This is a genomic window from Spirosoma agri, assembly GCF_010747415.1.
GTDB lineage: Bacteria > Bacteroidota > Bacteroidia > Cytophagales > Spirosomataceae > Spirosoma > Spirosoma agri.
In genome coordinates, this window is sequence record NZ_JAAGNZ010000001.1 from 3,171,927 (window position 1) to 3,229,597 (window position 57,671).

The following is a 57,671-nucleotide window of genomic DNA, read 5'->3' on the forward strand; positions in this document are numbered from 1 at the left end:
ATGGATGAAACCGATGTACCAACGCTCTACCGCGTCGTGACCCTGCTTAATATCCACAAAGATCAGCACTGGATCGACGTTCATAACCTGCGGGTGCAGAAATACGGGGCCGATCTACACATTGATTGCCACCTGACCCTGCCCTACTACTGGGAATTGACGCAGGTTCACGACGAAGTGCATCATTTTGAGGACACGATCAAAGATGGCTTTCATCAGGGTGAAGTTGAAATTTTCGTCCATACGGACCCCTGCGTGAGCGAGTGCTGCCACTACTGCCGAATTGCGACTTGCCCGGTTCGGGCCTTCGCTTTTGAGCGCGATGTTGACTGGTCGGCCGAAAACCTGCCCCTCAATCAGAAACATTTTGTACCACTGGCCATGTCGAACAGCTGATCGTCCCGCAACCGAACCGGTATCGCTGTTGATCGGCCCTCTTTCGCGCCAGCCGCTCCTTTTAAAATTCCTCTACCTTATCGACTGACTATCAGGCACATTCTTCTGTATGGTCCGGAACATCGTTGGTACTCCGTGTTTATTTATTGCGGATAAAATTAATATTTACCCAAATAGTTGTATTAAATCTTTTTATTTACCAATTTTGATCCACTAGCTGATCGGGACGATTAGCGCAGACATTGTTTTTTTCAATTCAGGTTGTATTCAAATACCAGTAAAAAACGCCTTCTTCTAGCGAATTGAGGGCGTTTTTTCTTTTTAATCCTATCGATGACCCAGGAATGGCGTACTTTCCGCCCGGAAACATTTGTGTTCATTACTTATGCCGGTCATATCGAAGAAAAAACTGGTCTACCCGATCAAAGACCCGCTGCGCTCCTACCTCATCAAGTATGATCGTGAACTGACGCTACCTACCCGATACGAAGACTTGCTTCGCTACAACGGCGCTGTAACGCTGTATGACAAACGGGGCGCGGATACACTCTGGGAAACGGTTTTTTATTCAGCAGCCGAAGCGGAGGAAATGCAGCTTTCCCTGAAGGCCATGTACGCCCATCTGAAAGCCAACGGCGATCTGTCAATTACCAATCACCTGACCATCGACCGCGTAGACATGTGTACCTACGGGAACACAAAACCCTTTCGGGTACGTATTCGGAACCTCGTCAACGATAACTTCGATTATTTCTACATCAAGCGGGGCGATGCATCGCGAATCTATGGGCTGGAACTGGAGCATCTTTTATCGCCAAACCGAATCGGCTACCTGACCTGTCAGCAAACGCTGGTCGAGGAACATATTGCCGGGATTCCGGGTGATATGTTCTTCAACGGTCAGTTGAACGACCCCGCCTTAAACCCCATTCGGCTGTGTAAGGAATTTATCAAATTCAATGAGCGCTGTTTTGTGCGGCTGCTCGGGGACATGCATTCCAGTAATTTTGTGGTCGACGTGACCCCGGACTTCGATGAGACCTACTACCGGATTCGGGCCATCGACTTCGACCAGCAATCGTATGAAGGGCGCAAATCCGTTTACATGCCCCAGTACTACAAACAGAACCAGGCGATCATCCAATTGGGTATCCAGTTTATGACTCCCGAGAGTGTCCGGCAGTACCAGATTGAGGAACGGGCCCTGATTGCCAGCCGAATTCGGGCCGAGACCATTCGCCTTCAGGATCTGATGCAGTTTATGCGGCATGACGAGATTTCGCTGCCGATCCACGTCAAAACGCTGGGTCAGGCCCTCGCCCGCCATTACCACGATTCCAATTTTCTGACCTGCCAGACGATGGGTGATCTGGTCTGGAAAAGTCTGGAGCTGGTTGCCGTTCACCAAGCTGATTGATGAACGGCAACCAGCTCCAGACGTGTTGAGTCAACGTTTTCGTACCAGACTCCTTACCGGGTATACAGATCGCCTTTGGCAATTGTCGATTCGTATTCACCACTGATGGTTTCCAGGAATTTTCCGGTTACCCAGCCAATGCCCGAGTTGCGGATAAACACAAATCGTTTGGGCTGTGAACCTGTATTATACGCCTTCATAATGGCTTCGAGCCACAAAGCACCCGCAATCAGCTGTTTTTCATTCAGTTGGCTTTGCAACGTCCGTATATCGTTTTCGGCCATAGCCCGTACCGACGTATTGGCAACCGACCCTAAGTCAGGCTGGGTCAGGCTTTTGTAATCGGTCAATACTTGCCGCTTAAACTGCTCCACATCCTGCTCCGTGATCGGAACGGCGGTTGTACCAGCTCGCTCGGGGTGCAGGTACGTCACCAGCGCCAGCGCAATTTCGCCCCCAACACCGACCGTCCGACGTTGCTGTAAACCCGAATTGTTCTGTTTGAAACGGGGCGCAAAGGCGGAATCGACAATGGCGTTGACGACTCGCTGCGCTTCCCGTTTATAAGCCTCCATGCCCAGCGAACGTTTGCTGTCGATCTGGCTGACCAGCGTATTGACACCTACCGGCAGGCTAATCGCGTGAAAGTCTTTATCGACCTGGTTAATATCCATCAGGCTGGCATTTTTTTCGAAATAACCACCCATGGTCGTGCTGCTGCCCAGATTCAGCGCAGAAGTCGTCGGCCATACTTTCCGGGGGATGGCACCGATGGTAAACAACTGGGCTTCGCGGGCGGGGGTCAGTGTCGTATCGATCTGCAAGGTGTTGTCAGGCAGCACGCGCGCTAACTGTCTGTAGAGCGAACGCTTACTCTCCGGCGAGCGGGCAAGCCCATCATTTACATCGCTGTTGAGCACAATGAAGATACGTTCATTCGGAATATTATACTTGCGAATTGAATCCAGGCCAATCCGTAGCGCATCCTGACCACCCGCGAACGATTTTGACGCATCGGCAACCAGCACATCGTTCGGTATATCGAAGGTGGATTTAATGTCTTTTTCGTAAAAATCGCTCTCGTACTTCGTTTTAAAGATCGCGACTTTCACGCCCGTAGCACTAAACTGAATACCAGCATAGACGTTTTTGCTCGAAATATCCCGAATTATTTCGTTAACAGCCCAGCCGCTGGCTACATACTTCAGCTTGGCGTACTGGCTCCGCGCCCGCTCCAGGTAGCGTATGGCGGTTGTCGTGTCTTTGATGTCCTTGTACGACAGGCCCAGGAATTCGTTGGCAATCGCTTCCCAATACAGGTTTTTCGACTGAACGGCTGGCATGGCCCGCAGAAGCAGATTGATTGACTCCTGCGATTTATCGACTTCACGAAGCGTGCTGGCCAGTTTGATATAATGAATAGCCTGCGTCAAGTTCCGTGCATTCTGCGCAATAGCCGTTGATGCCACGAAGCCTATGAATACGAATAAAAAGAGTTTGGTTTTCATACGTTGGTCTTGTTTAAATAGGGCGCTAAAAAGGTACACCAACGCGTAACTTTCCCGAATAAATAGCGTTAGAGGGTCATTTTGTATACTTACCCATCTAAGGTCTGTTAATCAGTCAGTTAATACATTGATAACCTGCCAAACATACGCACCAGGCGATGACAATGGATTGCCGCAGGCACAAAAAAATAGCAAAAACCACAGAAGTCCGCTGCGTGGCGTAGCGGCAGTTCTGCTGACCGCCTGCATGCAGCCCCAACCTGATCACTTCGTTATGGGCTGCCTTTATCGACCGCAGATACCTTTAAAATCACAGTACTGACACACGTCAAGCTGGTCTGTTTTGCGGAATGGCTCGTTGGGATCGAGCATTGTCTGCACCATTTGCCGGAGCAAATCTTCGGAATCGGTAATAAACTGCGCCGGGCTGTCGTCCGTTCCGAACGTAACCGGGTTGGATTTGAAGCCTCCGGCCAAATCCCGGAAGGAATAAAAACCCGCTTCGACGGGCAGATTGGCCGCCGGGTAAATATTTCGCTTGGCCCTGTCTCGGGGTAAGCCGCCGTGTTCGCTAATGTTTTTGAGCGCCAGGTATCGATACAGCCACAGCTGCCTCATTTTATCTTCCCGGCCATCGTTCAGGAGCTTTTCGGCCAGATCTTTGGGCGCTTTATCGGGCAGATCGACCTTACCCGTTTTGTAATCGACAATGCGAATCAAATCGCCGTAGCGTTCGATCCGGTCAATTTTACCGGCAATGCGTACCCGAATCGTTTCGCCATCGGCGAGGGGTACGGACAGGTAGGTTTCCAGCGTTTGCTCGGTGCCGATAACGGTCAAGCCCACCTGTTCGCTTTGCTGCCGGTAAAAATCGAGCATAAGTTTTTTCGCCAGATCATAGAGCAGCAGGTTCATTCCCGACTCAATGACGCGGCCTTTCATCGATACGGCAAACTCTTCTTCCAGCAGTTGCCGGACAATGGACTCATCAATGGGCACATCCTTCATCCGGTACTCTACGTCCAGTCGTTCGAGCACTTTATGCAGCCAGCTACCAAATTCAGCGGCTCCCATCTTTTCCTCGATTTCTTCCTCTTCGCTGATATTCACGATGCGACTAAAGTAAAACCGCATCGAACACGTAACGAACTGGTTCAGATAAGACGGATATAAACCTTTCGTTTTCAGCAACTTGATCAGATCAGCGCGCACGCTTTCCGTTTTTGGAACGCTCAAATTGGCGGTATCGGCCAGCTGGTTAAGGCCCGTTCGTCCGAAGCGCACCGTTGGGTGACTGATGCGAATGAGGCCGTTGGAACGGGGTACCAGTTCATGCTCAATCTGCCGGATAAACCGACTGGCTTCGCCCTTGCTGTTGCCATAGGCATCCGTGGAGGTGGTGTGCAGCAGCACAATGTCGCTCGCCCGCTGAAGCAATCGGTAAAAGTGATAGGCCATGACGGCCTCCTGATCGCGGTACGTCGGCAGGCCGAGTTCGCTGGCAATATCGAACGGGATGAGCGAGTTTTGTTTGCGCGACTGGGGTAATATGCCTTCGTTGACAGACAAAACAATAACGCGGTCGAAGTCAAGTGCTCTGGTTTCAAGCATACCCATGATCTGCAACTGGCTCTTGCCTTCGCTCGTGAACGGAATGCTCGTTTGGCGGATCAGTTCATAGAGAAACTGCTTGAAACTGCGCACCGTAACGGCGGTTTCGGCGTTTGCCGATTCAGCTTGCCGTTCCAGCGTCGCTTCCAGTTGCTTGAGCAGCGTAAAGAAGAGGTACAAATATTCGATCTCGATGGCATCCTGACTGGCCCGGTACACATCGCGCAACAGTTCGATCAGGTCGTAGAGACAACGAACGGCTTTCATGGGGTCCTCATTGGGCCAACGCGCAAAAAGAACCTGAATCAGCGGATCGTGCTGCCCCAGTTCGCGCATTTCCGTTTCGGTCAGGTATACGCGCTGTTCCTTGACGATCGTTTTGGCAATCCACTGGAACAACGGTTCCGGCGGCAGTACCTCTCCCGTTTCCAGCACAGCGCCCGGCCATTGAAGCGCCCGAATCCGCTCATATTGCTTCATGAACGGATGATTCAACACTTTTACGACGTGGCGGTGGTGGTATTTGGGGATACGCAGGTTGCGACCATCTTTCGTGCGAAACTCATGGACGGTGCGCTGCATTTCAAACAACGTATCGACCAGCGTGAACAACAGCGAACTGCGCAATGACAAACCCATCGTCACGTTCAGGTCCGTGACGCTCTCATCGAGGGCATAGAGCACGGGCATGAGCAACGTCTCATCGGCTAGTACGATAGCCGTCTTTTTCACGTCACTGGGCCCCTGATTCGAGAAGTGCGCTGTAACTGACGCATTTCGTTCTTCACTGCGCCAGTCACTATACAATTTTCCGGCTACCTTTGCCTGCATACTGGCATTCGGTACGCCCACTACCCGAATATTCTTCTCGGTTCCGAGCATGTTATTGGATAACTGATTCAAGTCTTCGCGATTCTGTTTCGAGAAAAACCAGCCATTGTCGCGGTATCGACGCAGGAATTCGCCGGCTTCCTGCCCCCAGTCGCGGATATAATACTGATCGGCATCCCACATCAGCTCGGCTTTATTTCCCTCGACCAACACCCGAATAATATGCTCTTCGGCGCGGCTCAGGGCATTGAACCCCACAAAATAGACGCGCTCATAAGTCAGGTTGTTTCGGATTAATTCTTCAACATTTTCGGCCAGCAGTCGGTACGCCATGCCCCGGTACGCCAGCCCCTGATCAGTGAGTCGTTTATGCAGCGTGTGATAGGCAACCTGCAGGTTCTCAAAGAGTTTGAAATACCGCGACGTGCCGGGGGTCTCCAGGATTGGCTTCGCCGTCGAGGGCATGGTTACCTGCCAGCGTTCAAGCGTTTTGGCCGCCGTCAGGTAACTGAACAACTCGTGTGGGCTAACCAGGTATTGATCGATCCGGTCGAAATCAGACAGCAGCACCGATGCCCAGCCAATAAACTGTTCAAATTCAACCAGCGGGTCGATTTCCCGAAAAACGTCGTAGAGTTCAAACAGCAAACTAACCGAATCAACCAGCTGGACGCCAGCGGCCTGGGTGATAAAATCATCGACCGCTAACGCATGAGGAGCCAGAAAGGGCCGGTCGGAGAGCGCAGCCAGTTCATCCAGAAAAACGGACACGGCCCGGCGTGTTGGTAAAATCACCCATACATCACTAAGACTAGGACCATGGGTGTCAAAAATTCGTTGAGCAGTTTGCTGAAGAAATGTCAAAAGTTGTTGTTCATTAGTCGCTCGGTAAAGATACGACTTGTCGGGCAGTGCCCGGCTTATAAGATTGCGTCCAGCCAACTATTTTCAATGAATCCGGTCGCCACGCACCGCCAGCTTAGCCACAATATCGGCTTCGACGGCCAGAAACTCTTTCCAGCGTTCCCGTACGCGCGTTGCGGGCAGGTACAGTTCGGCCAGTTCAATGAAACAGCGGTAATGACCGGCTTCGGAGATCATCAGCTCGTGGTAGAATTTCCGTAGACTTTCGTCGGCGATGTGTTCCGACAGAAGTTTGAAGCGTTCACAGCTGCGGGCTTCGATCAGGGCATTCATCAGCAAGCTATCCATCAACTGCTCCTTCTGGTCCCCAATCGAGCGACGCAGGCGGGACCGTAACTGATTGACGTATTCATCCTTACGCTGGCGTCCGAGCGGAATGTTCCGTTTACGCAGTTCTTTCAATACCCGGTGAAAATGCCCCCACTCTTCGGCAACGATGGGGGTCAGCGCATCAACTAACGCTTCTTTATCGGGGTAGATAACGATCAGCGATATGCACGACGACGCGGCTTTCTGCTCACAATAGGCGTGATCGACCAGAATGTCAGCGATGTTCATTTCAGCAATGTTAACCCAGCGCGGATCGGTGGGTAGCTCAAGACCCAAGGTTGTAAGCGACATAGCCAGTGACTCAATAAATCAATACGGGCAAAGATACGCACGTAAGAAATGACTACGGCTCCGCTTCGGAATCCCTGCGCTACTTCCAGTGTTATATAGTTGTTGATCGACGTTCGTATGTACTGGAAAAACACATTGATAATACTGAGTTTGCTGGTAAGCGGCAATCTGCTCTTTGTCGCCTGCAACCAAACTCCAACTACCGCAGCGGCTGAAGCGACCAACCCGGTTGACACGCGGCTAGCAACCCTCCCTGTCCTGCGCCCCGGTGAAGCGGTAGCGACTTTTGGGGGCGGCTGTTTCTGGGCTACCGAAGAAGAGATGAAGTTGTTAAAGGGCGTTCGGCAGGTCGTTTCAGGTTATGCCGGTGGTGATCTTGACTACCCGACCTATGAGCAGGTGGGCACCGACCAGACCGGCCACGCGGAATCGGTGCAGGTTTATTACGACCCAACCGTCATTTCGTACGATGTATTGGTCGATGCTTTTTTTGCGGGCCACGACGCCACCGAGTTAAACAGGCAGGGACCGGATCGGGGAAAGCACTATCGCTCGGTTGCCTTTTACCGAACGCCAACGGAAAAGGCCCGGATCGAGGCCGCCATCCGGCGCGAATCGGTCCATCATAAAGCTCCGATAGTCACGCAGGTAGTGCCGTTCACCGCCTTTTATCCGGCGGAGAGGTATCATCAGGGCTATTATCGCCAGCATCCCTACAGTCTCTACATTCATCTTGTCTCGGAACCAAAGGTTGACAAGTTCCGGGAACGAATGGACGGCCGGCTAAACGAACAGTAACCTGTGGTTTGCAGTTGATGTGTACAGTAAAGGCAAACCACACCCCTGAAACCCGCCAGACTGCCGGCCCGTTACCTATCGACTAACATTCGGCCCGTCTAGGAACATTTTGTCAGGCCCCGCAACCGTTCGGCCAAATCTCATATTGCGCGATTGACCCGAACCTCGTAACATTGCTCAGTAATTCATCGAACGGGTCCTCCCACGGTCGGGCGCTCCCGCAATGACAGACACACTATGCCAGAACCTGATAAATCGATTGGTCAAAAAATTTTGAACTTCTTCGTGAAAGCCGAAGAACCAGGCGTTGCGGCAGGGTCGCCCCCTGTCCAAACAGCCACAACGCCCCGTCCGGCAGCTGCGGCCCAAACTCCGGTATCAACACCCCCTACCCCTGCGGCTTCGTCGGCAGTAACGGGGGCGGTAGACCCGAAGTTTGCCGAACACCTGGCCAACGTGCTGGCACAGAACAATCCGCCGGGCCCCGATTACTTCGAGTTTCGCGAAACACTGCGGAGCCTGGCTAATCTGGGCTTATCCGAAGACAAACAGTTTCAGGCGGCCTGGGCAAGTTTCAAAGCGCTCGGTGGCAGCAACGATGTAGGCACGCTGACGAAAACGGCCAATCAGTACATCGGTGCCCTGAACAACGACCGCGATGCCTTCGGGAAAAGCGTCGATGCGGCCCTGGCCGATCGGGTCGGTGGATTGCAGAATGAGCAGAAACGACTTCAAACGGAAAACGATGCGCTGGCCAAGCAGTTGGTCGAGATTCAGCAGAAGATCGATGCCAACGCGGACCGGCTGACGGCAATTGGTGGCGACATCAATGAGCAAAGCGCGAAAATCACGCAGAATCGCCAGAGTTACGAAACGACGTTCGCTCACTTTATGGAACAGATCAAACGTGATCTTGCCAAAATAACCCAGTATTTGACGTAACAAGTTTGCAGCGTACCCTTCGCCTTGGACAGCAAATGTCTCAAAGACGATCCAAAAACGGTAAATTCAAACCATAAACCAACCAATGGCTACTCCTGATTTTTCTCAACTTGGTGGTTCGACAGACGTGGAAAAGCGTTCGTTCTGGAGCCGACCCGAAGGTATTCTGGGCATGATCGCACTGGCCGGTGTAGCCGGACTGGGCCTTGTTTATTTTAACCGAATCGTTGAATTCCTGATCCGCGCTACTTCCAATATTCTTGAACTGGGCTTGCTGCTCGGTGCACTGGGCGTTCTCATTTTTCTGTTCACCAGTCGCGACGTACGGACGGCGGTATTCTTCCTGTTCAAGTCGCTGATGCGCAGCATTACGGGAACAGTGATTCAGTTGAATCCCATCGCGATCATGAAAATCTACATTCAGGATCTGAAAGAGAAGCGGGAAAAGATGCAGGGGCAAATCAATATCCTGGCCGGCCAGTTGGTTAAACTGAACAAAAAGATCAGCGAAAACAACGAATCGATCAAGCAGAAGTTCGCGGAAGCCAACAAGGCAAACTCCCTGAGCGACAAGCCCGGTATGCGCGAAACGGCTCAGCTGGCAACCATCGAAGGCGCTGGTCTGCAAGAGATGAACGAGAAGTTGCTGCCGCTTCAACGGAATATGAAAAACGTGCTGGCGTTCATGGAAAAAGTGAACCAGAGCGCTGATTACATCATCAAGGAAACGGAGATCAAAGTTCGGCTCAAAGAAACGGAATACCAGATCGTTAAAGATAGCTCCAACGCACTCAAGACCGCCGTTAGTATCTTCAAAGGGGACCCCGACAAGAAGTTTTACTTCGATCAGTCGATGGAATACATTCAGGACGATATGAGCATGAAGCTCGGCGAAATGAAACGGGCCATGGATCTGTCGATGGACTTTATCAATGGCGTAGATATCCAGAACGGTATCCTGTCCGACAAAGGGGAAGCTCTGCTGGACGCTTACAATAAGGGCGAGTTCAAGATGGTTCAGCTTGACGCCCCCGCGCAACCCGTCATCACGGGGCCCAATCCCCAGAAAGACGCTGGTTACAAGAATTTGCTCGATTAATTTCCTTGAGCGACTGAGCGAAATAGTAATGGAGTGAACCTCATTCAACTGCATTTAGGTACTCAGTCGCTCAATCACTCCTTCACTTTTCCCCCTGCTAAACACTATGCAACGTTTAACCGTAGCCGGTCGGCTGCTCATCACGGCCCTGATTCTGGCCGCCATCTTCTTCGGATTCCGCTATTTTGGCGGTGCTGATGCCCTGCGCAAAATTGCGCCGAAACAATCGGAAGAGTCCGCTACCCTACCCAAGTCAGACGATCAGGCCTCATCAGCCTCAACGGAGGAATCAAGCGCATCATCGGATAATTCGTCGTCTGGCGCATCGGATGAAGCAACTAGTTCGGGCACTCGCCGGTCATTCACCTACACACCCCCTGCACCGACGAACGGTAAGCTCAAAGGTGTTGTCGAGCTAGGGGCCAGTGGCTTCAACTCATTCATTATCCGGGTTGATGACCAGAAAAACTGGAAGCTCGAAAAAGCCGAATTTGGCAATAGTCTGGTTATCGAGAATATGGCTTCGGACGATGATATCCGGTCGGGTTTGAAGAGCTACATCGGCAAAATGCTCGATTTCGGTGTCAGTGGCCGCGACATTCATTTCGTTGTCAGTTCGGGCGCGGTGAAGGCCGAAGGCACGCAGAAGATTATCAAAGCGTTGAAATCGCTGAACTACTTTGTCAATACGGTAACGCCGGAGCAGGAAGGGTCGCTGGGTCTGAAATCAGTCCTACCTGCCGATTACGCCAGCAATTCATTCGTGGTCGATATTGGTTCGGGGAACACCAAGATTTCCTGGAAAAATGGCAGTGCCACGAAAGCCATCGAAACCTACGGAGCCAAGTATTTCCAGAACGGAACTAGCGATGAAGTCGTTGCTTCGGAAGTGAGTGCCAAAGCCAAGCAAGTTCCGGAAGATCACCGGAAAACGTGCTTCATCATTGGTGGCGTACCGTTTGAGCTGGCCAAAGCCGTTCGAAACGGGAAAGAGCGGTACACGGTGCTGGACGCGCCGTCGGCTTATAAACTCGACAACGCTAAGTCGAAAGCAGGGCTGAACATCTACAAAGCCGTTGCCGATGCTACTGGCTGTGATCAGTTCGTTTTCGACTGGGATGCTAACTTCACCATCGGTTTCCTGCTGAACCTGTAAACCTAACTTAGTAACGGGTTCTCGGACCTGATATTACAGCAACAAATAGCCCGATCTCAAGCTGAGATCGGGCTATTTTCGTTTCCGGTTCGTCAGCCAACAACGCGGTTGTAACGTCGTAGCGCGGACGGTCGGCCGTTGCCGTGGAAACCTGCGATAGCTGACTAGGACTGGCTAAAATCGCGGGTTTCCACGGCAACGGCCGACCGTCCGCGCTACGACCATAAAATTCCTTACTTTTTGGTTGTGTACGTTGCTTTATGCTCCCAGTTGCCTTTTTCCGGCTGAGGGCGTATTAGGTGTACATCGAGCAGGGCGTATGGGCGGGCGAGGTATTCGCGAATGAGCGTGCGCAGTGAATAACCGTCGGGAACATCCTGGGCGGCAAAAGCGATCGCTTCCATGCCTTCATGGTTCCCGATGTAGAGCGCACGCGCGTTGTGGAAATTTTGCGAAATAATTGTGATCTTCTCCTGATTGAAGACGTCTTTGCAGCGTACTACGGAATCGAACGTCCGATAGCCAGCGTAATCAAGGGTCATCACGGATGCCGGAACGCCCAGCTTGACCAGTGCCCGCTGCATGTCGACCGGCTCGTTGTAGTACTCCGAATCGTTATTGCCGCTCAGGATCAGGTATTTGACTTTTCCTTCTTTCCACAAGCGGGCCGTAGCCTCCATCCGATAGCGAAAGAACAGGTTCTCCTTACCAGACCGCACAAACTTACTCGTGCCCAGTACAAGGCCGATATCATTAGCAGGGAGTTCCCGAACGTCAAAATAGATCTGATTCTGTGTATTATGAACAACCCACCAATTGCTGATCAGCACAACCATGGCACCACTGAAGCTAACCGCAATGGCAAACTTAATGGTCCATTTGACCACGCGAATACCAACCGCTTCGCGGGGCGTATCGTCACTGTAGTCGGTGGCCAACGTCGTATTCATTCTACAGATGAAAATGTGGATTCTCGATCAATCCGACAACATTACCAAATGGATCATTTACCGTTGCGGTTTTGATGCCGTCACCCACATCCTGTATGTCGGTATGCAGTACCGCTCCTAAGTTAATCAGTCGATGCAGCACTTCATGAATCGCAGCGACACCCCAGTACGTGATCGTGCTTCCTTCCGCTACGACCGCGTTCGGATCAAGACCCAATTCGTATCCGCCCACATTGAACCCAACGTAAAACGGCTCATCAAAATAGGGCTCGCTCGCCAGCGCCTTTGTATACCACGCCTTTGTCGCGGCAAGGTCCGGCGCTGCGTAGATGACCGTACGTAATCCTAAAAAGGGCTTTTCTTCCATACTGTTCGCAAACCCTACAGGCTCGATCCAGACCTGTAGGGTTCGGTTAGTCTATGAAAACAATCCTAATTGCATTGACTCTTTTTCGTCCGATTCCGTTGCATCGGCAGCGTCCGGTTCTACGATCGAAGCCGTTAACAGGTTCGGTTGGGCGGGCGCGACAACAACTTTGGGTTCCAGAAGTTTCACCTCTTTAACCTTCGCGAACGGCAGTTTATTCCCCAACGCTTTCCAGCCCCGTACTTCAATGAAACCCTCCGGTTCGAGCACCATTTTCTCGAGCGGGCCCCGCTCCTTCACCTGGTGAATGATTTCAATGCGTGGATAACGGTCGGCGGTTATGGCTAAGTTTTTAGACCCTTTCACTTCACCGATGAAACTAAATTTCTTATCGATCGACGTGGTTTCAACCTTGAACCGTTTCACGTACCATGCTTTCTGATTCGCTTCGTAATAAATGGCCGAAAGCACCAGTTCCGGGTCAAATTTCGTCAGTATGGCTAATTCATTCGGCTCGTACCGATTGGTAAGATCGAAGGTGGTTAACTCATACTGCCCGTCTTTATAAACGACCAGAATACTATCTTTCGCATTAAAATTGCCCAGAGGCCGTCCGCGTTCGTCGCGGTTCAGCCGGCCTAGGTGATCATCGTACCAGATGTCTACGCCACCCAGCGTTGATACGCCACCCGACTTCTGTGTAATTTTTCGCACCGGGTATTTCGTCAGAATGTTACCCTGCGCCCCCCGGTTTTTGATGCCAACCGACGCAAAATCAAAGTCGAACTGCTTGATTTTAGCCGACGACTGCGCCGTCAGGTTGATGGTGATAACCTCCGCTTCCCCATTATCGTTGGCACTGAAATAAGTCAACTTCGATTTTGGATTTCCCATCGTCAGGTCATATTCGCGATCCCGCGTGACGCCCGTAACGGGAAAACGTTTCGCCATCGAAATCCCCGAATTTCCATCCAGATAAACGAGGTTATAAATCTTGCGTTCGTCGTTCTTCTTAAATACCGAAACGTACACAATATCCTTGCCAACGAATATCTTTTCCTGCACTTTAACCACCATGCACTTTGCATCGCGCCGGAAAATGATCACATCGTCGATGTCGGAGCAATCACTGACGTATTCGTCCTTCTTCAACCCATAGCCGACAAAACCACCTTCCCGGTCTACATACAGCTTCTGGTTAGCTGCCGCTACGACGCTGGCTGCAATGGTATTGAACGCCCGTATTTCGGTCTTGCGCTCCCGGCCTTTGCCGTATTTCTTTTGCAGATCCTTGTAATACGCAATCGCATAACGGGTGATATTGGCCAGATGATCGTCGGTTTCAGCCAGTTCCTGCTCCAGTCGGCGCATCAGTTCGTCCGCCTTAAACCCATCATATTTGGAGATGCGTTTAATCTTGATTTCAGTTAGGCGAATCAGATCGTCTTCGTTGATCTCTCGGTAAAACTGCTTTTTAAACGGCTTAAGCGCTTTGTCGATCGTTGCCAGCACGGCCTCGAACGTTTCGCACTCCTCGATCTTCCGATAGATCCGGTTTTCGATGAAAATCTTCTCCAGCGAGCTATACAGCAACCGCTCCATTAACTCACTACGCCGGATTTCCAGTTCGCGTTGCAACAGCTGCACCGTTTGGTGGGTGTTGACGCGCAGAATGTCCGTTACGCTGACGAAATGGGGCTTGTCACCGATGATAACGCAGGCATTGGGCGAGATCGACACCTCACAATCCGTGAAGGCGTAGAGGGCATCAATGGTCACGTCGGGCGATACGCCGGGCTGAAGGTGTACCAGAATTTCGACGTCTTTGGCGGTGTTATCGACCACCGCAGCCACGTTGCGACTGGGGGCTTTGATCCGGATTTTACCTACTTCAGCGGCTTTGACGATCGATTCGATCAGTTGCGGTGTCGTCACGCCAAAGGGAACGTCCCGGATCGCCAGGGTTTTCTTATCGACCTCTTCAATCTTGGCCCGAACCCGAACCTTACCGCCCCGATGCCCGTCGTTGTAGTTGCTGACATCGATATGACCACCCGTCTGAAAATCGGGGAACAGCGAAACGGGTTTATCTTTCAGGATATTGATCGACGCATCGACCAGTTCGTTAAAGTTATGCGGCAGAATTTTGGTCGAGAGTCCAACGGCAATACCTTCAACACCCTGTGCAAGCAGCAACGGAAATTTTACGGGCAAGGTAACCGGCTCCCGCTTGCGACCATCGTACGACAGTTGCCATTCGGTCGTTTTGTCGTTGTAAACGGCATCTTGAGCAAACTTCGAGAGCCGCACTTCAATGTAACGCGGAGCAGCCGCACCATCGCCCGTACGTACGTCGCCCCAGCTGCCCTGTGTGTCGAAGAGCAGTTCTTTCTGACCGATGTTGACGAGTGCTTCACCGATCGAGGCATCACCGTGGGGGTGAAACTGCATCGTCTGGCCGATCACGTTCGCCACTTTATTGAACCGGCCATCGTCCATCTCTTTGAGGGCGTGCAGAATCCGGCGCTGAACGGGTTTCAGCCCATCTTCAACGGCGGGTACGGCCCGTTCGAGAATAACGTAGGATGCGTAATCAAGAAAATAATTTTCATACAGTCCCGACACGACGGTCTGGTCGTGCAGAACTTCACTGATGGTGTCAATCGGTTGTTCATCCGGTCCAATAGCGTCGGTTGGCACTGCGCCTTCAGCAGCCTGTTCTGCGTCGTTCGGTGACTGTTCGTCGTCTATCGGTTCCTGATTTTCTTCGTTCATCATGAATTGGTATAGGTACTATTGCACGGGATAAATAGGCGGGATTTGCCGAACGCCATGACCGCCGTTCGACTCCTTAAATATACTAAAAAAAGTTGAAGAATCGGCTTTTAAATGCTTAAAATCGGCTAAAACGACGAAGTCAACGATTCTTCTTTCCATCAATATCCCCGCTCTAATTCCACTCCGTTTTCCAGCGACTCACCCGCCTGGAACCGCTCGAAATTCCGCAGAAACTGCGTGACCTTTCCAGCTTCCTCGTCGGGTTGCCCGCCCCCCGTATGCTGGGTCAGCAGCACGTTCGGCAGTGTCCAGAGTGGGTTGTCAGCCGGCAGTGGTTCCGTGGCCGTTACGTCGAGAATGGCACCGCCTAACTTCCCGACCGTCAGTGCTTCGACCAGGGCTGGTTCGTCGGTTGTGCTGCCCCGGCCTACATTGGCATAGAGACTGCCGGGCTGCATGGCTGCGATCACATCTGCCGATACAAAACCGGTTGCGGTACCGGGCAGGCAATTAACCACAATGTCGGTTTGCGGCAATACAGCGTTCAGTTCTTCGGCGGAGTGCAGATCGGCCTGGGGATCGGTACGGGCCAGCATGTTGACGTCGCAGTCGAAGCCGGTCAGCATCTGACGTACAGCCTGCCCGATGGTACCGGTTCCCAGAATTACGACGCGTTTGTTCCGCAGTAGTCCCGTTCGGGTACGTATCGGTGCCCCAACCCACTCGGACTGGTTTTGCAGAGTGACCAGTTCCGGAATGCGCCGGTAAAAAGCCAGGATGCCCGCTACCATTGTTTCCGCGCAGGGCCAGGCAAAATAGTCACCCATATTGGCAACCAGCGTCTGTTGCTGCACGTTTTTATACCCGTCAAAGCCAGCCGAATCCAGCTGCCAGAACTTCAGATTCGGTAGTGGTTCGGTAAACCAGGCCGGTGGTGGATTTCCCAGCACAAGATCGGCGGACTGAAAAGCCGCTTGCTGCTGTTCGGACGGAAGGTCATGGCGAAAGACAATGGTAATGTCGGCGGGCAGTTGCTGCCGGAGCCTTGTTTTAAGCGTATCGTTGAGATCGGAGTTAACAAATAGTTGCATACTAAATTTACGAAATTCCGAACGATTTGGTTGCGTTCGATCAAGGAAAGCGACTTTTCGGTCAGCGTTTATCGATTTCTTGTTTTCCCACGGAGGCACAAAGGACATGGAGGTTTTCCACCGACGTTTACAAACTGATAACGCTGTGTTCTCTGTGCCTCTGTGGGAAAATTAAGTAAAACTACATACGGCCATGCCGCTACGCGAAACAGTACCACTCCATTATTTACCCCCCTTCAACTGCGCCAGAAGCCAGTTAGTCATCTTTTCTGTCTGCTCCGGATAGGTCCAGTGGCCTGTGTCCTTGTAGCTTGTATCCAGCTCTTTAGGGCCGGGAATTACGTTATAAGCGGCATACATGGATGTTGGCGGACAGACTTCATCGTTGAAGCCCCACGAATACCGACCGGGCACGTTCACGAGTCTGGCAAAATTGACCACGTCGTAGTAGCCCGTTGTTTTGATGCGATCCGGTTTGTTGTTATACGCCAGATCGTTGCCCGCAAACAGGTGCGGCCATCCGCCCGCACGACCGTTGAGATAACCGGTCACGTCGCTCAGCGCCGGGTAATAAGCCGTCAGCCACTTGATGCGCGGGTCGAGACCAGCCGTGACAATGGAGAGGGCGCCCCCCTGACTACCCCCCGTAACCGCCAGATTCTGGCCATCGTATTGGGGGAAACCAGCCAGAAAATCGACCGCACGCACGCAGCCCAGATAGACCCGTTTGTAATAATAACGGTCGCGGTCGTCGAGGTTTGCCGCCGGGTAGCCGTTAAGTGGGCCACGGGCCAGATTTTCGTATACCACCGGAGCCATCGTGACCGGCACGCCATGAATACCGACTTCGAGCGTGATGAACCCTTTTTCCGCTTCGGCAATCATGCCGTTGTATGGCCGGACACCCGCACCCGGCACGCGTAGAATAGCCGGATATTTACCTTCTTTTTTCGGCACGCATAGGATTCCGTAAAAGCGGGAGTTGTTGATATTCTGCAGATTCAGCTCGTAGACATTCGTTAGCTCCGTACAGCGGTCGGGCAGCAATGTCATGCGGGCATCGATGGGCACAGCCGCCAGATCAGCTTTTGCCTTGTCCCAGAACGCCTGAAAATCGGTGGGATTGGGCACCGTTGGTTTGATGGATTGTGGGTCAAACCCCGCCGTTGTCAGGCCCCGGTACTCCTTGCCATCCAGTTCAACGGTAGCGACACAACGCAGGAAACCCGCCGTTTTCATCGTGCCGGCATCCAGTGCCAGCGTACCGTCGCGCAAGGTTACCGTTTCCTTTTTGGTCGGCTCCATCTTTTCGGGGCCAATTTCATACCGAAGTTTTGCGTCTTTCAGCAGCACGTTGTTCCGGTAAACGGACACATTGACTTTGACCGGCTCACCGATTTTATAGACCCAGTCGGCATGGTTGGGGGTAACGAGCACCTTAACGAGACGCTCGACTGGCTGGGCAGCGAGATCAGTGATGTAGAAAAGCCAGAGAAGACCTAGTAATCGTTTCATGAATGAGGGCTAACCGTTTTCCGATAGAAGCTGATTCGGATTTTGGCCTACTCATCCCTGTTCGATAACATTCATGCTCCTCACTCTGTAGCGCGGACGGTCGGCCCATAACTACTTCTCAGGCGACCCGCGCAGGGGTCTGATAGCCACGCCGGACCATCTGGATATTGACGATGCAGCGGATAAGCAGTGTCAGCGGGAATACGACGTCGACGCCACCCGGCACGTTCGAGAGAACCATGCCGACGACGATCAACACCGCTACGATGCTAAAATAGGTTGTCCGGCGTCGGGCCGTAGCGTGGGCACTGGTAGCCCAGTAGATCAGGGGAAGATGGAGCGGCATCAGGTAAAACAGCGTCGGATTCCAGGCCGTAACACCATGATCGGTGCCCACCCACAACAGAAACAGGAACCAGCCAAAAAAACCAACGATACCAAATAGCCAGCGATCCACCCAGCGGTCTACCCGACCACTTTGGTAGCGACGTAGGGTAAATAAGGCAACCAGAATACCGAATAGCGTAAAGATGACATTCGGATCCAGAATGAAGGGTAGTTCGTGGGGGAACGTCTTTGCCGCCTTGAACAGCGTCTGATCGCGGGCCACCAGTGGAACAACCTGACCATTAGCCAGTTTCAGGGTAGCATCTCCCAGCTGGTCATGCACGTTTTCGGGCAGGTACATAGCGTGCCAGCCGTCGGTTTGTACATCGGAGGGATTACCGATCGCGAGGTTCATACCCACTTTGGCCCACGGTTTCTCGCCCAGATAATCGTTCATCCAGTCCCGGTACGACTTCCCGGTCATGCGCGACCGCGACGGAATCATCAGGCTGTCGCCACAGGCTTTGGCGATCACATCGCGGGGGCGGGTGGCGCAGTTGTCGTAGAAAAACTTGTACTGATAGGTTGCATTTTGCGGCAGCATGTTCGTTGTCAGCACGTCGAACAGGCGTTGCTTTTGACTCGGCGACAGGTTCAGTATCTGCTCCTGGATGGTGCGATTTTCAGCCTGATAGGCGTAGACCATCAGGTACATTTCATACGCGTCGATGTAATACGGGAGCGTTCCCCGCAGAAACTTCACGTAGAAGTTATTCTCCGAGAAACGAAATCCCCCCCACCCATAGGTTCGGTCGATATTGTGCATCGGGTCGTAGATCCGAATGGCGGTATGTCCGAACACCGAATACAATTCCTCACCCGGCCCGAAGGTCAGCAGACTCACCTGCGACGAGGGCGAAAACGGCTGGGCAACGGACGATTGAGGACTTATGAAGGCGACGTAAAAAAACAGCAGAAAACTGCCGATTACTCGTTTGGCGATCCGGTTACTCGTCATCATCTTCGTTCGCTTCGTTGTCATCCGCGTCATGGTCATACACTCGTTTGGCTTTCCCTTTGGCCGGTTCTTTTCCCTGAACGCAGACCACCAGTTCCCCTTTTATCGTTTTTTGGGCAAAATACGCAATTAGTTCGGACAACGACCCGCGCGGATTTTCTTCAAACAGCTTGGTCAACTCCCGCGACACGCTGGCCGGGCGGTCCGGGCCGAACACATCCGCGAACTGTTGCAGCGTTTTCAGCAACCGGTGGGGCGACTCGTAAAATACCATTGTCCGCTCTTCCCCGGCCAGTTCGGAAAGGCGCGTCTGCCGTCCTTTTTTATGCGGTAAGAATCCTTCGAACGTAAAGCGGTCGTTAGGCAACCCCGAGTTCACCAGCGCCGGAACGAAAGCAGTGGGACCGGGCAGACACTCGACCGGAATGTCGTGCTTAATGCATTCGCGGACCAGCAGAAACCCAGGATCGGAAATACCGGGTGTTCCCGCATCCGACACCAGCGCCAGTGTTTTCCCTTCTTTCAGTTGACTCACCAGCCGCTGCACGGTCTGGTGTTCGTTGAAAATATGGTAGCTGTGGAGCGGCTTACTGATATTTAGGTGACGGAGCAACACGCCCGATGTGCGCGTATCTTCGGCCAGAATAGCATCGACGCTTTGCAAAACCTTGATGGCCCGCAGCGTAATGTCGTCGAGGTTGCCGATTGGCGTCGGCACGAGGTACAATTTCATGCCGCAAGTTAGCGCCCGTCACCTATTCCATCACAAAAACTTCGGGAAGCCGGATAGATTACGGCCAAATTAGCCTTATAAACGACACCGGGTCACCCGAATTCGCGAACTGATCTTTTCCCCAGACCTATCCATGAAGTATCTTCTTCTTTCCTTACTGACCGCAACGACCGTCTTTGCGCAAACGCCACGAAAACCTTTGTACAGCAATAGCCGGGCTCCGCTGGCTCTTCAGAAATACGTAGAACTGCCGCTTGGTGCCATAAAACCCGATGGCTGGATTCGTCACCAACTGGAGGTAATGCGCGATGGCGCGACGGGGCATCTGGACGAATACTATCCGAAGATCAGGGACGATAACGGCTGGCTGGGTGGTAAAGGCGATGGCTGGGAGGAAACACCCTATTGGCTCGATGGAGCGGTTCCGCTGGCGTACCTGCTAGACGATAAGACGCTGAAAGACAAGGTTCAGAAATACATAAACTGGAGTCTTGACCATCAACGACCGAATGGTTTTTTTGGCGCGTACACAAAAGCCGAACTGGCAAACGGCGGCAAGATGAAAGACTGCGCCGATGGTGAAGACTGGTGGCCCCGCATGGTAATGCTGAAGGTATTGCAGCAGTATTATTCGGCGACCCGTGATGCCCGCGTCATTCCGTTTATGACCCGCTACTTTACGTATCAGCACGAAAGTCTCAAGACCTGTCCGCTCAACAAGTGGTCGGAGTGGGCCGAATCGCGCGGGGGCGATAACATCATGGCGGTGTACTGGCTTTACAACCAGACGGGCGACAAATTCCTGCTCGATCTGGCCGACACCCTGTACAAACAGACGACCAACTGGACCGATCTGCTCGGTGGCCGCAACTGGGCAATCGGCGCAGCTGTGAACCAGACCAACCAGCGCTGGATGGACCGCCACGCGGTTAACGTGGGCATGGGCCTGAAACTCCCCGCCGAATATTACCGGGGCAAAAAAGAGGCAACGTACCTCACCGCCGTAAAAACCGGCTTCAACGATCTGATGACGCTCCACGGTTTACCGCACGGCATGTTTTCGGGCGATGAGGACCTGCACGGCAACGAACCCACGCAGGGCGTCGAACTGTGCGCCATCGTTGAAACCATGTTCTCGCTGGAAGAAATCATCGGCGTCACGGGCGACCCGTGGTACATGGACGTCCTCGAACGCATGACATTCAACGCATTACCGACCCAAACCACCGACGATTACCATTCCCGGCAGTATTTTCAGATTGCCAATCAGGTACAGATTTCACGGGGTGTGTATGATTTTTCGCTGCCGTTCGACCGGGGGATGACCAATGTGTTTGGGCCGTATGCGGGGTACACCTGCTGCACCGCCAACATGCACCAGGGCTGGACGAAGTACGTATCGCATCTTTGGTACGCATCCGGTAACGGGCTGGCTGCACTGGAATACGCGCCGAACACAGTAACGGCCAACGTCGCCGATGGCACGACCGTAACCATTCAGGAATCGACCAGCTACCCGTTTGACGATCAGATCAATTTTACAATCAGCCTTCCCAAACCCACCACATTCCCGCTTGCGTTACGGATACCGGGCTGGTGTACCGAAGCAACCATCCTCCTAAACGGTGCCAAACTTCGTTCGGACAAAGGCGGGCAGGTGGTTAGCCTGAACCGGGCCTGGAAAGACGGTGATAAAGTAACGCTTCAACTACCGATGCAGGTCAGGACCTCCAACTGGGCCAAGAACTCACGCACCATCGAGCGGGGGCCCTTGGTGTATGCCCTGAAAGTGGAGTCCGACATCACTGAAAAGTCGATCAAAGAAGAGGGTAATTACTACGAGTATCAGCCAAAATCATCGGGGCAAGGCGGGCAATGGAATTACGGGCTACCCAAGGCTCTGGTCACCGATCCGGTGAAGAACACAACCGTAAGCCTGAAACCCATCTCCGCTAATTTTGTCTGGAACGAAGCCAATGCGCCCATTGAAATCAAAACCACCGGGCGGCAGATTCCGAGCTGGAAAATCGTGGAGGGAGTAGCCCGGCAACCCGTTACGCCACGCGATGGTGTTTATAAGGGCGAAGTCAGTGACAAGCCCGAAACAATCACGCTCATTCCCTACGGCTGTACCAAGCTGCGCATTGTCGCGTTTCCGGTGGTCCCTTAGCGCGGTTGTACTATTGTGGTGCGTCCCTCCCATTTGTACAACCAGCCAGACAGCCAATGCATCAACGTGGTTGTGCCGAGGTAAGCATACATCAGAAAAAGTAATTTGAAAAAGCCCCGCCGAAAGGTGAACGCAATGTTGGCCCCATCGACGTGCAGAATCATGAAGCCGAACAGAACATAAATACCGACAAGCCAGCCCAGGAACATCAACCCGCGTTTATCCCGGAAAACAAGGAGATTCAGACTGGTCACAACCAGAAAGACCGGAACGGCATAATGCCAGTAGTCAGCGTTGAAAACGACCTGCTTATTCATACCGGCAAAGACAGCCATGAGTGTAGTCCAGTAGCCGTCTGACAGCCCATGAAATACGCCGAGCCTGGCATGAGGTGGCAAGGGGACGTACCCACGTAGGAAACCGTAATTCCAGAACAGGACCGGTATCAGGCAAACTAATGAATAACCAGATGCCAGCATAAATCCCTTCACTAGCGTTCTGCCGGTTTTTCTGGCTCGTATGTCGTATCTTGGAAATCGGTCATCAGGGTCAACGTGTTTAGAGTTACCGGTTCGATTTATCCGTATGCCGTATCTCCAAGATACGGCATACGGATAAATCGAACCGGCAGAACAGGCCAGTACAACCAGCGATCCAATGGGCACAAAAAAGATCGTTTCGGTACGGGTCCAGCAGGCGATGGCCAGTAATAACGCGCTCCCAACCAACGCCCCCGGTCGATCCGATTCGACGTAGCGATACAGCAACAGTACGCCCGCTACAAAAAATGCCGCATTGGCCCAATCCGTCTGCACCAGAAACGTGTAGGCGAACAGTTCGGGCGTACAAGCCAATAGCGTCATCAGCGTACCGGCTACCATCGGGTGTATTCGCTCGCGAAGCTCGGCGTACAGGAACAGGCCGAAGCTGATGACCAGCCCGGTAAGCCAGATCTTTCCGAACATAAATGGACCAGCATCCTGAGCCGCCAACAGGTAGATAAGTTGCTGCATAGCGGTGAACGGCGCGTAGAACGGCTGATTGCTAAACACCGACACCGATGGCAAATGCTCCGTAAACACCGATGAGGCCAGCGTGTGCTCGCTGACGGCAAACGTAGCGACGAGATCGGGGCCCACAATCATGTCGAAGGGTGTATTCGGAAACCACGCGCATTTCCAGGCACTGATGACCAACAAATAGCTCCAGAAGCCCAGAAAGGGTAGTTCATAGAGTCGCAACGACAGGTGTTGCCAGCTAAATACTCGGCGTAGATAGCCGCCCTGCCCACGCAATAACACCAGCGATACGACCGCCATCAATCCCAGGCCAGTAAACACAGGGGTTCGGGCAATGGGGAGATGCGCAAACTCGATCACGAACGGCAATACCGAACTAACTCCCTGACCGACCAACGTGGATAGACCGATCAGACTCAACCCGTTCGTAACGCATCGTAGTCGGGTACAAATTCCAAACCCGATCAGGAACTGAGCACTGATCACGAAAGCCAGCGATAAACTCATTTTTGGGAATAATAATATCGTCGGGCCTGTTCGGGAGTATAGGCAAAAAATTGGGGGTCGTATTTCCGGAATTCAGTGAACACGGCCTGCCGGTTTTCAGCGGTAAGTCTGAGCAAAACCAGTTGCTTATTTTGAACCCAAAACGTATGAGTCGCCCAATGCCAGGTTGTGTCAGGGCCGGTCATGTCGAGCAGGTGAACCGCCTTTCCCAGATGATAATACAAAACGCTGGGGTATAGCCAGACGTACCCATCCGCAGCGCCCAGCTTATAGGCATTTCGGATAAGGTAGCGCTGTGGCGGAATCAGAAAGTAATCGGTGGGCTTGACGTGCTGTTTGATGAGCGTCGTATAGGTGTAAGCGGTTTTATAGCCTTCCCGCTCCCGGCTTTGCCGGTCGGTCGTTCCACCCAGGCGCTGGCGCTGCCCATAAAAGCGGGCAACTGTTCCGGTTAGCCAGTCGTTGTTTTCAGGTAGTTCAACGATCAGCCACACCAGCAGACAGCTCACCGCCAGATAAACGAACTGCATGACCCAAACCCGACGACCCAACGGAGCCGAGACGCCTACTTTCTCCATAGCCTTGCGCGCAGAAGGGCATGTCGATATGATGGTATTGGCCGTGAAAACCCACGATCATCACCTCGCTTCTGTGCACGAATCGGTAAAAGTAAGCGCAGAAAGCGTTACCCGGCTTCGCCCACGCTCAATTTATCGATTGCCGCAGCCAGTTTCCGGTCTTTTTCGGTCACGGTATTGCCCGCATCGTGCGTAGCCAATTTGATGGTCACCTTGTTATAAACGTTCGACCACCACGGATGATGGTCCATCTTCTCGGCGATGAGCGCCACACGGGTCATAAACGCAAAGGCCTCCGAAAAGTCGGTAAAGGTAAAATCGCGCGTGAGTTGGTTGTCCTGTTCGGTCCACATAGCGTTCGGGTTTATCGATAAGTCTCCTGATTCGGGCTTCCATTGATTTCACAGGAACTTCCCACCGTATAAACGCTAAACTACGAGCCAAGTTTAGGCTCGACCCACAGGCTGGTCAGGCAGGCAACGAAAAGCAGTAACCACGCCCAGTTCGGAAGGCGGTTTTCCGTCTGCCAGGCTGCGATGATCCGCCCGGTTTGGTCCGTAGCGTGGGCTTCGGTATAGGCACGAACCAACTGGCTTTTGGCAATAGTCGGGAAGCTGTTTCCGTCAACGTAGGTCGCCAGTGAGTCCAGAATCGGAAACCAACCGGTTCGACTTTCCACAAACCGCCCTTCCGCCGATAACGCATTGATGGGCGAGTACGTCAACGCCACGGTGTCGTTACTCAAGCGAGCCGTTGGGGGTCGTTTCGGTAGATTATTGACCCGAATTTCCGCACGAACGCCCGCAAAGACCGGTGCGTCGATTTCGGCACTGTTTATGGACGAAGGCTGAAGGCGGGCCAGAATAGCACTCCACACCCGGTTATAGGCCAGGCTGTCGCCACTGAGTTTCAGGGGAAACGTTTCATTCAACAGGCTCACGCCAATTTTACCCGTAGTCTGCTGTATGGCAACCGGATAGCCCGGAATATCGGTCTGAATCGGCACGGGCGACAACGCGTACGGCAGCGCATTCAACCCATCGACAACCGGCAGCAGAGGCTCGTTCGACACCTTACGAACCTGCAATCGACTACCGAGCGCCTGGTTGATCAGTCGACAGTCGGCTTCAGGATTAGTCAGGTTGATGAATAGAACGGCCTTTCCGTCGGCAACCGCCCGCTTGACTACTGCATTGGCCGCATTGCTCGGATCGGTGATGATCACATCGGGTTTCGCCGAAGCCCGGTTGATCGTTAGTCGATTGCTCACATCCTTGGAAAGGGTGGCCGTAATCTGAACCGAGTTTCCGTTTTTACCCAACCAGTCCGCCAGCGTTTTACTTTCAAAATCAGGCGTCCCCAGGATGAATTGATACGCCAGTGGTTTCATGGGCCGGACAAAAAACCGAATGGTGTCCAGTGTCGTCTGGTTCAAAACCAGCTCAGTTTCGGTACGGCCCAGTGTGAACGCCGGAAACTGGAGCGTAAACGGCGATAGTCCTTCCGGCACGTCGACACTATCGAGCGTCTGCCGGGCGTACATCAGCTTGATGCGCTGCTTCTTGGCCGACTGGATGGTGCCACTCACCTGCTGCATCTCTCCTTTCTGGACAATACCCTTCCAATGGATCGCCTGCACCTGGTCGGGGGTATGATAAGGCACCCAGCGCACCGCCTGCCGACTCAGCCGACTCAGCAGTTCAGGCGAAAAATCCTGTCCAACGAGCGTCACCGAATCGAACCGGTCGCCATTGAATGTCCGGGGGGTAATGACTTCGCGCAGGTTCAGGCTATCGCTGATCTTCTGCCGAAACGTATCCGGAACCTCATTACCTGCCAGCAACGCATGGGTCGAGTTGGTCGATCGGGTCCAGGTCGGTTGCAGCACGTAGCCCAGCAGTATCAAACTCAGCAGCACGTTCAGGACCAGCCGAACTGTTTTGCGTTGTGCCGTCAGCGATTCGTTACGCACGGTGAGCCACACCTGTACAATAACAAGGATGGCTACGAGTGCCAGAATGAGCCAGTTAAGTGGGTCTGATCGGTCGAAATGGAATGAAATCATTGCAAATGGTGCCAGAATGACCGTTCAAGTTTTCGTTCACTGGTGTAGGACCGGCTGGTTTGCCGTGTCGTTCCGGCCAGCGCGTACAGTTTGGTCTTCAGTTGTTTTTTATCTGCGTCGGTAAGCGGTTTACCCCCCGCCAGTTTCTGCAAGCCCGTCAACACGGACCAGTTTGTCAGACCGCTGTTTACGACACCGTCGGCCAGCGCATTTCCCAGTTGCTGCACCGTCTGCCGCTGCGCCGGACTAAGTTTTTCCAGCGACAAAAAGCCCAGTACTTCGCCCACCAGCAGGTCAAGCCGGGTTTGATCATACGTTCGGTGCTGCGTAGCACTGGCGTTCACGTTTTTCAGTTCACCCGTCAGGCGGGTTTCCAGCTCTTTGATCGGGGGTGGGTCGAAGCCGGTTTTCTTGACGAACGAACGCGCTTTTTGCTGCGATAACTTCAGGTATTCCAGTGCTTTTTTCTCGAACGGCAACGCTTTTTCGGGTTCGTAGAGTCGCAGGTGTAGCTCCGACTGCCACATCTGCTCCAGTGCCATTTTCAACAGGCTGCGGGTCGATTGCTCGTGGAACGTGTTCGTTTCGGCATCGTCGTGGTTGTGAACGTACTGCTCCATCAGCGCGGCCAGCGGATCTTTCCCATCGTCGGCATGACCGCCCCCGCCGTGGTTGTGTCCGTCATCGGCACTGTGCGCTTCCGGCTGGGGCGCTGCGGTGTGTTCACCCTCACCCTCATCGTGTTTGTGCATATACGCCTGGATGGCGGCCATACCAGACACCACCGCGCCGTCGCTGTTGGTCGGTAAGGGCGGAGGGCCACCGCCACCGATGGATTTCTCAAACTCCTCACCCAAAAACTGGCCGTAACGCAGTCGCAGGGCTTTCTGGTCGAACCCGATTTCGTTGGAGGTGCTCTTGAACGTATGGCTATTGCCCTGCGTTTTGCGTTTGGCAATCAGCCGTTCCGTGTCGATGATGATCTGCCGCTGGCTCCGGAAGTACTCGGGCATAATGTTCACGGCCATTGTTGCCAGTTGCCCTTCTTCTACGTTCGTCGTGTCTTTGTAAACCAGGAAATAGGTATCCGATTTGGTGTAATTAGGCTCCGGCTGCCGATTGTCGAAAGCGGCCCAGTAGTAGTACAGTTCATCGCCGGGCGTGAAATTCAGGGCTTTCAGATCGATCTGCTTAGTCAGCCTAGCTTCCTTGAAATTAGTCCTTTCCAGCGGCATCTTCACCTCCCGGAACTTGACATTCTCACCCGATCCACGCGCCAAAGTGGCCACGATGAACGCCTGCGACACGGTAAAATCATCGGAGATCGTCGCCGACAGACCAATCGTTTTCGGGTCTTTCAGGTAATGGTATCGGTAGAGTTCCTTTGACTCGGGAACGATTTTCGGGGCCAGATCGGGTTGGGCTTCAAGCCGGTAAAAATCGGATTGATAGACCAGCGAATCGTTCCCCTTCAGGCCCGACCAGTAGGCTTTAATGGCGTACAAGCCCGAACTGATCAGGCGATCCTCGTACGTAAATCCGTTGCCCGACGGTTTGAACCGAACCTCAACACCCCGATTACTCACCAGCCGAACCGACAGATTCCGCGTATCGCTGAAGACTAGCTGCCACGTCAGCCTAGAGCCATTGACGGCCGACGCGTTCAAATCGGAGGACGACCGGACTGGCAGTCGGGTGTAGGCAGGTGGCTGAATGCGCAACTGAGCCGACCGAAACGAGGGCGCAACTGGCTTTTCTACCGATGCCACCGCAGCCGTTTCCCTACGCTGTTCGGGGGGCACTGCTGCCGGACGTTGTAGCAGTGGATAGCCGACATGAATACCCACCGCCACCAACAGCACGAAGCCGTATAGACCCAGCTGCGAAAAAATAACCGTGGGTATCCGGGCTTCCCGAATGCGGTCGTAGAGCCGCTCCAACTGGAGTTGTTCGGCCACGTTAAGCGGCTCTTTATCCAGCAACGGCAGACTATATTCGGCATCGCCAACCGTCTGGTGAATCAGTCTAATAGCCTGCGGTTTCTTGTTCTGGTAGAGCTTCGCCAGATAGATGCCTACGCCCAATCCCACCAAACCAGCCAGTGAAGCCAGCGGGATCGACCGGGTAAACGTAATGGTGATAATATAGGCCGAAGCAGCCAGCACCAGACTGCGCAACAGGCCATTGGCGTACAGCTGGGTGCTGACCGATGCGAGGACTTTTTTGGGATCTGTCATGCGTTCTTGGTTAATGCGATCCAGCGTTCGGCGATGAGCAGGACGACAAATAGCAATAGAATTGCGTTATGGACCACGGTTTGCGGTTTGTGGTCGGACCGGCTCGACACGACGAACAATGCGTTTAGCTCCTGCTGACTAAGCGGTAATGAACTGGCCTGCAAGCCATAATGCTGAATCAACTGCTCCCCCAGCCATTCGGGCAATTGTCCGTTTGCCACCCGCTCATCCGTTTGTGGCGTAAACGAGTAGGGATAATACAGCACGTTAGGCACTACCGGATAACCCGATTTACCCGAAACGATGTATAGCGTTTGACCAGCGGGCTTAGCCGGTTCCTGATCGGTCAGCACCCAGTCATAGGTAGTCGATGCGATCTTGTTATGGTCGATCACCAGATCCAGATCATACACGTCGGACAGGGCTTTCAGCGCGGCTTCGACCGTCTGCTGTTCGCGTTTAGTTCGGTAATCGAGCAGTACGGTCAATCGCCCGCTATGCGCGGCTGCCGACTGAAAAACAATGGCCGGATCGGGGCCTTCCCCGCTCGTCAGTCGCCCCGCCTGATTGATGAACAACCGTTTGTTGCCTTTCGTCGCCAGGTAGGCACGCGGTTTCCGGGTTGAATCAGCGAGGGCATGTACATGATACTGAGATGGCACGTAAATCGACGGCACCGTAGCCAGTGCTTCGTTATTCAGCACGTACAGGTGTAGCTCAGTATTTTCCTGACGCAGCTTGTCGATGGCCGATTGAAGCAGCAAGGGGGTGAACGTCTGTTTGTCGGGCAGTTCACCGGGCTTCTCGACGGATGCGGCCATTTCGTTGATCCAGTACAGCTTCTCCCCTCGTTTGGCGGCCTCTTCCAGTTCAAACCGAAAATTGGTAGTCACCAGTGCGCTGGGCTGAATGAGATGAATAGCCTGATGATCGGCTTTGGTTTTCAGCGTCAGCACGGGCTGGCTCAACAAAAACGCCAGTACAACCAACAACAGACACCGCAGAACCAACAGAAGCAGGTTGTCGAGTTTGAGACCGCGCTGCTGTTGCTGGTCCTTCTCCACCAGCCATTGCGTAGCAGCCCACGCCAATGGTTTCCCTTTTTTCTGATGCCAGAAATGGATGATAATCGGAATCATTACCGCCAGCGCACCCCACAGTAAATACGGTTCTACGAAAGTCATTTATCAGTTCGATGATGAGTATAGGACGTTGGATCTGCATTCGGGAGGTTAGCCATAAAGGCCAACGCTCCCTATTCAGCATCCATTATCATAATCGTTTGCCGGTTAGAAATCCAGTCAACACCTGGCCGATCGGGTCGCTTAACCGAACACGAATGAGCCGAACGTGCGGAATCCGCAGGGCGTCATCGAGTTTCGCCAGGTAATCGACAGCCGCCTGCCGAACGGTGTCCCGAACCGCATCCGCCTGAAGCTCGATCTCGCGGCCTGTTTCCAAATCCTGAAATCGGTAGAAGCCACTCAGGTTAAAGTCAAGTTCCTGATCACCCAGGATCTGAAAAATCACAATCTCCCGACGCGGTCCGGCCACGCTCCGGATCAGGTGGAGCCACTCATCGCCCACCTGCAAAAAGTCCGATACTATAATCAGCAGCTCGGCCTGTTTACGGCTAAACTCCGGAAACGAGGGTTGGTTGATTGTCCACGCGCCCGACGCTTCAGCGGCTTCCATCGTTCCTACGATTTTCAGAAAGGCCTGCTTGCCCGCCGGGACCAGGGGTTGCACGACGCCGTTTTGCAGGCCGTATAAACTCAACTGGTCATTTTGCCGGTAGCCCAGATACGCCAGCGACGCCAGCAGAATTTTAGCGTAATTCAACCGGCTGACACCCGCTTCGGCGTAGTTCATCGACCCCGACAGATCCAGCAGTAGCCGGACTTGTTGGTTACTCTCCGTGGCCGATTCTCGAACCAGGTACTGCGCACTCCGGGCAAACAGTTTCCAGTCGATGCGCTTGGGATCGTCGCCGGGTTCGTAATGCCGATACTGTTCGAATTCCGTTCCGACACCCGACCGTCGACTCGTCTGAATACCCAGCATCAGCTCATCACTGACAAGTTTGCTGGCCAGTTGGAGGTTATTTAATCGGATTAGATCAGCGGTTAATGTAGCCATTGGTCATGAACAGAGAGGAACCGCACTTGCGGCTCGTTGAGCGTACAGCACGGGGAAGAAACCAGCCGTGCCCCTCTCGATGGTTGTCGGATTATGCCCATACAGGTCGTACGAAGAACACGCAAACGGATCTGCGGTACTCTCGACGAGGCTGTAGTCTATTTTACGCTTTTGAGAAGTTCGGTAATCACCTTATCCGTCGTAATTCCTTCCGAGTCGGCACGAAAATTCAGCGCAATTCGATGGCGAAACACGGGATAGGCCAAGGTCTGAATATCGTCAGGGATGACCGAGAACCGCTCATTCAGCACCGCGCGGGCTTTGGCACACAACACCAGCGCCTGACCGGCACGTGGCCCGGCACCCCATTCGCACCACTGCTTCACGAAAGCCGATGGCGTATCCTGGGGGCGCGTGGCCCGAACAAGCCGGTTGATGTATTCGATCAGTTCGTCGCTGATGTGGACTTGCCGGGTCAGGCTTTGCAGATTCAGGATGTCTTCGTCGGAGAGTACCGTTTTCAGCACGGGGCGGTTTGTTCCCGTCGTACTTTTCAGGACGATAAGCTCTTCCTGTTCCGTTGGGTAACTTAGCTTGATGTAGAGCAGAAACCGGTCGAGCTGGGCTTCGGGCAACGGATACGTACCCGCCTGTTCGATGGGGTTCTGGGTAGCGATGATCAGGAATGGGCGCGGCAGCGGGTAGTCATTACCGCCGTAGGTCACCTTGTATTCCTGCATCGCTTCGAGCATAGCCGCCTGCGTTTTGGGCGGAGTCCGGTTGATCTCATCGGCCAGTACGACGTTGGCAAACAGGGGTCCTTTGTTGAACTGGAAGAATTTCTTACCCGTTTCGTGGTCTTCTTCCAGAATCTCCGTACCGACAATATCGCCGGGCATCAGATCGGGCGTGAACTGAATCCGCTTGAAGCGCATAGCCAAGGCATCCGACATCGTCTTGACCATCAATGTTTTGGCAAGACCCGGCACGCCTTCCAACAAGCAGTGACCACCCGCCAGAAGCGCAATCAGCACTTCATTGATAACGTCCTGTTGTCCGATGATCACTTTGCCAATCTCGTTTCGTAGCTGGGGCAGTTGCGCTACCAGCGTTTTGTATTTGGTTAGGTCTGTTGATTCCAAAATTGTATGGTTCAGGTTGTAGAGCGGGGTGTATTATGTACGATACGGGTTGTATTACGTACGGATTACGGGGTTGGGCTGTACATCATATACTATAGGCCCATATCACTCATGCTGTCAGCGCGTAGGTTATGATGTTTATGCCAAACTTCGTATTATCTTCGGCCAGAAAACGCTTGTTTCGAAAGTCGTAATCCCACTCGCAGCCGTAATCCTTGTTACTGTATAACACGGCGATTCGACCGTTGATGGTGATGGCTTTGAGGTAATCATGCACGAGGTCATCGCCCCAGCCGTTCAGCTCGAATGAGGTGGTCGGCGGCCCTTCTTCAAATTTGAAAAAGCAGGTGTAGAGCGGATGATTGTTCGGGATCTTCTGGAGTGCTTTCGGTCCAAACGTACGAGCCATTTCCTGCTCGAAGGATCGGGCAAAGAGCGCATCAATGTCGTGGTTGCAATCATCGACGAACACAAAGCCCCCGTTCTGAACGTACCGCTTGAAATGTTCCCGCTCCTGCGCCGAAAACTCGACCAGCTTATGCCCACTCAGGTAACAGAATGGACTTTTGAACAGATCAGGTGTGCTCAGTTGCACCACTTTTTCCTTCTGATCAACCGGAATAGTCGTGTACTCTACCAATGAATGCAGTAGGTTGGACGGCATTCGCTGGTCAGTATCCCAGTCGCCGGAGGTATATTGAAGTCGGGTGAAAATAAACGGTTTCAAACGTGGTTTGTTGAGAGAAGTCTTTGAGTTGGGTCCTGCCGTCAAACGTGGGCAAGGAACACTACCGTATTTTTACGCTGTCGATTCGCATCAGCCTGCTAATTAATTTGGCCTTGGTAGACTCTGACAAGGCGACAAGGCCGCTTTCGAGTCTATTCAGCAACGTTTATCGACTGATGAAGTTACGAAAATTTCGTTGGAGTCGGGTTTGCCACCTCAACTCCAACGAAAAAGCAAACTATTTCCGGTTCACGTCCAACAAAGTTGCGAACCTAGCGGCATGAACACCGGTCAGGCACTTGAACATCCTTATTTTTACCCGAAAACTTTCCAGAAAGTCGGTACGGGAAGCGGACGATAAGCATCCGGAAGAATCAAAACTCTATACCGCGTCCGACAAACTCGTGAACGTAAATTCGCGAATTTTCATGGGAGGCACTAAGTAATTCTGATCGGTTTCCGTACTTACGACGCGCTCGGGTTTACCCAGCGATTCCAGGTTGTTAAGCATGATGATCGGGCTTTCATTGAACCGAAAATTCTTGACCGGGTGCTTGATTTTACCGTTTTCGATGTAGAACGTGCCGTCGCGGGTGAGGCCCGTCAGGAGGATGGTTTGCGGGTCTACTTCGCGGATGTACCAGAGTTTCGTAACCAGAATCCCGCGCTGGGTTGACTTGATCATTTCCTCCAGCGACGCGTTGCCACCCAGCATGATTACGTTGTTAGGCCCTGGAATGGCTTTTTTGCCGGTCTTCTGCGCCCAGTAGCGGGAATACGACAGATTTTTGACCACGCCTTTTTCGATCCACATCGTTTTCTCCTGCGGACGGCCGTCCCCCGACCAGGGCGATGCGGGCAATTCAGCGTTCGTCGGATCGGAATAGATCGTTACGCGTTCGTCGACAATTTTATCGCCTAATCGCGATTTGCCCCCCACTTTGCTGAAGTACGACCGGCCTTCATCGGCACTGCGGGCGTCCAAATTGAAATAGATATTCTCCAGCAGGACGGCCGCGGCTGTGGGTTCCAGAATAACGGTGTATTTACCCGGCTCAATCGCCCGCGCTTCGGCCGAGCCCTGTGCTTTCTGGATGGCAATGCGCGTAGCCGCAGCGGTGTCTAATTTCGTAAAGTCCGTGTAACCACGAGCGACATAGCCGGACCCTTTCCCATCGTCGGTGCGGACGGTAAGTGAGAAGTTGACATTCGTGCTGGGGTAATACGCGAACAACCCTTTGGAGTTCATCATCGCGGTATAGCCATGAGAATCCTGCAAAAAGCCAGCCGCTGTCAGTTTCTGATCACGCGACAGTTGCAGACTTTTGGCAACGGCATCGGCCCGCGTATCGGGGGTGATGTTGGCCGTTGCGTCCGTAAATCCAGTCGCTTTCAGGTATTGCTGAGGACCCAGCACACCCACGTGTTCCGGATTTTCGGGGGCAAGCCGAGCCAGCTCCTCGGCCCGACGAACCACTTTTTCGAGCGACGCATCGTCGAATTCGTCGATGGTAGCCGTACCTACTTTTTTACCAAACGCAGACTGAACCTGTAAATTCTGGTTTGTCGTGGAGCCGCTGGTTGATACCTCATTACGAGCGTACCGTAAATTGCCGCGTTCTTCGCCGAGAATATTGACTTCGCATTCGTCCGCCTTTGAGTAGCTCAGAACTTTGGTAAGCAGTGCCTTGGCTTCTGCTTCGGTGAGTATGATTGCCATAGCTGGGATTAGATTTTACGGGCGGTATTGATCACGTTGACGCCATTGAACCGGGTAGTTGAGCTCCCGTGCGATACGGCGCTCGATTGGGGCGGCTGCCCTTTCCCGTCGAAAAACGATCCGCCCAGCCGGTAATCGCTCTCGTCGCAAACGGCTACGCACGAATTCCAGAACTCCTGCGTGTTCGACTGGTACGCCACATCTTTCAACATACCCGCAATCTGCCCATCTTTGATTTCGTAGAAGAGCTGGCCACCAAACTGAAAATTGTACCGCTGCTGATCGATCGAGAACGAGCCATCGCCAATGATGTAGATACCTTTTTTCACGTCCTTGATCATGTTCGCGACCGACAAGGGCGTTTTACCAGCCGCCAGTGAGACGTTGGCCATCCGCTGAAACTGTACTGAACCCCAGCTATCGGCGTAGCAGCAACCCTGCGATTCGTTCTCGCCGATGATGTGTACCTGATCCCGAATGGCCTGATAGTTCACCAGCGTTCCGTCTTTCACCAGATCCCACTGCTTGGTTTTCACCCCTTCGTCGTCCCAGCCAACCGCGCCCAGTGAACCCACCTGCGTTTTATCGGCAAAGAGGTTGACCTGTTTGCTGCCGTAGTTGAAATTTTTGCTCTGCCATTTATCCAGCGTGGCAAAGCTCGTGCCGGCAAAGTTAGCTTCGTAGCCCAGCACGCGGTCGAGTTCGAGGGGGTGGCCCACCGATTCGTGAATCGTCAGCCACAGGTGCGACGGATCGAGAACCAGGTCATACTTGCCCGCTTCAACCGACTTGGCGGTATGCTTCGCCCGTGCCTGTTTGGCGGCTGCCGTTGCGTCTTCGAGCATGTCGTATCCTTTGTTGTAGCGGGTTGTCACGCCCGTTACCTTGTCGGCAGGATTGGCCTGTAGATATTCGTAACCCATACCGACCGGTGCACTCAGGGCGTTCCGCGTTTCGAATTTTCCGGTTTTAGGATCAATCGCCGTGACGTTGAAAATCGGCCATATCCGGTGAATATCCTGGTCGGCGTAGGTGCCGTCGGTCGAAGCAAAATACTTCTGCTCATTGACCATGAACAGCACCGAGTTGACGTAGTTCGCGCCGTTTTTCAGCGCGGCACCGTTTACGGACAATAATAAGTCAACCTTTTCTTTAATAGGTACTTCGAAGGCATTTTTCTGAATAGGTGCCTTCCAGCTTACTTCGCCATACCCTTTCTGCGGAGCCAGTTGAACCGGCTGCTTCATCAATTTGGCATTCGCTTTGGCAATGGCAACGGCTTTTTCGGCGGCTTTGGCCGTATCGGCTTCGCTTTTGGCATCCACAACGGCGGAAAATCCCCAGCACCCATCGGCAATGACCCGCACACCCACACCATACGATTCGGTATTGACGATGTTCTGTACTTTGTCTTCGCGGGTGATCACGTACTGATTCAGGTAACGGCCGATCCGAACATCGGTATAAGTAGCTCCTTTACTTTTAGCGGCATTGAGGGCAGCGTCGGCCAGGCGTTTTTTGGTGGCCACATCGACGCCCGGTTCGAGCAAGGCTTCAGCACTAACGGTACGGGAAAAAGCCGGAAGGTTTGGTAACATGATCCCGGCAGTTCCCAGGCCCAGTAGCTGGTTAAAGTTTCGGCGGTTCAAGGTAGAATTAATTTTAGGTTGGTAGTTGATAGTCCTGCTTACGGCAGGATCGCTGCCCGTTCAGCAGACAGCGATTCTGCTATAAACTGCTTGCTATACGGCGTCCGACAGGCTTGTGAAGGTAAAGTCACGAATCTTCATCGGTGGAATCAGGTTGCCCCCCGCCCGAACCGGTTTGCCCAACGCTTCGACGTTATTGAGCATGATGACCGGGCTTTCGTTGAAGCGAAAATTCTTTACGGGGAACTTGATCTGGCCGTTTTCGATATAGAACGTTCCGTCGCGGGTCAGGCCCGTATACAACTGGGTTTGCGGATCAACGGCGCGGATGTACCAGAAGCGCGTGACCAGAATCCCTTTATCGGTACTCTTGATCATGTCGGCCAACGATTGCGTACCACCCTGCAAAATGAAACCAGCTGGTGCCGGAACGGGTGCAACGCCTTTCTTTTGGGCCCAGAAGCGCGAAAAAAACATATTCTTGACGACGCCATTCTCGATCCAGGTCATTTTTTCCTGGGGAACGCCTTCGCCACCGCCACCACCGAAACGGCCACCCCCGCCACCGCCAAACGCCGGTAGCGGAAGGTCTGCATTCAGGGGATCGGTAATGATGGTCACGCGCTCATCGAACAGTTTTTCGCCCAACCGCGTGCCACCCCCTTTTTTACTCAGGAAGCTACGGCCTTCGTCGGCACTCCGACCATCCATGCTGCGCATCATGTTCTGCAATAACTCAACCGACGCCGTGGGTTCCAGAATCACGGTGTACTTACCCGGTTCCAGCGCGCGGGCACTCGCCGAGGCCAGCGCTTTCTGCATGGCGATTTCGGTGGTTGCTTTCGTGTTGAGCTTGCTCACGTCATTGACATCCGGATTGGCATAGCCCGAACCCAGTCCATCGGCCGTACGAACGGTAATGGAAAAATCGACGCTGGTTGCCCGGTTATAGCCGAATAAGCCTTTGCTGTTGCCGATAGCAACGAAGCCGGTCGTATCTTCCATATAACCAGCCGCCGTCAGGTTTTTCTTCCGGCAGGGGTCGATGCTGTCGAAAGCGGCCTGCGCCCGGAAGTTGGGGTCTATTTTGGCCGTACTCTCCGCGTAGGTGTTCGTGTCCAGGTATTTCTGCGGCCCCAGCATGGTCATGTACTCCGGGTTTTCGGGCGCTAACCGGGCAATTTCTTCAGCCCGGCGAACCGTTTTTTCCAGCGACGCATCGTCCAGTTCATTGATCGTTGCCGTACCGGACCGTTTGCCGTATACCGCCGTGACCGCTACCGACAGGTTATTGGTTTCGCCACTGGTCGAAACGGAATTCCGGGCATACCGAATATTTCCCGTTCTGCCGCCATTGACGCTGACACTGGTTTCATCGGCTTTGGAATAGCCCAACACCTTATCAATTATCGTTTTGGCTTCGTCTTTTGTTAGAATGGCCATTCGTTTAGTTTGGTAATTAAGTGGTGATTCATTCATCAGATGCGCGGGATCAACGGGGTGATCGCCACCGCATCGTTCAGGCGTGCGTTTCTGAGTAGCCAGCCCCGCCGTTACCCAATTTTACGAGCAGTGTTGATCACATTGACACCGTTGAAGCGGGCCGTTGCGCTGCCGTGCGAAACTGCGCTCGACTGCGATGGCTGTCCTTTTCCGTCGTTGAACGCACCACCCAGCCGGTAATCGCTCTCGTCGCAGACAGCCGCACAGGAGTTCCAGAACTCTTTCGTATTGGCCTGATACGATACGTCTTTGAGCATACCGACAATCTCACCATTCTTGATCTCGTAGAACAATTGCCCGCCGAACTGGAAGTTGTACCGTTGCTGGTCGATCGAGAACGAGCCGTCACCGATGATGTACACGCCTTTCTTGACATCTTTGATCATGTTTGCAACCGACAACGGTGTTTTGCCCGCTTCCAGCGAGACGTTAGCCATCCGCTGAAACTGTACCGAACTCCAGTTGTCGGCGTAGCAGCATCCCTGCGATTCCTTTTCGCCCAGAATGTGCACCTGATCCCGAATGGCCTGGTAGTTCACCAGAATACCATCTTTCACGAGATCCCATTTCTTGGTTTTCACGCCTTCATCATCCCAGCCAACCGCGCCCAGTGAACCCACCTGCGTTTTGTCGGCAACCAGATTCACTTCTTTACTGCCGTAGTTGAATGACTTGGTTTTCCACTTGTCGAGGGTCACAAACGACGTACCCGCGTAGTTAGCTTCGTAGCCCAGCACGCGGTCGAGTTCAAGCGGGTGACCCACCGATTCGTGAATCGTCAGCCACAGGTGCGAGGGATCAAGGACCAGGTCATATTTGCCCGCTTCAACCGACTTGGCCGATAGTTTTTCTTTCGCCTGTTTAGCGGCAGCGGTAATATCTTCCAGCATGTCGTAGCCCTTGTTGTAGCGGGTCGTGATGCCGGAGAGTTTATCGCTTGGGTTGACTTGCAGGTATTCGTACCCCATCCCCATCGGCGCACTCAGCGAATTGCGGGTGGCAAACCGACCGTTCTGCGGATCAACGGCGGTCACGGTAAAGCTCGGCCCGATCCGGTGAATATCCTGGTCGGCATAGGTGCCATCGGTCGAGGCAAAATACTTCTGCTCGTTGACCTGGAACAGTACGTTGTTCACGAAGTTAGCGCCGTTCTGCATGGCCGCAGCGTTGCATGACAGCAGCAGATCGACTTTCTCCTTGATGGGTACTTCGAAGGCATTCTTCTTGATGGGCGCTTTCCAGCTTACTTCGCCGAAGCCCTTCTGCGGGGCTAGCTGTACGGGTTCCGTCAGGAGACGGGCGTTCGCTTTGGCAATGGCAACGGCGGTTTCGGCGGCTTTGGCAACCACGGATTCATCGCGGGCATCGCCGACCGACGCAAACCCCCAGCAACCGTTGGCGATCACCCGAACGCCCACCCCGAACGATTCGGAATTGATGATTCCCTGCACTTTGTTTTCGCGCGTGAGGACGAACTGATTCAGGTAACGGCCAATGCGTACGTCGGCATAGGTTGCCCCTTTCGCTTTGGCGGCATTCAGCGCGGCATCGGCCAGCCGTTTTTTTACGGCCACATCCAGGCCAGGTTCCAGCAGCGCTTCGGGTGCGATCGTGCGCGAAAAGGCGGGCAGGGCGGGCATCATAATGCCAGCGGCTCCCATACCTAACAGTTGATTAAAATCTCGACGATTCATTGAAAATTGTTTTAAACACAGAGGTTGTAAAGAGGGCACAAAGAACACAAAGCATTTCTCCTTGAAGAGCTAGATATTCTCCGAGTTTACGAAAACTAGACGGCGTCCGACAGGCTCGTAAAGGTGAAGTCCCGGATTTTTAACGGCGGCACCAGATTCCCACCCATGCGAACGGGTTTGCCCAACGCTTCAATGTTGTTAAGCATGATGATCGGGCTTTCATTAAAACGAAAATTCTTGACGGGGAATTTTATCTGACCGTTTTCTATATAGAACGTTCCGTCGCGGGTCAGGCCTGTATATAACAGCGTTTGCGGATCGACGGGGCGGATGTACCAGAAACGCGTGACCAGGATCCCTTTCTCCGTACTCTTGATCATGTCGGCCAGCGATTGCGTACCACCTTCCATGATGAAGTTGGCCGGAGGTGGAATGGCCTTCACGCCTTTTTTCTCGGCCCAGTAGCGCGAGTACGACAAGTTTTTGACCACTCCTTTCTCGATCCAGGTCACTTTCTCCTGCGGACGACCGTCGCTACCGCCGTTGAACCGGCCCTGTCCGCCACCGCCCCCTCCGCCACCAAACGGTGATGCTGGTACTTCGGGGTTGGTTGGATCGGAGTAAATGGTGACGCGCTCGTCGAACAGCTTTTCGCCCAGGCGCGTACCTCCGCCTTTTTTGCTCAGAAAACTACGACCCTCTTCGGCACTCCGAGCATCCAGCGAACCCATCATGGCCGCCAGAAGCGACGCATCCACATTAGCTAACAGCGCGGCTGGTTCCAGAATGACCGTATACTTACCCGGTTCCAGCGCACGGGCCGTAGTCGACGCCAGTGCTTTCTGAATCGCGATTTCGGTCGCGTCTTTGGTATTTAACTTCGACACGTCGGTTACGTCACGGGTGGCATAGCCGGAGCCGAGTCCATCGGCGGTGCGCACCGTAACCGAAAATTCGACCGATGTTTCCCGGTTGTAGGCTGACAGACCTTTAGTATTACCAATGGCCGTAAACCGGGTCGAGTCCTCCATGTAACCGGCCGCCGACAGGTTCTTTTTCCGGCAGGGATCGATACTATCGAAGGTGGCCTGCGCCCGGAAGTCCGGATTCATTTTGGCGGTGCTTTCCGCGTACGGTTCCACGGCCAGATACGTTTGCGGCCCCAGCATGGGTACATATTCCGGATTTTCGGGAGCCAGCCGGGCTACTTCCTCGGCCCGCCGAACCGTTTTTTCCAGCGACGCATCGTCAAACTCGTTGACCGTCGCGGTACCGGTGCGTTTCCCGAACACAGCGGTTACCGCCAGCGACAGGTTCGTGCTTTCGCCACTGGTCGAGACCGCACTACGAGCGTACCGGATGTTTCCCAGCCGTCCGCCCGACAGGTTGGCGCTCATCTCGTCGGCTTTCGAGTACGAGAGCACTTTATCGATGATCTTTTTTGCTTCGTCTTTGGTTAAGATCGCCATGTTTTAGTGATTGATTGTCATCAGACCTGGTGCAGCGCGAGTGGTCATCAGTAAAGCGGGTGGAAACCCGCGATTCGTAGCCAGCCAGCGCGGGTTTCCACCCGCCTTACACCAAGTCTATTGAATGGCTGTTATATTTTCCGTCCGGTATTGATCACGTTGACGCCGTTGAAGCGGGTCGTTGCGCTGCCGTGGGAAACGGCGCTGACCTGCGACGGCTGTCCTTTTCCGTCGAAGAATGAACCGAACATGCGGTAGTCATCTTTGTCGCAAAGCTGAGCGCACGAATTCCAGAACTCCTGCGTGTTCGACTGGTACGCCACATCGTCGAGCATCCCAACGATTTCGCCGTTCTTGATCTCGTAGAAGAGCTGGCCACCGAACTGGAAATTATACCGCTGCTGATCGATTGAATACGAACCCCGGCCAATAATGTAAATGCCTTTCTCGACGCCCTTGATCATGTCGAAGACGGACCGTTTTTCGTCACCGTGTTTCAGCGATACGTTCGGCATCCGCTGGAACTGCACCGAATTCCAGTTGTCGGCGTAGCAGCAGCCGTTCGATTCTTTTTCGCCTAGAATAGCCGCTTGGTCGCGAATAGCCTGGTAGTTTACCAGAATACCATCTTTGATCAGATTCCACTCTTTGCAGGGGACACCCTCGTCGTCGTAGCCGACAGCACCCAGCGAACCGACCTGCTTTTTATCGGCAACGATGTTGACCAGCTTACTACCGTAATTGAACGTCTTGGTTTTCCACTTGTCGAGCGTGGCAAAGCTCGTTCCGGCGTAGTTGGCTTCGTAACCCAGCACGCGGTCGAGTTCAAGCGGGTGACCCACCGATTCGTGGATCGTCAGGCCCAGGTGGTTTGGATCAAGGACCAGATCGTATTTACCCGGCTGAACCGTTTTGGCCGTCAGTTTTTCCTTGGCCTGTTTAGCCGCCAGAATCGCATCTTCCACCATGTCGTAGGAGTTCCGGTAGCCGACCAGTCCATTGGGCGCGGCAATTTTTTCGGACGCCAGCCCGTCGAGGTATTCGTAGCCCATGCCCATCGGTGAGCTGAGCGCATCGCGGGTTTTAAATTCGCCCGCAGCCTTGTTCAGCGCCGTAACGGTAAACGTTGGCCAGATGCGGTGTACGTCCTGATCGATGTAAGAGCCATCGGTCGAGGCAAAGTACTTCTGTTCATTGACCAGGAAGAGATTTGATGTAACGAAGGCCGCTCCATTTTTCATGGCCTCGCCATTCACCTTCATGAGCAGGTCGATTTTCTCCTTTACCGGGACTTCGAACCCATTTTTCTTGATCGGCGTTTTCCAGCTCACTTCGCCAACCCCCTTTTGCGGGGCCAGCACGACCGGTTCGGCCTGGATCTTGGCGTTTGCTTTGGCAATGGCAACGGCGGTTTCGGCGCAGCGGGCAATGGCATCAGGCGTAACGTCGCTGGTGGCAGCAAAACCCCAGGTGCCATTGGCAATAACGCGGACACCCACTCCGAACGATTCAGCACTGACAATGTTCTGAACCTTCATCTCACGGGTAAACGTGTACTGTTGCAGATACCGCCCGATCCGAACATCGGTGTAGGTGGCTCCTTTGCTTTTGGCCGCATTCAGTGCAATATCCGCAAAGCGTTTTTTTGTCGCCACATCCACGCCGGGCTCAAGCAGGTACTCGGGCGGCACTGAATTACCAAAAACCGGAACCCCGGACCCCGGAATGCCAGCGGTTAGTAAGGCTCCCATTCCCACACCAGACAGGTGAATGAAATCTCTTCTCTTCATGTGATGATGAATATAAATAATTTGCTTTTTGCCCGCCTAAATCAGTCATATTGATTTGGGCAACGCGAAGATGGCCAAAATTGGTTAGCAGGACAATTAATTACCAAACAATTATGATGAACGGCGGAGTTCTTGCCAAATATTCAACTGCCATACTTGCCTATATCCCCCTATACTAGTTGGGTTTATGGATTTAATCAAACTCGTTACTTAATTAGGTCACAAATTGATTTAGCCGTTTTTGTGCCGGTATTTTTTTTGGCAAATCAATGCGCACCCGGTAGCGTATTCTGCCACTTTCTTCTTTAAGTTTATAGGCGATACTGGCCTGATTTGCACTTATTGGACTTTAACGAGAAGTAATACGAGGAAATAATGCCCAAGAATTCCACGTCCGTTCTCCCCGTCAAATACGGCTATCGCCATTCGTAATCCTCTTAAACTTGTTCACGTTGTTATGGCCCAATTTTTCCGATTCGCCACCGTCCTGCTGCTGCTCATGCAGACAACCGGCTGGTCGCAGACACTTCCATCACCTAAAGAGCACTTTGGCTTCAGCATCGGCGACGATTATCAGCTGGCCACGTTTACCCAGACCGAAGCTTATTTTAAGAAACTGGCCGCGTCCGACCGCACCAAACTGGTCGATATCGGGCTAACCGAAGAAGGGCGTCATCAATTTATGATGATCGTTTCCTCGCCGGAAAACATCAAGAAGCTCGACCGCTACAAGGAAATATCCCAGAAGATGGCCCGCGCCGAAGGACTGACGGAAGAGCAGGCCCGCGCGATGTCAGCCGAAGGTAAAGCCATCGTCTGGATCGATGGTGGGCTGCACGCGACCGAAACCGTTGGTACGCACCAGCTCATCGAAACAGCCTGGCAACTGGTGAGCCGTAAAGACCCCGAAACGATGCGGATTCTGGACAATGTGGTGATCCTGCTAACCCATGCCAACCCCGATGGGCAGGAAATCGTGAGTAATTGGTACATGCGCGAGCCGAAGCCCGAAAAACGGTCGCTCGACAATTTGCCCCGGCTGTATCAGAAATACGTAGGCCACGACAACAACCGCGATTTCTTCATCATGAACATGAAGGAATCACAGAACATCGGTCGTCAGCTGTTCGTCGAGTGGATTCCGCAGATCATGTACAACCACCACCAGCGCGGTCCGGCGGGTTCGGTGCTGGCTGGTCCACCCTACCGCGATCCGTTCAACTACGTGTTCGATCCGCTGATGATCACAGGTATCGATGCGCTCGGTGCTGCGATGATCAACCGGCTCAATGCCGAGAACAAACCCGGCTTCACGCGGTTGGGCGGGTCCGTATTTTCGACCTGGTATAACGGGGGACTCCGTACGACGACGCACTTCCATAACATGATCGGTTTGCTCACCGAAATCATTGGCAATCCAACGCCCGAAACCGTTCCGCTCGTGCCACAGCGTCTGATCCCGAACGGGAATACACCGTTCCCGGTAACCCCGCAAACGTGGCATTTCAAGCAGTCGATCGATTACTCGATTTCGCTCAACTACGCGACCCTCGACTATGCAGCCCGACACCGCGACGAAATCCTGTACAACATCTACCGGATGGGGAAGAACTCCATTGAGCGGGGCAGCAGTGATTACTGGACCTTTTCGCCCAAACGGATCGAAGCCATCAATCAGGCGTATCAGGCCGATCTGAAAAAAGCGAAACCCGATTCGGCTGGTCGTTCCGCAAGTGGCGAATCGGCCAGCGGCAACACGCGCGGGGGTGGCATTCCGGTCAAATATTACGACGCTGTGTTGAAAGATCCACAGTTGCGCGACCCACGCGGGTTCATCATCCCGTCGACCCAGACCGACATGGCGACAGCGGTTAAATTCGTCAATGCGCTGATCAAAACGGGGATTCTCGTTCAGGAAGCAACGGCCGATTTCACGGTAGCCGGTAAGAAGTATCCCGCCGGTTCATACGTCGTCAAGACCGATCAGGCGTTCCGGCCGCACCTCATCGACATGTTCGAACCACAAGATCACCCGAATGACTTTCCGTATCCGGGTGGCCCGCCGATCCGGCCTTATGATGCCGCTGGCTGGACGCTGGCCTACCAGATGAACGTTCAATTCGACCGCATTCAGGACGCGTTTGAGGGCCCGTTTAAAAAACTGCCGTATGGTGAACTCCAGCATCCGAAGGGACACATGGACGCGTCGGCGGCTGGTGGTTACGTGCTGAACGCCAAAGCGAACAATGCGTTTATCGCCGTCAATGATCTGCTCAAATCAGGCGTTGAGGTTTTCCGGTTACCGTCGGGTGTATCGGGTAAAAACGCGGTGGAGGCAGGCTCGTTCTTTATTCCGGCATCGGCCAAAGCCAAATCCGCACTGGACAAATCGGCCAACGCGCTCGGACTTACGGTGCTAGGTGTAGCCAAACGGCCAGCGGGTGCGTTGGTCAAAGTTGCGCCGATGCGCATTGCGTTATGGGATACCTACGGCGGATCGATGCCATCGGGCTGGGTTCGCTGGCTGATGGAACAGTATCATTTCCCGATGAGCGTTATCTACGCGCAGGATATTGACGCGGGCGATCTCAAGAAAAAATACGATGTCATTGTGTTTGTGACGCGGGCTATTCCGGGCATAGGAAACGCGGGTGGTGGCAACCGGGGCGAAGGCGAAGGGTTTGGCCGGGAGCCTAAAGCTGAAGAGCTCCCCGCAGAATATCGCCCCTGGGTCGGCAAAATCACCGCCGACAAGTCGATTCCGCAGCTGAAAAAATTCCTCGAAGCGGGTGGTAATGTCGTCACCATCGGCAGCAGTACCAATCTGGCCTATCACCTGGGGTTACCCGTTAAAAATGCCCTGGTCGAAATGACCAATACGGGTCAGGAGCGGCCGCTACCCGCCGAGAAATACTACATTCCCGGCAGTATTCTGCGCGTGAGTCTGGACTCGACCCAACAGGCCACCTGGGGTATGCCCACGCAGACGGATGTTTATTTCGACGCCAGTCCCGTCTTTAGGCTGGCTCCCGATGCGGTTGCCAAAGGCATTGTCAAACCGCTGGCCTGGTTCTCAACCAGCAAGCCACTGCGCAGCGGCTGGGCGTGGGGACAGTCGTATCTGCAGGATGGCGTTGCCGCCTTCATGGCTCCCGTGGGCTCGGGCAAGTTATACGCATTCGGCCCCGAAATTACGTTCCGCGCTCAGGCGCAGGGTACTTTCAAGTTACTGTTCAACCAGCTCTATTCGACCTCCGTCGCGCAGTAACGCTTGGTAATGCCTACAGTCTACAGCCAAAAGGCGGATCACTCGATCCGCCTTTTGGCTGTAGACTGTAGTCGTTCTTACCTGAACGGTTTGATTTATTTCTGCCCCTGAAAAAGAGAATATTTGATCATGCCAATCACCAATATGGTACCCATTGCGCCATAAACCAGAGCAATGGCAATGTATTCGATTCGGTCGCGCATCGTTGACTCCTTCTCAGCAGCACGTTGACCGTAATTGACCATTAATAGCAATTGGCATAGTATACCAACACCAATTAGATAATTTACCATATTCAACTTTAAATAAACAAATAAAAACTAAATCATCATACTAATAGACAAAGTGCCAATAAATTTTAGTTGAATAGATGCAAAAGCGACTAAAAGGTATAACAGTACGTATATGATGCAAGTGCGTCCTACAGAAACGACTACTATTTTTCCGGCGATGCACTAATCCGGTCAATCGCTAATTTTGTCACTAAATTAGCTTTCTTTTACTACAAACAAGTAGTGAGACCCTCAATAAAAGACCTTTCGCTTTGTAAGCTAAGGGCTTTTGCAAAGAGTCTCACTACTTGTTATGTGGAAGGACTATTATGCGTTGTGAACGGCAACCAGGTCACCAGCCACCGATTCGGTACTAGTCCGTATCTTCCTGTTTACTCCTGTGATACTTGTTTGTGAACCGGCCTTGGTGCCACGAACAGCGTAAGCCAGGTTCGGCGCGCTACCCGAAAAAAGTAAGGGGTAAGTATAATTATCGACGGAATCAATCCCAGCAAATAGTAATCAAGATCGACGTTGAGCCAACTGACTACGATAAAGAACGTAAGTAGTGTCCAGATGGTAAACAGCGCATAACTGACAAACATAGAGGCCCAATAGAAACCGGGTTCGGGTGAGAAGTTTTCCCCGCAATGCGGGCAGCGATCATGCATCTGATCAAAATGACGACTGAATGCACTTTTGGTTACGAAAAAATCGCCCTGATGACAACGGGGGCATTTGTTGAACAATATACTGTATAATCGACTGTCGGCTAGCATGGTTATGGACCGGTTAGTACGTGGTGTCTCGGCTCACCGGGCGAGTATGAAGCTCACTCGTTGGCTAGCACAAAGGTAAGCACTGACCTTTCCGGATAGAAAGACAGACCAAGCTAACTATGGTACAAATCAACGATGAGCCGTTAGGGTCTGGCGGAAATCGAGCGGGGTTCTGTTCGTATGCTTTTTGAAGAATCGAACGAAATAAGACGGATCGTCGAAGCCCAGCGCGAAGCCAATCTCTTTGACCGATTGCGCGGTGTGGGTAAGCAATCGCTGTGCTTCGACAACCTGACGTTCGTGTACTAACTGGCTGGCCGTTTTGCCCAGGACTTTCTTGCAAATGTGATTGAGGTAGTTCGGTGTCAGGTTCATCTGATCGGCATAGGCGCTCACTTCCCGAACGGTCAAGAACTGATTCTCGATCAGCTCTTCGTACTGGCGAATGTGATCGTACAATTGCGTGTCGGTTCCTGGCCGCTGCTGGTTGTAGAGCCGATTTGCCGTTTCCAGCAGGATATGCAAATAGGACAAAAAGACATCGGCCCGGTTAGGCTGCGGATGCTCATATTCATCATACGCATTCGTAAACAACTCGTCGAACAAGTGCCGCCGGTCGGCTGCCTTCAATACCGGAAGATGCTGATGGGAGTGATAAAAAGGGTACTGATGCAGCCGATTACCAAAGCGGCTACGCATAAAATTTGCGTCGAAGAAAAGATTATAGCCTCGAATATCTGCTGATAGTTCCCAATTATGAACCTGTCCGGGAGTAAGAAAATAAAGCTGGTACGGCATTACGTCGTACGTTTTAAAATCGATGGTGTGCGTACCGGTCCCGTTTGTGATCCACATCACCAGATAAAATGTATGGGAATGCGAGTCACCAATTCGTTTAAACTCCTCCACAAGCCTTTCCAACCGTGTCATGTGGAACAGCGTATTGGGCTCATGCCGGGGAAAGGACGTTAGTTGATAGACAGGTACGGAAGTAGCCATAGACACGAAAGATACATAGGGAGAACGGATGGGTATCCGTTCAGTCAGCGCGTCAGCTACCCGTTTTGTACAACCAGGCAATCACCTGGCCGGTGGGTAGTAACGCACCCGGATGAACGGCGGAAACAAGACCTGAATGCAGCGCTGTCCAGCCTTTACGGGTCACGTCAGCAAAGAAACGTATACTTGCTGAGAAACGAAGCAAGGGCAGGGTTTTCTGCTTAATCCCAGCTTGTATACCCCCGCCCATCAAGGTATACCGGAGTCAGTCCTGTCTACGCATGAGTAGTCAAAAAAAAACAGTACCACCCTGGGCTCACCAGTATAGTACTGTTTTCGGGTGTTGACACGCCCATCAATCAGCCTTCCTGACGATTGTACAGCTTGTTCAGTTTATCGCGGGAACGTTTCAACCGCATCTTCACGGCGCACTCCTTAATATTGTAGAGTACCGAAATTTCTTTGATCGATAAGCCCTGCTCGTGCTTGAGACGCAGCAAGGTAACTTCCTGTGCCGGCAACCGATTCACCATACTTTCGAGCGCCTGAAGCCGGAGCTCATCCGAAGCCGAGGGATCCTGCTCCGCTAATTCAGTAGCGACATCATCGGTTAGTGATTCCAGGTTTACCCGTTTGCCGTGTCGGATCTGGTCCAGGCAGTAATTGTGCGAAATCGAATAAAGCCAGGTTGAAAAGGTCGACCGGTTCTGGAACGTATCAAATTTGTCGTAAGCTTTCAGAAAAATATCCTGCGTGAAGTCCTGGGCGGCTTCACTATCTTTAGTCATGGATAAGCATTTCTGGTACACTTTACCCACATATTGTTTATAAAGTGCTTCAAAATTATCAGTTGTTGACTTTATAGGCTGGTTTGTATAGGTTATGTTATCCGAAAGAATCTTGCGTTTCATAAGGGAGAAGAGCGTAATGAGCGTAGTAGGTTAACAATGAGTATAGTAACAAAGATAAATTTTATGTACTGAATAAAAATACCGGCAACAACAGCCAAAATTTTATGATTTCTGCATTTCATATACTCTATAGTAACGCTTCATATGTAGAAATCACGTTTTACATATTTTCCTACTTTTTTACTTACGTTTTTCCAATATCGTATACATAAGTACTTGGTTTACGCAGGGCCTATACAATCTAAATCTACTAAACGGTAGCTGGCTGAAGGTTAGCATCTCTTAAGACGTAACTAATGACAAATTGATAATACAAACACATCATAATAAGAAAATGATTACTTATTATTTAATTTAAGTCTACCCTTTTCGCCGGATGTCCTTGAGCACCAGGGCTATCTGCTTTCGATTCGTATTGTCAACTAGGTGTAGCGGTGTTGTTTTGTGTTACCCCCAAATCGCGTATAGCTATCCAGTTGGAACCCGTCTTCCAGCCAAACTCCGTTTACTATACCGTCGAAGCTACGACTGGTCAACTTGTCCCAACGTGAGCGAATCAACGCCGTTGGATGCAGAGACGATTGAGCAGCCGGTAATTTGATAATCTATTGTCATCCTGACACCGGATCGGCAAATCTCACGTGAGTATATATACGAAGCCCGCCCTGAGGGAATATACGTAAGCCTTTTCTTATTGTAGGGAATGATTGTACTTATCTTCTTTTGCTAGAAAAACTGACTGAGCAGTCAAACATTTACAGCGATCATTTCTTTATAGATTAAACTAACATTAAAGAATGATTAAAATTGGCTACCACGCTTCTCACGAACAGTTTAAACCCAGTGAGTTACTATCCTACGTTCAACAGGCTGAGCAAGCTGGCTTCACCGGCGGAACCTGCTCCGATCATTTTCACCCCTGGAGTGAGAAACAGGGAGAGAGTGGTTTCGCCTGGAGTTGGCTGGGGGCGGCTTTGCAGGCGACATCGCTCAGCTTCGGCGTTGTTAATGCGCCGGGTCAGCGTTATCATCCGGCCATCATCGCTCAGGCAGCCGCTACGCTGGCCGAGATGTTTCCGGAGCGTTTCTGGATCGCGGTGGGAACGGGACAAACCCTCAACGAACACATTACAGGCGGGCAGTGGCCAGCCAAAGCGGATCGAAATGCCCGTCTGAAGGAGTGCGTCGCGATTATTCGGGCGCTATGGGACGGCGAAACCGTAACGCACCGGGGCCTGGTGACGGTTGACGAAGCTAAGCTGTATACCCGACCAACCATCAAACCGCTCATCGTTGGCGCGGCTGTAACCAGCAAAACCGCCGAATGGGTCGGTGGCTGGGCTGATGCCCTGATAACGACCTCACGTCCGCTGGATGAATTACGCGAGGTGGTCGATGCCTTCCGCCGGGGTGGCGGCTCGGGGAAACCGATGTTCCTTAAGGTCCAGCTCTCCTACGACCCAGATAAGGAAAAAGCCAAAAGTGGCGCTTTCGAGCAATGGCGGGGGAATGTTTATCCGAACAGCGTCATGACCGAGTTACGGATGCCTAGCCAGTTCGACGATGCCGGCGAAATCGTTGACGCAGCCACAGTCACCAAGCTGATCAACATATCATCAGACCTTAACCAACATGCGGACTGGCTGTCGGGGTATCTCTCGTTAGGCTTTTCGCAGCTTTCGCTCCATAATGTCAATCGGCAGCAGCAGCGGTTCATTGATGACTTCGGAGCGCATGTACTGCCCCAACTCCAACAAGCTGCCTCGTAGCCTTATCCAACAATTGTCCATAACCAGCCATCGACCAACCCCGCCGACCGTGTGCAGGTCAGTAGAACACGTCATTGTGTCTGGTAGCGCGAAAAATGAGCATGTCTAACAACAATACGAACGAACAACAACGACTGGACCGGCAATGGAGCCAGCAGGAAAACTGGTATAAATTTGGGCCTTACCTGAGTGAACGCCAGTGGGGAACCGTACGGGAAGATTATACGGCCGAAGGTGATGCCTGGACGGCATTTCCTCATGAACACGCCCGTATGCGAACCTACCGCTGGGGGGAAGACGGGCTGGGCGGCATCTCCGACGATACGCAGACGCTTTGTTTTGCTCTGGCCCTTTGGAACGGTCAGGATGATTTTCTGAAAGAGCGGCTCTTTGGCCTGTCCAATGAGGAGGGCAATCATGGTGAGGACGTTAAGGAACTCTACTATTACTTGGACAACACGCCCACGCACAGTTACATGCGGATGCTTTACAAGTATCCACAGACGGCCTTCCCCTACAAAAAACTGGTCAGTCAGAACAAGCGCCGGAAAATAACGGAACGGGAGTACGAACTGCTTGACACGAATCTGTTCGCGAAAAATAAGTACTTCGACGTGGTGATCGACTACGCCAAGAACGATCCGGATGACATCCTGATTCGCCTTACCATCACGAATCGGTCCGATAAAGCGGCCCCGCTGCATGTGTTGCCAACGCTCTGGTTTCGCAACCGCTGGTCGTTTAGCGAAGAAGCCACCCAACCCCATATTGAACGGGTTGATTCCGGTCAGGACGGACGGCATCAGGTCAAAGCGATTCATGAGCGGCTCGGTGGCTACACCCTGAGCTTTCAGGCGGCTGACGCGGTGCTGATGACCGAAAATACGACGAACAAAGAGCGCGTGTTTGGTCATCCCAATGAATCACCGTTCGTTAAGGATGCCTTTCACGATGCAGTCACAACGGGTCAACTGGCCCCGTTTGATCAGCAGCCAACAGGCACTAAATGTGCACCCGTGTACGCGCTGACGCTGGCGGCTGGTCAGACGATAGACATCAAACTCCGGCTTCATCAGGCGGAACTGGCCGACCCACTCGGACCCGATTTTGACGAAGTCTATAACGTTCGCCAGCAGGAAGCCGATGCTTTTTATGCTCCACTGACGACCCAGGACTCAGCGGACGATGCGCTGGTGAAACGGCAGGCCTGGGCTGGGCTGCTGTGGTCGAAACAATACTACCATTACAATGTCAGGCGGTGGCTGGAGGGGGACCCCGGCGATCCGATCCCGCCCAGCGAACGGTGGCGGGGTCGCAACGCCGATTGGCAACACCTGGATGCCGAGCATATCATGGTCATGCCCGACAAGTGGGAGTACCCGTGGTTTGCCGCCTGGGATCAGGCTTTTCAGGCGATTGCCCTGGCTTCGATCGACCTTGAATTTGCCAAGCACCAGTTGTACCTGCACGCTGATACGCGCTACCAGGCACCGGACGGGCGGCTACCCGCTTACGAGTGGGATTTCTCGGCCAACAACCCTCCCCTACGGGCAGCCATCAGCTGGTTGTTTTACAGTCAGGAGCTGATTATGACGGGCAAAAAAGATTACGAGTTTCTGTCTACCATGTTCAAGCGCCTTCGCCCCAATTACGAATGGTGGAACAGTCAGCTGGGAGGTAAACAGGAAGGGATGTTTCAGGGGGGCTTCCTGGGGCTGGATAACATCAGCCTGTTCGACCGTAGTGATGACATTCCGGCGGGTGGTTCCCTGGATCAGGCGGATGCGACAGCCTGGATGGCTACCTATACGCTGTATATGATGCGCATCTGCGTCGAGCTGGCCCAGCAGGACCCGCTTACCTATGAGCCCCTGAGTTGTTATTATTTCGATTATTACATCCGCATCAACAACGCGCTCCAAACCGTGGCCAAGCTGTGGATTGACGACGAGGACCCCGACAGTAACAACGGTTTTGCGTATGATGTACTGCATTTGCCAAGCGGGAAAGCCATTCCCATTATGCTCCGGTCTATGGTCGGTCTATCCCCGCTCTTTGCGGTCATGTCGCTGAAACGGGAAATTGCTCAATCCCTGCCGACCTTCTACCAAAAGATTCAAGACTATCAGGCCAATCCGCTCTCGAAAAATCCCTGCTATTGCGTGCTGGAAGAAAACGACAACAAGGACTCCATCTTATTTAGCCTCTTGTCGGCTGACCAGCTTGCCCGTATGGCTACGTTTATTTTCTCCGAAGACGAACTACTGGCTCCGGGTGGTATCCGATCCCTCTCCAAGGTCTACGAAAAGGCGTATTCCTTAAAGATCAAAGGAACCAAACACCAGATCCATTACACGCCCGGCGAATCCGATTCGTCCATGTACGGGGGTAATTCTAACTGGCGAGGTCCGGTCTGGTGGCCGATGAACTATTTTATTGTTAAGGCACTGGAAGAGTTTGGCAACTATCACGGTACAGCCGTGCAGGTAGCCTTACCATTCGGAAGCGACAACCACGGGACGCTCAACGATGCAGCCGCGTTTTTATCGGAACGGCTGTGGCAAATTTTCCGTCCGGATGCCCAGGGACGGCGCCCGCTCAATGGCGAGGAGTTCATCTACGCTGACGATCCGAACTTCCGGAATCTGGTCCTTTTCTACGAGCATTTTGATGGTGATACGTCGCGGGGACTGGGGGCCAGTCATCAAACCGGCTGGACGGCTCTGGTAACCTGTTTGTAGCTAATCCCATTGCGAATCGGTTGACAAGGTTTCCATGTCAACCGATTCGCATTACCGGCAAAACGTACAAAGCCGGTCCTGGCGGCATCCAATAGGCTAATTCATTGACGATTGACATCAAATTTACTCATCTTTTTAACTAGGTTTTCTTAGCGCAGGCTCACTAAAACTACCGTGGCTGTTCGGTACACGGGAAGGAGCTTGATCACAGATCAGAACAGGCTTACGGGTATCCGGCGGATTTCAGCCAACGTGGGAAGGTATAGTCTAGTAGCTTCTCCGCTAACGCAGGCGTTCCATGGCCGCTTACCGACTATCGGCCTCACAGGTGGCTGCTCAACTTAATTGCCGGGCTACCGCTTACATATGGACACTACCACTCCCAGATCATGGCACGTATAAATCCTCTTTTTTGGCTGGCTCCGCCCCTTCTGGCCCTGTTCCTGAGCCGGCCCTGTCAGGGGCAGCAAAAATACGAACGGGAATACCGGATCAAATCGAGTGCCGTACCGCCCAAGGCCGCCCGCTTTATCGATGATGTGTTTGCGAAAACAACCGTGCACTGGTATGGCGAAGAAAGCCTGACAGGAAGGTCGATCGAAGCGAAGCTGAAGTTCAGGGGAAACCAGTACAGCGTTGAATTCGACACGTCGGGGACTATTCAGGATGTTGAAATGCTAATCCGTTACAACCAGATTCCGGCTAAAACCAGGACAAAACTAACGGATCAGTTGAACCAGAAATTCGACAGGTTTTCCGTCGTTAGAACGCAACAGCAATGGACGGCTAGCCTGGCTGATCTAAAAACGGCCATTCAAACGGATGCGGTTCCGGCCTTGGTTCAGGTTCGGTACGAGTTGACCCTGAACGCCCGAAAAAATCGTTCTGCCAACTACTACGAAGTACTCTGTGAACGAACTGGAGCGGTTGTGCAGGTTCGGCAACTGGTCCAGCGGAACACGAACAACCTGATGTACTGATGGGCAAAATTTTAATTTTTGTTTCCCTGTTGATGGCAGGTGTCCTGTCGGCATTTTCGCAGGATCGGTATATGGCGGGCACGCTGCCCCAGGCCAATATCAATTTCTCCCTGAGCAACGACGTAAAACTCAATGTCAAACTGGAATCCCGCCAGATCATTTCGGAACGAACGCAACGTGAATCGGGAAAGGGCTCGTTCCGGTATGAACGAACGGATCTGGGGCTGGTGCTCACCAAAAAAGTGTCCATTAACTCGACCCTGGGCGGTGGCTATCTGATCCGGCTCGAAGATAATCAATTGGTTCATCGGTTCATTCAGCAGGCCAACTGGGTCAATGACCTTAACCCAATTACGGTTGCGCATCGACTCGTTATCGACGAAACGTTCCGCAAAACGGACCCGACCGAGATCAGGCTTCGATACCGACTCGGGCTGGAAAGGGCGTTGAGTGGCAGACAGATCGACCCCAAGGAACTGTACGTAAAACTCCAGAACGAATACCTTGGCATCTGGTCTGCCGCAGGACCTGACCTGGAAATACGGGCGTCGACGGCCCTGGGTTATAATGCAACCGATGATAACCAGATTGAACTGGGCTTCGAGTACCGCGTCAACGAGTTTAACCAGCCCAGTAAAGCGCACCAGTATTGGACAACCATCAGTTGGTTTGTCAGTATCTAACCCATTCTGTTCAGCGTTTGATGACTTCGGTGGCCTAGCCCTGCTGGAATCAGTCAACAGGAAATCTCCCGCTCATAAAACAGGGCCAGAGCCGCTTTTCTTCGTATCAGCCAAGCGACTGATAGACCGATATGTACTGACAGGCGCTCGTTTTCCAATCGAACCGGGCGGCATTTTTCCGGATTGCGTCCTTGCGTTCCGCTGATTCGTACGCGTTCATTCCGGCGCTATACACGTCCTGAATAACGCTTGCCTCAAAGCTGGGAAAATAGAACGCAGCCTCACCGCCGATTTCAGGCAGGGACGTGAGCGTCGAAAGGAAAACGGGTTTGCCGAACTGCATGGCTTCGATAACCGGCAAGCCAAACCCCTCGGCGAGCGACGGGTGAAGCAGTGCTTTGCAGTGCCGCAGATACCAGGCTTTATCCGGTTCCGAAACTGTGCCGGGCAGGTGGAGCCGCTTCTCAACACCAAGCTGTTGCGCCTGGCGTCTCATTTGGTTTACGTAATCGGGGTTATCATGATGACCGATAATGATCAGTTCCAGATCGGGATTCGATTGCAGTAAGGGCAGCAGAACGTGAAAATTTTTTTTCTGATTTACGTAGCCAATGCCCAACAGAAACTCGCGAGTTGGCTGGTAAGCAACCACGTCTTCGGCGGTTTCGGCCAGTTTGTTGACGCCGTTGTGAATGACATAAACGGGCTTGTTGCCGATGCTGCAATGGGCCAGCAGATCATTCTTCGTGAATTCAGAGATACAGACGATTGCGTCGCTTCGATCGATCAGCGACTGCGTGTGCGCCAGACTCTTGCGCTGAACAGGTTCCGGTTTGCCTTCGTGCAGAACATTTAAGTCGTGTATGGTGAGTACGACCCTGAGGTGAGGGAACCGGCTTTTGTCCGGCAAAATCCGTCCCGACTGAAACGGTGCATGCCACACCCGGCAATCGAACAGGAAGGGCTGAATGAACTTGTGCCATTTATGCTCCACCAGATGGTATGGTTCGTAGGGTAGCGTCAGTTTTTTCCGACGGGGGAGGTACATCTTCATCAACGGCTGATTCATGTCAGCCAGCCGTTCGTTAACGTGTTGACCAAGATTCTGGCAATACTGATAAAGGCCAGAATGCGGGAATTTCATTAGGTCACAATCAAGTATAATACGGGACATATGCCTGGGAAAAATGGGTAAACGAGCCGGAAACTCGTTTTTTTTCGTTTTCTGCAACACTTGGGCGCATCGGTTTGTAATTACCTGTACCAAGCCCTTCGCTGCATCGCCTGCTACCCATTGAGTAGTTTTAACAGGACTCTTTACCTGAAGACAGACTTACTTTCCAACCAAATGGTACTTTTGTGAATCCTTTCAGTAAAGTATAGTAACTTACTCCCTGTCGAGTGAGTTTTTGAATTTTTACATTAGTTAAACAACGTTAGGAGGACTTTAGTATGATTCGTATCATCTTTGATTGCGAGAGAATGAAGTACGTCAATACAGGACTGTACCATTACTGCCTCAATCTGGGACAAAGTCTTCAGCAGCACAAGAGCCCGGAGCAGCTGTCCGTATTTGTTCCAGATCATGTCCGAAAGACGTTCAACCCGCTGACAACCTGCATCCCGCAGCATTCGCTACAGAAATTTCTTATGCCGTCGGTCAGCCAGTACCAAATCTGGCACAGTACCTACCAGAGTTCGCAATATCTGCCTCGTCGAAACCGAAAAATCAAGGTGCTCCTGACCATCCACGATCTTAATTTTTTGCACGAAGATAAGGCCGAGCATAAAAAAGAGCGATACCTGAGTCATGTGCAGCAGAACATCGATCGGTGTGATGCCATCGTTTGTATCTCTGAATTCACCCGGAATGATGTGCTGACGCATTGTGACACGGGCGGTAAGCCGGTTCACGTTATTTACAATGGTACGAATCGGTTGCACCAGCCCGTTCTGAAAGACCGTTCTTATCGGCCGCGCATTCCCTTTTTGTTCAACGTAGGGGCCATTGTCCGCAAAAAAAATCAGCATCGTATCTTACCTTTGTTACAACAGAACCCGTCCCTTGAGCTGATTCTGGCCGGTCGTCACGAAGATAAAGAGTATGCCAGTTTTCTTCAGCAACATGCTTCTGATCTACAGGTGGAAGATCGGATGCATCTGGTGAATGAAATTACGGAAGAGGAAAAATCGTGGTACTACCATAATTGTCAGGCCGTTGTGATGCCGTCTCTGGCCGAAGGGTTCGGACTTCCGGTTACCGAAGCGATGTCTGTCGGGAAACCCGTATTTCTCTCGAAGTATACGGCCCTGCCCGAAATAGGTAAGGATTTCGCGTTCTACTTTCACGATTTCGACAAGATGCATGAAGACTTCACAGACGGCATGCAGCGGTATCAGCGTGCCGGCAGCCAGATGGAAGAAGCGCTCAAAGCCTACAGCGCAACCTTCAATTGGGAGGATTCGGCCAAAAAATACATTGATGTGTATCACTCAATGCTCTAAGTAATTTTCACTAATTCTGTGGACGATTCTGTTCTCGTCGAGGCAGACGTATCCGTTCCAGGTATTAACAACGAATGAAGATTTATAGACGGCTGATGGCTTATGCCAAGCCTTACAACAAATTTGTTATCCCCTTTTTCATCTTTACGCTCATTGCGGTCTTCTTCAACGTCTTTCAATTTGCGTTGATCATTCCGTTGCTTAACTTTCTGTTCGATCCTGTCAATACAGCCGATGCCGCCAAGTATGCATCGGTGCCGGATTTTCAGCCTA

44 protein-coding genes (2 of these 44 cut by a window edge) are annotated in these 57,671 nt (G+C 52.6%); 14 read left to right on the forward strand and 30 right to left on the reverse strand.

Going from position 1 to position 57,671, the window contains the following annotated elements:
* Positions 1-396: the end of a cation diffusion facilitator family transporter gene (locus tag GK091_RS13215; RefSeq protein ID WP_164038618.1), read on the forward strand. 615 nt of this gene lie to the left of the window's left edge; the window shows 396 of its 1,011 coding nt (coding positions 616-1,011); its start codon lies beyond the left edge, outside the window; it ends in the stop codon at positions 394-396.
* A 385-nt stretch (positions 397-781) separates the two neighbouring features.
* Entirely contained in the window at positions 782-1,813 is a 1,032-nt protein-coding gene (locus GK091_RS13220) for a hypothetical protein (protein ID WP_164038621.1), read from the forward strand.
* A 53-nt stretch (positions 1,814-1,866) separates the two neighbouring features.
* Here GK091_RS13220 and GK091_RS13225 read toward each other — a convergent pair whose 3' ends face one another.
* The 3 genes from GK091_RS13225 to miaE all read right to left on the reverse strand — a co-directional run bounded on the left by GK091_RS13225 (position 1,867) and on the right by miaE (position 7,308).
* Positions 1,867-3,321 carry a tetratricopeptide repeat protein gene (locus GK091_RS13225; protein ID WP_164038624.1) on the reverse strand — a complete coding sequence of 485 codons (1,455 nt, stop codon included), beginning with the start codon at positions 3,319-3,321 and terminating at the stop codon, positions 1,867-1,869.
* 285 nt (positions 3,322-3,606) lie between these two features.
* On the reverse strand, positions 3,607-6,627 hold the full coding sequence (locus GK091_RS13230; RefSeq protein WP_164038628.1) for a PD-(D/E)XK nuclease family protein: 3,021 nt from the start codon (positions 6,625-6,627) through the stop codon (positions 3,607-3,609).
* Between the two features lie 84 nt (positions 6,628-6,711).
* Complete coding sequence (miaE, locus tag GK091_RS13235; RefSeq protein WP_164038631.1) at positions 6,712-7,308, reverse strand: tRNA-(ms[2]io[6]A)-hydroxylase; 597 nt, start codon at positions 7,306-7,308, stop codon at positions 6,712-6,714.
* Between the two features lie 117 nt (positions 7,309-7,425).
* On the opposite strand from miaE, the gene msrA reads away from it, so the two are divergent.
* The 4 genes from msrA (at position 7,426) to GK091_RS13255 (ending at position 11,303) form a co-directional block, all read left to right on the forward strand.
* Complete coding sequence (msrA, locus tag GK091_RS13240) at positions 7,426-8,106, forward strand: peptide-methionine (S)-S-oxide reductase MsrA (protein ID WP_164038637.1); 681 nt, start codon at positions 7,426-7,428, stop codon at positions 8,104-8,106.
* A 237-nt stretch (positions 8,107-8,343) separates the two neighbouring features.
* The gene (locus GK091_RS13245; protein WP_164038639.1) at positions 8,344-9,048 is read left to right on the forward strand and encodes a hypothetical protein; all 705 of its coding nucleotides are present in this window, start codon (positions 8,344-8,346) and stop codon (positions 9,046-9,048) included.
* Positions 9,049-9,133: 85 nt separating this feature from the next.
* On the forward strand, positions 9,134-10,147 hold the full coding sequence (locus GK091_RS13250; RefSeq protein WP_164038642.1) for a hypothetical protein: 1,014 nt from the start codon (positions 9,134-9,136) through the stop codon (positions 10,145-10,147).
* A 106-nt stretch (positions 10,148-10,253) separates the two neighbouring features.
* On the forward strand, positions 10,254-11,303 hold the full coding sequence (locus GK091_RS13255; protein WP_164038645.1) for a hypothetical protein: 1,050 nt from the start codon (positions 10,254-10,256) through the stop codon (positions 11,301-11,303).
* Between the two features lie 233 nt (positions 11,304-11,536).
* On the opposite strand, the gene GK091_RS13260 is transcribed toward GK091_RS13255, so the two are convergent.
* From GK091_RS13260 to rsmI, 7 genes are all read right to left on the reverse strand, one after another.
* A complete protein-coding gene (locus GK091_RS13260) occupies positions 11,537-12,253 on the reverse strand; it encodes a SanA/YdcF family protein (RefSeq protein WP_164038647.1) in 717 nt (238 codons plus the stop codon).
* Position 12,254: 1 nt separating this feature from the next.
* The gene (locus GK091_RS13265) at positions 12,255-12,620 is read right to left on the reverse strand and encodes a VOC family protein (RefSeq protein WP_164038651.1); all 366 of its coding nucleotides are present in this window, start codon (positions 12,618-12,620) and stop codon (positions 12,255-12,257) included.
* Positions 12,621-12,671: 51 nt separating this feature from the next.
* On the reverse strand, positions 12,672-15,398 hold the full coding sequence (locus GK091_RS13270; protein ID WP_164038654.1) for a DNA gyrase/topoisomerase IV subunit A: 2,727 nt from the start codon (positions 15,396-15,398) through the stop codon (positions 12,672-12,674).
* Positions 15,399-15,556: 158 nt separating this feature from the next.
* Complete coding sequence (locus GK091_RS13275) at positions 15,557-16,489, reverse strand: D-2-hydroxyacid dehydrogenase (protein ID WP_164038657.1); 933 nt, start codon at positions 16,487-16,489, stop codon at positions 15,557-15,559.
* A gap of 222 nt (positions 16,490-16,711) precedes the next feature.
* On the reverse strand, positions 16,712-18,004 hold the full coding sequence (locus GK091_RS13280) for an acetylxylan esterase (protein WP_164038660.1): 1,293 nt from the start codon (positions 18,002-18,004) through the stop codon (positions 16,712-16,714).
* A 118-nt stretch (positions 18,005-18,122) separates the two neighbouring features.
* Positions 18,123-19,382, reverse strand: coding sequence for a lipoprotein N-acyltransferase Lnb domain-containing protein (locus GK091_RS13285; RefSeq protein WP_246202226.1), 1,260 nt, complete (start codon positions 19,380-19,382; stop codon positions 18,123-18,125).
* On the reverse strand, positions 19,339-20,082 hold the full coding sequence (gene rsmI / locus GK091_RS13290) for a 16S rRNA (cytidine(1402)-2'-O)-methyltransferase (protein ID WP_164038662.1): 744 nt from the start codon (positions 20,080-20,082) through the stop codon (positions 19,339-19,341). The genes GK091_RS13285 and rsmI overlap by 44 nt, the downstream gene beginning before the upstream one ends.
* Positions 20,083-20,215: 133 nt before the next feature.
* Between rsmI and GK091_RS13295 the strand changes: the two genes are divergently transcribed.
* On the forward strand, positions 20,216-22,252 hold the full coding sequence (locus GK091_RS13295) for a beta-L-arabinofuranosidase domain-containing protein (protein WP_164038664.1): 2,037 nt from the start codon (positions 20,216-20,218) through the stop codon (positions 22,250-22,252).
* On the opposite strand, the gene GK091_RS13300 is transcribed toward GK091_RS13295, so the two are convergent.
* The 15 genes from GK091_RS13300 to GK091_RS13370 form a co-directional block, all read right to left on the reverse strand.
* The gene (locus GK091_RS13300; RefSeq protein WP_164038666.1) at positions 22,249-23,778 is read right to left on the reverse strand and encodes a glycosyltransferase family 39 protein; all 1,530 of its coding nucleotides are present in this window, start codon (positions 23,776-23,778) and stop codon (positions 22,249-22,251) included. The two genes, GK091_RS13295 and GK091_RS13300, sit on opposite strands and share 4 nt — an antisense overlap.
* Positions 23,775-24,356, reverse strand: a complete 582-nt coding sequence (locus tag GK091_RS13305; protein WP_164038669.1) for a hypothetical protein — start codon at positions 24,354-24,356, stop codon at positions 23,775-23,777. The genes GK091_RS13300 and GK091_RS13305 overlap by 4 nt, the downstream gene beginning before the upstream one ends.
* Before the next feature lie 107 nt (positions 24,357-24,463).
* Complete coding sequence (locus GK091_RS13310; protein WP_164038672.1) at positions 24,464-24,709, reverse strand: 4a-hydroxytetrahydrobiopterin dehydratase; 246 nt, start codon at positions 24,707-24,709, stop codon at positions 24,464-24,466.
* Between the two features lie 80 nt (positions 24,710-24,789).
* Complete coding sequence (locus GK091_RS13315) at positions 24,790-26,421, reverse strand: hypothetical protein (protein ID WP_164038675.1); 1,632 nt, start codon at positions 26,419-26,421, stop codon at positions 24,790-24,792.
* On the reverse strand, positions 26,418-28,658 hold the full coding sequence (locus tag GK091_RS13320) for a hypothetical protein (protein ID WP_164038678.1): 2,241 nt from the start codon (positions 28,656-28,658) through the stop codon (positions 26,418-26,420). The genes GK091_RS13315 and GK091_RS13320 overlap by 4 nt, the downstream gene beginning before the upstream one ends.
* A complete protein-coding gene (locus GK091_RS13325; protein ID WP_164038681.1) occupies positions 28,655-29,842 on the reverse strand; it encodes a BatA domain-containing protein in 1,188 nt (395 codons plus the stop codon). The genes GK091_RS13320 and GK091_RS13325 overlap by 4 nt, the downstream gene beginning before the upstream one ends.
* Before the next feature lie 88 nt (positions 29,843-29,930).
* Positions 29,931-30,797, reverse strand: a complete 867-nt coding sequence (locus GK091_RS13330) for a DUF58 domain-containing protein (RefSeq protein ID WP_164038683.1) — start codon at positions 30,795-30,797, stop codon at positions 29,931-29,933.
* 158 nt (positions 30,798-30,955) lie between these two features.
* On the reverse strand, positions 30,956-31,939 hold the full coding sequence (locus GK091_RS13335; RefSeq protein WP_164038688.1) for an AAA family ATPase: 984 nt from the start codon (positions 31,937-31,939) through the stop codon (positions 30,956-30,958).
* A gap of 109 nt (positions 31,940-32,048) precedes the next feature.
* Entirely contained in the window at positions 32,049-32,666 is a 618-nt protein-coding gene (locus GK091_RS13340; RefSeq protein WP_164038691.1) for a DUF4159 domain-containing protein, read from the reverse strand.
* Positions 32,667-33,048: 382 nt separating this feature from the next.
* Positions 33,049-34,386: a TldD/PmbA family protein gene (locus GK091_RS13345; protein ID WP_164038693.1), complete on the reverse strand. Its 1,338-nt coding sequence runs from the start codon at positions 34,384-34,386 to the stop codon at positions 33,049-33,051.
* An 8-nt stretch (positions 34,387-34,394) separates the two neighbouring features.
* Complete coding sequence (locus GK091_RS13350) at positions 34,395-36,035, reverse strand: TldD/PmbA family protein (RefSeq protein WP_164038696.1); 1,641 nt, start codon at positions 36,033-36,035, stop codon at positions 34,395-34,397.
* A 93-nt stretch (positions 36,036-36,128) separates the two neighbouring features.
* Positions 36,129-37,478: a TldD/PmbA family protein gene (locus GK091_RS13355; RefSeq protein ID WP_164038700.1), complete on the reverse strand. Its 1,350-nt coding sequence runs from the start codon at positions 37,476-37,478 to the stop codon at positions 36,129-36,131.
* A gap of 110 nt (positions 37,479-37,588) precedes the next feature.
* Complete coding sequence (locus GK091_RS13360) at positions 37,589-39,232, reverse strand: TldD/PmbA family protein (RefSeq protein ID WP_164038704.1); 1,644 nt, start codon at positions 39,230-39,232, stop codon at positions 37,589-37,591.
* Positions 39,233-39,327: 95 nt separating this feature from the next.
* Positions 39,328-40,701 (reverse strand): TldD/PmbA family protein, encoded by a 1,374-nt coding sequence (locus GK091_RS13365; RefSeq protein ID WP_164038708.1) that lies wholly within the window; start codon positions 40,699-40,701, stop codon positions 39,328-39,330.
* A 131-nt stretch (positions 40,702-40,832) separates the two neighbouring features.
* On the reverse strand, positions 40,833-42,491 hold the full coding sequence (locus GK091_RS13370) for a TldD/PmbA family protein (protein ID WP_164038711.1): 1,659 nt from the start codon (positions 42,489-42,491) through the stop codon (positions 40,833-40,835).
* Positions 42,492-42,948: 457 nt separating this feature from the next.
* Between GK091_RS13370 and GK091_RS13375 the strand changes: the two genes are divergently transcribed.
* Positions 42,949-45,759: a M14 family metallopeptidase gene (locus tag GK091_RS13375; RefSeq protein ID WP_164038715.1), complete on the forward strand. Its 2,811-nt coding sequence runs from the start codon at positions 42,949-42,951 to the stop codon at positions 45,757-45,759.
* Between the two features lie 95 nt (positions 45,760-45,854).
* Here the strand turns inward: GK091_RS13375 and GK091_RS13380 are convergent, their stop codons facing one another.
* The 4 genes from GK091_RS13380 to GK091_RS13395 all read right to left on the reverse strand — a co-directional run bounded on the left by GK091_RS13380 (position 45,855) and on the right by GK091_RS13395 (position 48,720).
* A complete protein-coding gene (locus GK091_RS13380; RefSeq protein ID WP_164038720.1) occupies positions 45,855-46,052 on the reverse strand; it encodes a hypothetical protein in 198 nt (65 codons plus the stop codon).
* Between the two features lie 371 nt (positions 46,053-46,423).
* Positions 46,424-46,810 (reverse strand): DUF983 domain-containing protein, encoded by a 387-nt coding sequence (locus GK091_RS13385; protein WP_164038723.1) that lies wholly within the window; start codon positions 46,808-46,810, stop codon positions 46,424-46,426.
* 129 nt (positions 46,811-46,939) lie between these two features.
* Entirely contained in the window at positions 46,940-47,809 is an 870-nt protein-coding gene (locus GK091_RS13390; RefSeq protein ID WP_164038727.1) for a helix-turn-helix domain-containing protein, read from the reverse strand.
* A 359-nt stretch (positions 47,810-48,168) separates the two neighbouring features.
* On the reverse strand, positions 48,169-48,720 hold the full coding sequence (locus GK091_RS13395) for an RNA polymerase sigma factor (RefSeq protein WP_164038731.1): 552 nt from the start codon (positions 48,718-48,720) through the stop codon (positions 48,169-48,171).
* A 797-nt stretch (positions 48,721-49,517) separates the two neighbouring features.
* Here GK091_RS13395 and GK091_RS13400 point away from each other — a divergent pair.
* The 4 genes from GK091_RS13400 (at position 49,518) to GK091_RS13415 (ending at position 54,893) form a co-directional block, all read left to right on the forward strand.
* Positions 49,518-50,489 carry a TIGR03885 family FMN-dependent LLM class oxidoreductase gene (locus GK091_RS13400; RefSeq protein WP_164038734.1) on the forward strand — a complete coding sequence of 324 codons (972 nt, stop codon included), beginning with the start codon at positions 49,518-49,520 and terminating at the stop codon, positions 50,487-50,489.
* 101 nt (positions 50,490-50,590) lie between these two features.
* On the forward strand, positions 50,591-53,230 hold the full coding sequence (locus GK091_RS13405) for an MGH1-like glycoside hydrolase domain-containing protein (protein ID WP_246202227.1): 2,640 nt from the start codon (positions 50,591-50,593) through the stop codon (positions 53,228-53,230).
* Positions 53,231-53,619: 389 nt separating this feature from the next.
* A complete protein-coding gene (locus GK091_RS13410; RefSeq protein ID WP_164038737.1) occupies positions 53,620-54,210 on the forward strand; it encodes a hypothetical protein in 591 nt (196 codons plus the stop codon).
* Positions 54,210-54,893 carry a DUF2490 domain-containing protein gene (locus GK091_RS13415; protein WP_164038740.1) on the forward strand — a complete coding sequence of 228 codons (684 nt, stop codon included), beginning with the start codon at positions 54,210-54,212 and terminating at the stop codon, positions 54,891-54,893. Before GK091_RS13410 ends, GK091_RS13415 begins: the two co-directional genes overlap by 1 nt.
* 106 nt (positions 54,894-54,999) lie before the next feature.
* On the opposite strand, the gene GK091_RS13420 is transcribed toward GK091_RS13415, so the two are convergent.
* Positions 55,000-56,037, reverse strand: coding sequence for a glycosyltransferase family 4 protein (locus tag GK091_RS13420; RefSeq protein ID WP_164038744.1), 1,038 nt, complete (start codon positions 56,035-56,037; stop codon positions 55,000-55,002).
* Positions 56,038-56,375: 338 nt separating this feature from the next.
* Here GK091_RS13420 and GK091_RS13425 point away from each other — a divergent pair, with 338 nt between their 5' ends.
* Together GK091_RS13425 and GK091_RS13430 are read left to right on the forward strand one after the other, a co-directional pair.
* Positions 56,376-57,398 (forward strand): glycosyltransferase family 4 protein, encoded by a 1,023-nt coding sequence (locus tag GK091_RS13425; RefSeq protein WP_164038748.1) that lies wholly within the window; start codon positions 56,376-56,378, stop codon positions 57,396-57,398.
* Positions 57,399-57,472: 74 nt separating this feature from the next.
* Positions 57,473-57,671, forward strand: partial view of an ABC transporter ATP-binding protein gene (locus GK091_RS13430; protein WP_164038751.1) — the beginning only. Its footprint extends 1,640 nt past the window's final position; 199 of the gene's 1,839 nt are visible here — the first part of the coding sequence; it begins with the start codon at positions 57,473-57,475; its stop codon lies beyond the right edge, outside the window.

Bases quoted from the DNA above. Each gene is read 5' to 3' on its own strand.
- GK091_RS13320 (WP_164038678.1), bottom strand. From the start codon at position 28,658: ATGACAGATCCCAAAAAAGTCCTCGCATCGGTCAGCACCCAGCTGTAC.
- GK091_RS13275 (WP_164038657.1), bottom strand. From the start codon at position 16,489: ATGCAACTATTTGTTAACTCCGATCTCAACGATACGCTTAAAACAAGG.
- GK091_RS13310 (WP_164038672.1), bottom strand. From the start codon at position 24,709: ATGTGGACCGAACAGGACAACCAACTCACGCGCGATTTTACCTTTACC.
- GK091_RS13385 (WP_164038723.1), bottom strand. From the start codon at position 46,810: ATGCTAGCCGACAGTCGATTATACAGTATATTGTTCAACAAATGCCCC.
- GK091_RS13260 (WP_164038647.1), bottom strand. From the start codon at position 12,253: ATGAATACGACGTTGGCCACCGACTACAGTGACGATACGCCCCGCGAA.
- GK091_RS13380 (WP_164038720.1), bottom strand. From the start codon at position 46,052: ATGGTAAATTATCTAATTGGTGTTGGTATACTATGCCAATTGCTATTA.
- GK091_RS13265 (WP_164038651.1), bottom strand. From the start codon at position 12,620: ATGGAAGAAAAGCCCTTTTTAGGATTACGTACGGTCATCTACGCAGCG.
- GK091_RS13420 (WP_164038744.1), bottom strand. From the start codon at position 56,037: ATGAAATTCCCGCATTCTGGCCTTTATCAGTATTGCCAGAATCTTGGT.
- GK091_RS13255 (WP_164038645.1), top strand. From the start codon at position 10,254: ATGCAACGTTTAACCGTAGCCGGTCGGCTGCTCATCACGGCCCTGATT.
- GK091_RS13300 (WP_164038666.1), bottom strand. From the start codon at position 23,778: ATGAGTTTATCGCTGGCTTTCGTGATCAGTGCTCAGTTCCTGATCGGG.
- miaE (WP_164038631.1), bottom strand. From the start codon at position 7,308: ATGTCGCTTACAACCTTGGGTCTTGAGCTACCCACCGATCCGCGCTGG.
- GK091_RS13220 (WP_164038621.1), top strand. From the start codon at position 782: ATGCCGGTCATATCGAAGAAAAAACTGGTCTACCCGATCAAAGACCCG.
- GK091_RS13315 (WP_164038675.1), bottom strand. From the start codon at position 26,421: ATGATTTCATTCCATTTCGACCGATCAGACCCACTTAACTGGCTCATT.
- GK091_RS13250 (WP_164038642.1), top strand. From the start codon at position 9,134: ATGGCTACTCCTGATTTTTCTCAACTTGGTGGTTCGACAGACGTGGAA.
- GK091_RS13400 (WP_164038734.1), top strand. From the start codon at position 49,518: ATGATTAAAATTGGCTACCACGCTTCTCACGAACAGTTTAAACCCAGT.
- msrA (WP_164038637.1), top strand. From the start codon at position 7,426: ATGTACTGGAAAAACACATTGATAATACTGAGTTTGCTGGTAAGCGGC.
- rsmI (WP_164038662.1), bottom strand. From the start codon at position 20,082: ATGAAATTGTACCTCGTGCCGACGCCAATCGGCAACCTCGACGACATT.
- GK091_RS13390 (WP_164038727.1), bottom strand. From the start codon at position 47,809: ATGGCTACTTCCGTACCTGTCTATCAACTAACGTCCTTTCCCCGGCAT.
- GK091_RS13365 (WP_164038708.1), bottom strand. From the start codon at position 40,701: ATGGCGATCTTAACCAAAGACGAAGCAAAAAAGATCATCGATAAAGTG.
- GK091_RS13425 (WP_164038748.1), top strand. From the start codon at position 56,376: ATGAAGTACGTCAATACAGGACTGTACCATTACTGCCTCAATCTGGGA.
- GK091_RS13280 (WP_164038660.1), bottom strand. From the start codon at position 18,004: ATGAAACGATTACTAGGTCTTCTCTGGCTTTTCTACATCACTGATCTC.
- GK091_RS13345 (WP_164038693.1), bottom strand. From the start codon at position 34,386: ATGGCAATCATACTCACCGAAGCAGAAGCCAAGGCACTGCTTACCAAA.
- GK091_RS13325 (WP_164038681.1), bottom strand. From the start codon at position 29,842: ATGACTTTCGTAGAACCGTATTTACTGTGGGGTGCGCTGGCGGTAATG.
- GK091_RS13245 (WP_164038639.1), top strand. From the start codon at position 8,344: ATGCCAGAACCTGATAAATCGATTGGTCAAAAAATTTTGAACTTCTTC.
- GK091_RS13225 (WP_164038624.1), bottom strand. From the start codon at position 3,321: ATGAAAACCAAACTCTTTTTATTCGTATTCATAGGCTTCGTGGCATCA.
- GK091_RS13405 (WP_246202227.1), top strand. From the start codon at position 50,591: ATGTCTAACAACAATACGAACGAACAACAACGACTGGACCGGCAATGG.
- GK091_RS13295 (WP_164038664.1), top strand. From the start codon at position 20,216: ATGAAGTATCTTCTTCTTTCCTTACTGACCGCAACGACCGTCTTTGCG.
- GK091_RS13285 (WP_246202226.1), bottom strand. From the start codon at position 19,382: ATGACGCGGATGACAACGAAGCGAACGAAGATGATGACGAGTAACCGG.
- GK091_RS13305 (WP_164038669.1), bottom strand. From the start codon at position 24,356: ATGGAGAAAGTAGGCGTCTCGGCTCCGTTGGGTCGTCGGGTTTGGGTC.
- GK091_RS13375 (WP_164038715.1), top strand. From the start codon at position 42,949: ATGGCCCAATTTTTCCGATTCGCCACCGTCCTGCTGCTGCTCATGCAG.
- GK091_RS13415 (WP_164038740.1), top strand. From the start codon at position 54,210: ATGGGCAAAATTTTAATTTTTGTTTCCCTGTTGATGGCAGGTGTCCTG.
- GK091_RS13410 (WP_164038737.1), top strand. From the start codon at position 53,620: ATGGCACGTATAAATCCTCTTTTTTGGCTGGCTCCGCCCCTTCTGGCC.
- GK091_RS13355 (WP_164038700.1), bottom strand. From the start codon at position 37,478: ATGGCCATTCTAACAAAAGACGAAGCCAAAACGATAATTGATAAGGTG.
- GK091_RS13395 (WP_164038731.1), bottom strand. From the start codon at position 48,720: ATGAAACGCAAGATTCTTTCGGATAACATAACCTATACAAACCAGCCT.
- GK091_RS13270 (WP_164038654.1), bottom strand. From the start codon at position 15,398: ATGATGAACGAAGAAAATCAGGAACCGATAGACGACGAACAGTCACCG.
- GK091_RS13330 (WP_164038683.1), bottom strand. From the start codon at position 30,797: ATGGCTACATTAACCGCTGATCTAATCCGATTAAATAACCTCCAACTG.
- GK091_RS13370 (WP_164038711.1), bottom strand. From the start codon at position 42,491: ATGAAGAGAAGAGATTTCATTCACCTGTCTGGTGTGGGAATGGGAGCC.
- GK091_RS13360 (WP_164038704.1), bottom strand. From the start codon at position 39,232: ATGAATCGTCGAGATTTTAATCAACTGTTAGGTATGGGAGCCGCTGGC.